Consider the following 57671-nt stretch of genomic DNA (forward strand, 5'->3'; position numbering starts at 1 on the left):
AGACCGGGGAAGAGCGCTTCCAGCTGTTCGAGACCACGGGCGAGCAACCCGTGTAGGTGACGTGCCTGCGGCGTGCCACGACGTGGGTGATCGTCGTCGTCCTGGAGTCCATCGCGCTCGACGACGACGACCTCGTCGTATCGGTCGGACAGTACTCGTGCGGCGAGGAGTCCCGCGATGCTGCCACCGAGGACGATCGCACGGTCTCGAGTTGATGTCGTGGTCATGGCGTGCCTCCTCCTGGTGTCCTTTCCAGAAGGCTGCTCCTACGAGCATCTGGTCACCAGATCATTCGCTGCTCACCTCTGCTCACTTCTCACCTCTGAGCGCTCCGCGGTCGGTGTCGACCGATCCCAGCTCCGCGCTCCAGAGTCGCGACACCACCACGTCGATCCCGCGGCGCAGGTGACGGCGGTACGTGCTGAACGGCAGATCGAGAGCTGCTGCTGCTGCTGCCTCCTGGGTACGCGCGGACCGGACAAAGGTGCAGTCGAGCGCGCGGAAGAGCCTGTCTTCCCGCGGATCCGTGGCCAGCGATGCGACGGCCGCACGAAGGACCGAGGCGACGGCGTCGGCATCGGCGACCCGTGGGCCGGCGAGGAGCCGGGAACGCATCAGCGGGTTGCGGGCGAGCAGGTCTGGTCGGTGGAGGTCTCGCAGACCTTGGCGTACGGCGGCGTCGAAGTCGTCGTATGCGAGCACTAAGAGCTCGGACTGCGTGTCCACCGGAACGAGGAAGGCGTCGTCGGCCAGGGCGCGCTCGGTCCAGCGGCGGATCATCGCCTCGACCGGAGTCTGTCGGAAGTCGTGCCCGAAGAGTCCGAAGCGAACGCCATTGCAGTGGAAGTCGGCGCCGGTCGCGCGCCCCATGTCGGCCGCAGCGAAGAACTGGTCCCAGCGGTCGGGTTCGGACAATGTGACGAAGTCCCAGGCGAGGCCGGGGGTGGTCAGCTGCCGTTGCAGGGTCAGGATCGGTACGGCGTTGAGCGTGGGCGACGGGTCCTGGTAGGCCATTGCATCAACGATGAACCTGCACTGGGTCATCACCTCGCCCGGGCGGGGAGGTGCGGTGCGGTCGGCGTAGTTCCATGCCGCTGCCGCACCTGGGTCCCTTCGCCGGTCGGCCCCCGTCGCCGCTGTGAGATCGATGAGTGCGATGACGCCGCGCGCTCGGGAGTCATGGCCCCGGAGCACGTGGAACGCTTCGGGTTGTCGCTCCAGCCAGTGGCGCGCTGTTGCCGCCGATGTCTCACCTTCGGCCGAGCCAATCATGTCGATGATTGCTCGATGCTCCGTGGGTCGGGCGCCGTCGGGGTAGTGGTCGCCCAAGGAGGGCAGTGCGAGTGGTAGCAGGACGCTCCGCAGGTTGCGGAAGCAGAACTTCAGGTCCGCAATCGCTCGCTGCTGGGCCACGCCAGTGGTCGCGCGTATCTGGGACATGACCCAGGCTTGAACGTCCCGGAAGACTCTCCGGTAGCCTTCCGCGTCGCGCCAGCGCAGGTCCGCGTCGAGCAGGGCGCGGACAAGATCGTGCGGAACGAGTCCGTTGCCGCACCTGTCGATGACTGAGAGCTCACTGAGCCACGCGAAGACTTCGTGCGCAGCCGACGGGTCGGCCAGCACTTGGCGCAACAGTCCTTCGTCGGTCGAGCGGGCGATCGCCGTCACCTCGAGCCCGTGTCGGTGCGCGGACGTAGGAGCGTCGGCGACCACCCGGGCCAGTAGGGCGGGGACGACGTCGCCCGGTAGCTCCTCGAGGTCCAGGTCGGGTTCTCTCAGCAGTGCGTCAGTCAGGAGGGCAAGTGCAAGGGGGTGCCCGTAGGTGTGACGGAGCACCGTCGCGTGCCGGTTGGTGGGAACCTCGCGACGGCGCAGGTAGGCGCGTACGTCGTCTACCGCCAGGTTGCGCAGCGTGGTCACACGCAGCGCTTCGGACCAGACGGGGTCGGCGCGCCATTCGGCGCGGCACGGGTCGCGACTCGCCAACACGGTCACCGTCGAGCTGGGCAACCGACGCAGGAGAGAGTCACGGAACCATGCGTCCAACAGGCGTAGATGTTCGTAGCCGTCGACCAGCATCACTACTCGGGGGTGGCGGCGGGCATCGATCGGTTCGTCGTTCGAGTCAAGGCCCAGCTGCGCGCCCACGGCGTCGGCAACGGCAGCCGGGGTTGCTGGCAGCTCCCGACCGTCGATCTGCACCACCTCGCAACGGGCAGCGCGAGCCACCTCTGCATACGAGTCGAGCAACTCTGACTTACCGATGCCGCCGGGTCCGGAGATGTGGAGCACGTGGAAGAGGCCATCGGTGTCCTCCAGTGCGCTGAGGAAGAGCTCAAGCTCTGCTCGTCGCCCGACTAAGTAGCGACGGTGTCGCTTCTTGAGCACGTCGCCGATGCTGCCTCGTAGGGACTGGGACATGGACGCGTCGTTCGCAGATCGGTTCATGGCACCAGGACGTCGACGGTACGCACGTCCCGCAGGGGGGACTCCTGGCAACCGCCGATGGCGTAGAGGGCACCGTCCAGGGCGGCGAACCCGTGGCCGTGGCGCGAGAGCGGTGGATGGTTGGTCGGCGTCCACTCGCGGGTGCTCAGGTCGAAGGTGGCCGCGAAGTCGTGGAACGTCACCCACAGGCGTTCATCGAGCATGGCCGCTCCGCCTCGCGCCGTCGGCTCGGGCAGTGTCGGCCCATCGCTCCACGAGCCGGCCTCCGGGTCATAGAGCTGCACCAACCGCGACGGGGCGCCCCGCCACCAGCCGCCGAGGACGTAGAGGCCGGCGGTGGTGGAGACCGTGTCGTGGGAGCCGCGCGCGTGAGGCATCGGCGTACCCGGCGACCAGCTCATCGACGCGACGTCGAGGACGTCGACCGCCGGCACCGGTCCCTTCGCCGACCCACCGCCGATGACGTAGATGCGACCGTCGTGCAGGGTCACCGTGTGCGCGTAGCGCGCATGGGGGAGTCGGGGCAGTTCTTCCCACGTGCCCGTCGAGGTGTCGAGCACGGCGGCGAAGTCGGTTGGTCTGCTGGTTTCGTCGAGCCCGCCGACGACGAAGATCCTGTCGCCGATCGCCGCACCCTCGAACGAGGCGAGTCCCAGCGGCAGCTCGATGGAGGACGTGGTCCAGGTCCCGCTGTCCGGATCGAGCACCTCGATCGAGGTGAGGCGGTTGCCACGGTCTCCGGTCATGCCGCCCAGCACCCAAATCTCGTCACCCACGACCGCCGTGACGAAGTCGTCCCGGGGAGTCTGCAACCCATCGACCGGCTCCCACCCGGGCACGTGCTCGACCCAGGGGCGGACCGTCGGGGCGGTGGAGCGAGCACCGGACGTACAGCCGGTGAGCAGCGACAGCCCGACCAGCACTGCGAGGCAGGTCGCTAGTGCAGGGCGGCGCGCGGCCGTCTTCGCTCCCCGCCAACAGCCCGTCACGGCGTGGATGTCTCCTCGCCGTGCTCGGCGACGTTCGCACCCTCGTCGCGCCGGTCGTCGTCGCCTGAGGCGTGGATGACGTCGCGTTCGACGGCGAAGTGGCAGGCGGAGGGGTGCGCCGAGCCGTCTCGCGCAACCAGGAGTGGAACTTCTGTGGCGCACACATCCTCCGCCTTCCAGCACCGGGTCCGGAATCGGCAGCCGGAAGGCGGGTCAACCGGGCTGGGCACGTCGCCCTCGAGCACGATGTGGTCCCGGTGTCCGCGGAGCCGCGGGTCCGGGACCGACACCGCCGACAGCAACGCCTGGGTGTACGGGTGCGTCGGATGCTCGTAGATCTCGTCCTCGGTGCCGTACTCGACCCCCTTACCCAGGTACATGACCAGGACGCGGTCAGAGATGTGCCGTACGACGGACAGATCGTGCGCAATGAAGACGTAGGCCAGTCCGAACTCGTTCTGAAGCTGCTCGAACAGGTTGATGACCTGGGCCTGGACCGACACGTCGAGCGCCGAGACGGGCTCGTCGCAGACGATGATCTCCGGCTTCAGGGCCAGAGCGCGGGCGATGCCGATGCGCTGACGTTGCCCCCCCGAGAACTGGTGGGGATAGCGGTTGGCATGGCTCGGATCAAGGCCGACCACGTCGAGCAGCTCCTGGATGGTCCTACGACGATCTCGATTGCCCAATGCGTCGGGGTGGACGTCGTAGGGCTCTCCGACGATGTCCCCGACGGTCATCCTGGGGTCCAGGGACGAGTACGGGTCCTGCAGGACGATTTGGATGTTGCGCCTCATCGCGCGCAGCTCACGGCCCTTGAGCGTCGAGACTTCACGTCCCTTCAGCTTGATGGAACCCGACGTAGGACGTTCCAGCCCCATCAGCAGCCTCCCCAGGGTCGACTTGCCACAGCCCGACTCGCCCACGACGCCGAGCGTCTCACCTCGGCGAAGTTTCAACGACACGCCGTCGACCGCCTGCACCTGGCCGACCGTGCGCTGGAAGACGATTCCCTGCTTCACGGGGAAGTGCTTCTTCACCTCCGTGACCTCGAGGAGGAGATCGCTGTCCTCGTGTGCGGCGGTGGCTTCGTGCGAGCTCGTGCTTGTCTCGGCGCTCACGAGTCGAGCACCTCCTCCCAGTAGTGACAGGCGCTGGTGCGTCCGGCGGGAAGGTCGTAGAGCGGGGGTTCGTCATCGGTGCAACGCTGTCTCGCGAAGGCGCAGCGCGGGTGGAACGAGCATCCCGAGGGTCGAGCGATCAGGGACGGTGGTAGCCCCTCGATCACGGTCAGGTCCTGGCCCTTCTGGTCGACGCGGGGGATGGACTCCAACAGGGCCTTCGTGTAGGGGTGGGCCGGGCGTTCGTAGATCTCGTAGACGCTCGCCTGCTCGACCGCGCCACCGGCGTACATCACGCAGATCTTGTCCGCTACATCGGCGACCACGCCCATGTCGTGCGTGATCAGAATTAGTCCGAGATCGCGTTCGCGCTGCAGGTCGGCCAGCAGGTCCATCACTTGGGCCTGGACGGTCACGTCCAGGGCCGTGGTCGGCTCGTCGGCGATGATGACGTCCGGCTCCAGGGCGAGCGCCATCGCGATCATGACGCGCTGTCTCATGCCTCCGGAGAACTGGTGGGGATAGTCGTTGACCCGAGATCTCGCCGCCGGGATTCCGACCATGTCGAGCAGCTCGACGGCGCGTTCCCTTGCCTGCCCCCGTGAGGCGCCCGAGTGCTTGCGAGCGGGCTCGCCGAGCTGCCATCCGACGGTGAAGACCGGGTTGAGCGCGGACAGTGCGTCCTGGAAGATCATCGCGATGCGGTTGGCCCGGATAGGTCGCCGGGTTTTCTCGTCCAGTGACAAGAGATCGACCCCGCGATAGCGGATCTCGCCGCCGGCGATCTTCGCGGGAGGGCTCTCGAGGATTCCCATCACGGCCTGGGCGGTCACCGACTTCCCGCAGCCCGACTCGCCGAGAATTCCCAGCGTCTCGCCCGCCTCCAGGGAGAAGCTGACCCCGTTGACGGCGTGCGCGACCCCGTCGCGGGTGTGGAACTCGACATGCAGGTTCTTCACCTCGAGGAGAGGGGCGCCGTCATCGAACCCCAGGGAGTCGAGAGGCGACTGTTCTGCCTGGTGATCGCTGCTGCTCAGGATGTCCGTCATCAGGTCGGCCCTTTCATCGGTTTCGGGGGTCGAGCGCATCGCGGAGCACGTCGCCGAGCAGGATGAACGCCAGCACGGTGATGACGATGAACGCGCAGGGGTAGACGAGCAGGTGCCAAAAGCCGGCCAGGGCCAGCGTCTGGCCGTCGGCCACGAGCAGTCCCCAGGACGCGGTCGGACGTTGGTACCCAACACCCAGGAACGTCAGGGTCGCCTCGGCGCTGATGTAGGTGCCGAGCGCGATCGTCGCCAGCACGATCACGGGGGCGATGCTGTTCGCGATGACGTGCTTGCGGATGATGAACAGGTCGCTGGCTCCGAGGGCCCGGGCCGCGTCGATGAAATCCTTCTGCTTGGTGGCGAGGACGCTGCCCCGCATCACCCGGGTGAGGGACGTCCAACCGAACACCACGAAGACCAGCGTCAGGGTCCAGACGTTCCGCTCAGGGAAGAGCGCCAGGAACACGAGGGCGCCCAGGATGAAGGGCAGCCCGAAGAAGATGTCGGTGACCCGGCTGATGACGCTGTCGGTCTTGCCGCCGAAGTAGCCCGCCGCGGTGCCGAGCAGCACGCCGAGCACCGTGGTGCCGAGGGTCACCAGGATCGCCAGGATCACGGACTTGCCGGTGCCCCAGACGAGGGAGGCCCACATGTCGCAGCCGGCCCTGGTGTAGCCGAAGGGGCGGTCCCACGTCGGTTTGCCGCGGGCGTCGGTCAGGTCGCAGGCGCCGCGGGCGTTCGGCGACTCCGACGCCCAGAGCTGGGGGAAGAAGGCCATGCTGAGGATGACCAGCACGAGCACCAGCGACACCCAGAACATCGGCTTGTGGACCAGCTCGTAGCGCACGTCGCCCCACAGCGAGCGGTTGGCGCCGTGCTGGTTCCCACCAACGGTTCCGGCGCTCTGTCCGGCCGTCTCACTCATAGCGGATCCTGGGGTCGAGAGCGGCGTACAGGATGTCCACGAGCAGGTTCGAGATCAGGAACACGACCGTCAGGATGGTGACCACACCGATGATCACCGGCGCGTCGTTGGCCTGGATGGCGAGGAACACCAGTTGACCAACGCCAGGGATGTTGAAGATCCCCTCGGTGACAAGTGAGCCGCCGAGGAGGAACCCGATGTCGATGCCGATGTAGGTGATGACTGGGATCAGCGAGTTGCGCAGCGTGTGGATGCCGACGGTGCGCTTGGTCGTGAGTCCTTTCGCGCGGGCAGTGCGGACGAAGTCGGACCGCAGGTTCTCGATCAGGCTGGTGCGGGTGAGGCGGGCGATCGCCGCCAGCGAGAACGCACCGAGGACGATGCCGGGCAGCACGAGACTCAGCCAGGGGTAGTCGGGGTCGTACCCGACGTTGAGCATCTGCCCCAGCCAGTCGGGGGCCCAGTTGCTGTTGCGGAGCGGCAGCCCGACCTTTAAGCCTACGAACAGCAGGGTCAGCGACCCGAGGACGAAAACAGGGAAGGCGATCAGGAGCACCGTGGTGAAGCGCACGAGGTTGTCGATGAACTTGTCCTTGCGGAGACCGGCGAGGACTCCCGCGGTGATCCCGACGATGATCTCGAACAGCAGCGCGATGATGGTCAGCCTGGCTGTGACCGGAAACCTCTCGAGGAACATCTCGGCGACGGAGCGGCCGCGGAAGTTCACGCCGAAGTCCCCGGTTGCGTACTGCCCGAGCCGGTCCACGAACAGCCCGACGCACGGGTTGCCGGTCTGGTCCAAGCAGGAGTCGTCGAGGTTGTACCTGGCCTGGAGCTCCTCGATGACGGCCTGGGGCGGGGCGTTGGGGCCGAAGAGGGCACGGACCGGGTCCCCGACGATCTGGATGGTCAGCGTGCTGAGCACGTGGAGCAGGAAGAGGGTGCCGAGGATGACCGGGATGAACTGGATCAGGCGTCGGATGACGTAGCGGCCCATAGCAATCCTTCGTCCTGCTGCTGGTCCTGAGAGGGGATCGGGCACTGGCTGTGCCCGATCCCCTCCTTGGGAAGTGGTGTGAACGTTCAGCGGTTGCTTAGCGCGGCGTCACTGCTCGACCGTGATTTCTCCGAAGGCGATCTCGCCCTCGCCCACGTCGAAGCGGACATCACCGACCTGGTCGGAGTGCGCGATCGCGGTGCCGCCGCTCCACATCGGGATGATCGGCATGTCCTCGAGTGCGATGTCGCCGGCCTGCTGGTAGAGGTCGATAGCCTCGCCCAGCGAGTCCGCGGCATCGCCCTGGGTGACCAGCTCGTCCAGCTCGGGGTTGCTGTAGCCCGTGTAGTTCGAGTCACCGTCGGTGCCCACGATCGGCCGGATGTAGTTCTCCGGCGACGGGTAGTCCAGCGACCAGCCGAGTCGGAACGGACCCTCGAAGTCCCCGCTGTCGAGGAGCTCCAGGTACTGGGCCCACTCGGTGGAGTTCAGCTCGTAGTCGAAGCCGAGCGTCTCCTGCACCTGCCTGGCTGCGGCCTCGACCCACGCGTCGTGTCCCGCGTCGGCGTTGAAGTAGTACTGCAACGTCATGCCCTCGGGGTCCACACCGGACTCCTCCAGGAGGTCCTTCGCGCGCTCCGGGTCGTGCTCGCAGTACTCGCAGGCGTCGTCACGCGAGCCGGGAATCGGCGGCGTCACAATGTCGGTGGACGGGTACGCCAATCCGTTGAGCACCTGCTCGACGATCAGCTCCCGGTCGATCGCCAGCGAGATCGCCTGCCGCAGCTGCTTGTTGCCATAGGGCTCCTGGCCGATGGGGAAGCCCAGGTACGTGAGCGACGCAGTCGGCTCCTCGATGATCGCGTCACCGAGGGTGCCCTTCGCCTCCAAGTAGACCTCTGGGGCCAGGCTGAGGACGTCGAGGCCGCCGTTCTGGAAGTCACGGTAGGCCGCGACCGGCGTCGTGAACATCTTGAACTCGACGCTGTCGGCCATCGCGGGCTGCTCACCCTCGTAGTCCGCCCACTTCTCGACGGTGATCTGCTGGTCGTGCTGCCACGGCTGGTTCATCTGGTAGGGACCGGTGCCGATCGGCTGCTCGTTGCAGGCGTCGATGTCGTCGAAGCACGCCTGGGCGATCGGCGCGAAGGCGGGTGCATAGCTCAGCATCTGACCGAACTGCGAGAACGGGCTCTTCAGCGTCACCTCGAGCGTCTGCGCGTCCACGACCTCGATCCCCGACGCCTCCGGCCCCTCACCCGCACCCTCGATGCGGGACATGAAGCCAGCGGTGGACTGGGCGTTGTCGGGGTCCTGTGAGTAGTTCCAAGCTCGGGCAAACGACGTGGCGTCGACCGGCTCGCCGTTGTGGAAGCTGCGGTCCTCCTTGAGCGTGATGGTCCAGACGGTCTGGTCGTCGTTGGCGCTGATGTCTTCGGCCAGCCCGTCATAGACCAGCTCCCCGGATTCGAAGTCCGTGGAGACCAACGGGTCGTTGATGAGGTCGAGTACCGCGCTGCACTCGGACTCGTAGCAGTTGGAGGCGGGAGCGAGGAAGGTGGGTTCGGTGAGCTCCGCCGAGTAGGTGCCGCCTGCCTCGCCGGTCGGGCCGTCCGCCGGAGAGCCGGGGTCGTTGTCGTCCGATTCGTCTCCGCTGCCACAGGCGGCGAGACCGAGGACGAGTGCTGTGCACGCGGCTGTCGCGCGCCATGACCGTGTCACTCGCATGGGAACTCCTAAGCAATGTCGAGGATGCTCGTCCTCGCCATCGTTGGCAGCGGCGGAGCGCGGGGACAACGGGCCGACGCGGAACTTCACATGACCGCAATGAGCGCGCCGTGAGCTTTGCGGATCGGATGACGATTTCGCACCCTGCCCGGCCGCTGGCGAGGCGACCCGCGGGCCTCCTCGAGCTGGTAACCGCATTCGTCGTGTCGCTGTGTCTCGGACCTACTAACGCGGATGTGACGGCGGTGGGAGGCTGCCGAGCATTTGACCTACGCGACCCGGGTACGCCGCGTCGGTCCGCTGCGGCGTCGGGCCGGAGCACCCGTCGTGCTGGACGAGAGAAGGTGCCGCCGCGATTGAAGCGGCTCCGAGGTGGTCGGAGAAGGTGACTTACTTTGCCACGTGCTCGGCCACCGGAGGGGCGCAGACGGCACCCGCCGCCACCGTGCTCGGCGCGAAGGTGCGACCACTGTGCCGACGTGTGCCATCCGGCGGGTCACAGCTCGAGCGTAGGTCGGGCCTGCTCAGCGCAGGCCAGTGTCGGTCGGTGCCGGGCCGCCGCGTGCACCAGCGCCGGGTACACGGGCCGGGAACGAGGCACGTCGTGAGTCGACCGCTGCCCGGTGCGCCGGTGCCGCTCCGCGAAGTCCGCGATCTGGCCCGCCAAGGCCATGGGTGAAGGCTACGCACGTCGGCGGATACGGCCTGGAGGCGTTCGGGCACATCGTGGTGCTCGAAGGCGAATCGACGTGCGTGTGCGACTCACTCATGGCGTGCGACGTCAGCCTCCGGATCAGTTCCCGGGGTGGCGCCATCGATCAGGGCCGAGACAGAAGCTTCGGTCGACATCGTCGTCCGGCGCGCTCCGAGGATTTGGGTTGGGACGAGGTCCGAGACACCCTCGAGGGGATGGCACTCGAGACGAACACTTCGCGCCCACAACACAGAGCAACCCCCATGTCTGCACGCCGCGTGCTCGTCGGCGCCCTCGCTCTGCTGATGCCCGCGTCCCTGCTCCTCATCAGTGAGACCGGATCGGCAGCAGGTCCAGCGACAACTTCCCCCGCGTCGTCTTCTCTGCGTGAAGCCACGCGCTCGCGCGCGAGCCTGCAGGTCATGCCGCAGATCGTTCAGCACGGCCGGCGTACGGCGAGCCCTGACGCTGCCCGGGTGGCTATCACCGCCACGATCAAGCCGCGCCGTGCCCGACGCCCGGTCCAACTCCAGGTCAAGACCGGCTCGAGGTGGAAGAACGTCGGGCGAGCCCGGACCGACGGTCGCGGCCGCGCGGAGTTCTCCGCGCGTGCCATGCGTCGCGGGAAGGCGATCACCTATCGGGTGAGATCCGGCAGCTACAAGGGTCATCGTCGCGTCGTGAGCCGGCCGAGGAGCACCAATCGCTGGCAGACGCCGCTCTTCACCGAGACGTTCTCCGGCCGCTCGCTCGCTCCCCAGTGGAGCCACCGCGGACAGTCCTACGAGAAGGAGAGCCTGCGCAGGTGCTCCAAGGGCAGCCCGAAGGCGGTCAAGGTCTCCGGCGGCAAGGTCCGCTTGAGCGTCATCGAGGACAGGAGCCGTCCGGGCAAGTGCAAGGCGATCAAGCGGGGCAAGGTCTCAGGTCGCTACGCCTACCGCCTCAACGGTCACATCTCGACGCAGAACCGGGTGTCGTTCAAGTACGGCTTCGCGGCCGCCCGCGTGAAGATGCACAAGCGCCGCGGTCAGCACAGCAGCTTCTGGCTCCAGCCGCAGACCTCCCGCGCGGGCACGCCGCGCACCGCAGGCGCCGAGATCGACGTCATCGAGTACTTCGGTGACAAGCACCCGCGAGGTGGCCTGACGAGCTTCATCCACTGGAAGAAGAACAACGAGCTCATCAAGACCGGTTCGTGGATCAAGCAGCCGAGGAGCTTCCTCAAGAACAAGCGTGACGGGTGGTCGAGGAACTATCACGTGTTCTCGGTCGAGTGGACGCCGAGGATGTACATCTTCCGTATCGATGGTCGGGAGACCTGGCGCACCCGCAAGGGCGTGTCCGGCCAACCCCAGTACCCCATCCTGAGCCTGCTCGCCTCGGACTACGAGCTGTCGCACATGAAGGACAAGCAGCTGCCGCAGCACATGAAGGTTGATTGGTTGCGGATCTGGCAGGCCTGAGGGGCAGCCATGGTGCCCTGATGGGCAACATGTAGCTCGACCCCGCGCACTCCAGAACGCAGAATCTGTGTTCCGCAGGACAGAGCCGTCGACCATTCCAGCCGGACAGATCGCGGATATTTGGCAGGCGATCGACGAGTTCGTCCCGCGGACGCGGCTATGAGCTAGGTGGGATTGACACCGAAGCGTGCAGCAGGCCCCGCTGCGCTACGTGGCGGGTTACGCCGCCGCCTGCTGGTCAATAGTCGACGCATCGGTCGCAACGGCCCCAGCGCATCCCTGGGCTGGGTCCGGTCGACTCATTGGGGACATGTCGCAACATTCTGGGCCGCGGTCGAGTCACACGGGTTTGGCATCATCCGCAACCGCAAGGGGAATCATGCGACTCACACTCACCGCCGCCGCGCTCATGGGCGTGGCCCTGCTCGTGCCAATGGGCACGGCCAGCGCAACGGCCGAGACGTGTCAGGGACAGCCGGCGACCATCGTCGGGACGCCTGGGGGCCAGGTCACCGGCACCGAGGGCGCGGACGTCATCGTCACGAACGGCGCGACGCGGGTCGACGCGCTCGGCGGCGATGACCGTGTGTGCGCCACGGGCGGGGGCGGCGTCGTCGTCGCCGTCCTTGGGGCGGGGGCCGACATGTTCACTGACGAGAACGGCGGATCGCATCAGGTCGTCGCCGGGACGTTGGACGGCACCGACATCGAGGCCGACGTCATTGGCCTGAGCAAGTTCGGCCGGGTCACGTCCGGCATGGCAGGCCAGCCGAACGCCGACATCATCGACCTCGCCCTCACCGGCTACGTCCACTGGAACGGCGTCCAGACCGCCCCGGGTGGGGTCACCGTGGGCAAGGGCGGCGGCCTGTTCCTTCGGTCCGCCTACAACATGCGTGTGGAGGCCAGCGGGTCCGTCACCGGGGCCGACACCTCGCTGACGTGGACCGGTCACTTCGACGAGTTCTCGTTCGCCACCGAGGCCGCGCGCGGGCTCCTCGAGTTCCGCGGCACCGACGCGGTTGAGCACCTCACGGTCGACGCCCCGGCGACGTTCAACCGCAACGTGCAGCTCGGCGGAGGGAACGACATCTACCGGACCAACGGCCTCGGCGCGAGGTTCTCGATGGTGAAGGGCAACAAGGGCGAGGACCGCCTGATGCTCGACGTTCCGACCCTGCGGCTCAAGGCTGACCTGGACCGCCGGGTGGATGACAAGAACAGCGGGGCCGCGACCCGCATCCGCAATTTCGAGGACTACGTGGTGTCCGCCAAGACGGCGAGGATCCGCGGGACCAACCGCGGCGAGCGGATCACGGTCGTGACGTGCAAGGCGTGGGTGAACGCTGGACCCGGCAAGGACCTCGTCATCGCTAACGTCGAGTATGGCGACGGCGACGAGTTGGGCACCCCGGAGTGCGGGAAGTACCGCGCGGTCGTGAACGGCGGCCGGGGCCACGACACGATCAAGGGCAGCCCTGGGAATGACCGTCTGCTTGGCAACCGTGGCCGCGACGCCACCGACGGCCGTGCCGGGCGCGACACCTGCGTCGCCGAGCGCCGCGTGCGGTGCGAGCGCCGCCTCTGAGCTAGCCCATCGACGCCAGGGAGGCCCCCGACCGGCAGCGGTCGGGGCCCTCGCAGCGTCCCCAGCCTGACTAGGAGTTACGGAGGAACAGTTTGGAGCACCGGTCCCGACCTTCTGCCAGCGACTACGAATCGGGCCTGATCGCGGCGACTACACGTACTGCAACCGCGTCCTGCCCAGCAGCATGCTCCTGGGCGGTCTGAGCTGTCGATCTCCTGAGTGCGCTAGTTTTCTCGGCTCCCCGAAGACTCAGGCGGCCGCCGGCGTCGCGCGCTTGCTCGAGGCCCCGGATCTCACCGGTGCTCGCGGACGCCGCGCGCGTGAGCTTGAGCGGAGCGTCGACCACTGCCGGTGACCCCAACACCCGGGGGCTGTAGGCGGAGGACTTCCAGGCAGCCTTGATGGCTGACCTCGTGCATGGGGTGAAGTCCGAAGCCAAGTGACGTCGGTGAACGGACGCTGATCGGCATGTTCGGATGTTCGAACTGCGCCGGCAGGCGGCGAAGCGACGCTTGTTCGGAGCAAGTTTGCGACGGTGGGCGCCGCACTCTGGTCATCGTGAATCTGCAAGATCGCGGCGGGGTACAGGTCGGGCACAATGCCAGCGTGACGCCCACGCCCCGAGGGGCCCATCCGGAGTTGCGAGTCCAACTCGCCGCTGACACTTCCAGCGTCCCCGGAGCACGCAGGTTCGTCATCGACGGGCTGCTGCAGTGGGGCCGCGAACATCTCGTTGACGACGCCGCCCTGTGCGTCACCGAGATGGCGGCGAACTCCGCCCTGCACAGCGGCAGCTCTTACCTGCATGTCCGGCTGCGTGACCTCGAGCCATCCGTGCGGGTCAGTGTCGAGGACGCCGGCGGGGTGGTACCGCTCGCGGCGGTGGCCCCGCCTCCCGTCGCGAGCCAGGGCACCACCGGGCGCGGACTGGTGATCGTGTCGGTGCTGGCGGAGTCCTGGGGGATCGAGGAGCGCGGCGATGGGCGACGCGTGTGGGCCGACCTTGCCGGTGACGGCGTCGAGCACGACGTACGGCCGCCGGTGGTGGAGTACGGCGACCGGTCGGCACCGGAGCAGGTCGTCCTGCCCGCCGATTGGGCGAGGGTGCGGCTACTTCGGTGTCCGGTGCAGCTCGGGCTCCAGATCGACCAGCGTCTCGACGACCTGGTGCGAGAGCTCCAGCTCATCGACCCCGAGGAGAGTCCGACTCCGCCGCGGGAGCTGGGCCAGCTAATCGAGCGACTGGTGACCCGCCCTGCTTTTGCGCGCCACTTGGGTCGTCGTACCGCCTTGGACGCCGCCGCGGCGGGGCTGGAGTACGTCGACATCAAGATGACCCTTCCCCGTGAGATGGCAGCAACCCTCCGCGAGCTGCTGGCCGCCGACAACCTGGCCGATGAGATCAGCGAGACCCACCAGCTGCTGACCCTGCGGTCAACCCCGGAGATGGTGTCGCTGCGCACCTGGTTCACTCAGTCCATCGTCGACCAGGCGGAGGAAGATGCCGATCCCGTGCCGTACGACGAGTGGCTGCACGAGCGAGGCTGATGGCACGCCGCCATCGGTTACACCCCACTAACTCGGGCTTCTCCCGAAGGACCGACATCGGAGACCCCGTAGGTGTAGGAAGTCGGCGGTGAGGGCCGGAGGGACCAGCACGGAAACCACAGACGGAACGTCCGGCTTGTCGCGACCGTAGGACACTGCCGCTGTAGCGTCGGATTGACGCAAGCGCGCTGAACTCTGCGATGACTCTGCGATGTCACTCCGCCGAACGGGCGCTGGGCACTCGGTCGTTGTGCGTCGCTTCTCCACGTCCTTCCAAGGGGGCGTGCTCAGGCAAGCTGCCAGAAATCATCGACCAAGCCGAGTCGCTGGAGGATCGCCTCGTTCTCCTCCTTGGCGTGGGGATGCCACTGCGGGGACAGCCGGTCGCCCCACCAGGCGTGGGCCAAGGCGCTGAGCACCGTGACTGGGATAGTGGTGCCTGCCGGGCGACCGTCGAGCCATCGGCGGACGTGCTCTCCCGACCGGAAGAGATTCATGGTGCTTCAAGTGAAGACGATGTCGTCCCACCACTGTCGGGCAGGGACGTAGCAATGGAAGACCAGCGACGACTTCTGGGGCTGTTGGTCGATGACGTCCACCGTCAGCGGTTCGCGGCAGTCCGGACACGACGTCTCGATCCGTCCGTCGCTGTGCAGTGCCGCGCACACACCGAACGCATCCCACGCGCAGTTGGCGTACCACCACCGGTGGCCAGCACGGACGCGGTACGGAGTCGGCACAGCGGAGAAGGGATTCGCCATCAGGATCTCGGAGCCCTCACTGTTCAGGACGAGGGCGTGCGCGTCGTGGAGCCTCGTCCATGCCTGACGGACCTCGCGCGCGGGGGCACCCATGGTCGCGGCCACGTCGTCCGCGGACGGCGCGTGACCGCGCTCGGCGAAGAGCCGGTAGGTCTCGTTGCGGACGCCGATGTCCTCCGGGGTCATGCCGATCAGTATGGCTACGTGGACGGTGCTCACGCACCAGCTGAGCGACGCCTGAACGCGGCGGTTGGACGCACTCGTCGCGGTGGATACGACGTGTTCACGTCGATCTCGTAGAGGCAGGCCGGTGAGAGGGCCGATCCGCCAGGCACGGAAGGTCGACGGGTGCACGACATCGACCTCTCGCCCCGGAGGGGGTGCATGCTCCACTGTGTCCTAGCCACAATGACGCCATGCCTGACGCCGCGATCGAGTGTGGTGATGCGAAAGTGGCGAGGCTGCTTGCTTTCGTCGCTGCCCGCGTCGAGGAAGATCGGTTGGGCGCCCACATGACAGCTCCGGTCGACGAGGCAGCACTCGAGAGGTGCGACATCGTGCAGCAGGTCCTTCTCGACATGGCTCGCGACACGTGCAGCCCGATCGAGCCCTGCCCGCTCCCGCAGCGGTGCCTTCGCGCGCTGGACGAGTACGCGTTTATGCACAAGACACACCGGCACTTCGACCCAGAGTGGATGGCATGGCGTCTTCTGCCGTAGTTCAGCAGATCCGTCGGCTCCTCAGGACGGAGCGCTAATCGCGGCGCAAGGCAGCGGGTCCCCACCTAGGATCGACGTCGAGACCGCCCGTGGCGTGCGCTCCTCGAGCGCCCCTCCCGCCCAGTACAGAGTCGGGTCGTCGCGCCTCGCGCTACGTGCCCCGAGGACAGTTCCGATGCGTTCGCGGGCAACGCTGGGGCAACACGAGCATCAGAAACAGCCCGAATCAGCCAACGTCAGCCGATCGTTCAATGTGCCTCTGACCTGCGGTTCCGTCGATTTCCAAGGTTGCCCGCCGACCACTCGATCCCTCTCTCAAGGCGGTAGCGCCGGTTCGAATCCGGTCGGGGGTGCAGCACCCGAAGGGCCCGGTCAGCAGACCGGGCCCTTCGTCGCCGGTGGGCTAGCATCCGCGCCCATGACTGACGGACCCCGGCTGGTCGCCGGCATCGACTCCTCCACCCAGTCCTGCAAGGTCGTCGTCCGCGACGCCGCCACGGGCGTGCTCGTGCGGCAGGGGAGGGCCGCTCACCCGGACGGCACCGAGGTCCACCCCGACCACTGGTGGGAGGCCCTGCAGGCGGCAGTCGCCGAGGCTGGGGGACTGGCCGACGTGGCCGCTGTCAGCGTCGGCGGCCAGCAGCACGGGATGGTCTGCCTCGACGAGGACGGTGCTGTCGTACGCCCCGCGCTGCTGTGGAACGACACCCGTTCGGCCGGTGCCGCGCGCGACCTCGTCGACGAGCTGGGCGGCCCGGAGGAGGGCGGTCGCGCCTGGGCCGAGGCGGTCGGCGTCGTCCCGGTCGCGTCGTTCACCGTGACCAAGCTGCGCTGGCTCGCCGAGCACGAGCCGGAGCACGCCCGTCGTACGGCCGCGGTGTGCCTGCCGCACGACTGGCTCACCTGGAAGCTGTCCGGGAGCACCGACCTGGCCGACCTCACGACCGACCGGAGCGACGCGAGCGGCACGGGCTACTGGTCGGCCGCGACCGGGGACTACCGCACCGACCTCCTCGAGCGCGCGTTCGGCTCCGTGCCCCACCTGCCGCGCGTGGTCGCACCCGGCGCGGTCGCCGGCACCGCGGGCGGGGCGGTCCTCGGCGCCGGTGCCGGCGACAACGCCGCCGCCGCGCTGGGCCTGGGCGCGGGGGAGGGCGACGTCGTCGTCTCGATCGGCACCTCCGGGGTCGTCACCGCCGTCACGAGCACCCCGGCCGTCGACCCCACCGGCTCGGTGGCGGGCTTCGCCGACGCCACCGGTCTCTACCTCCCGCTGGTCGCCACCCTCAACGGCGCGCGGGTGCTCGACGCTGCCGCCCGCCTCCTCGACGTCGACCACGACACCCTCTCGCGCCTCGCGCTCGAGGCGCCCTCGGGTGCCGGCGGCCTGGTGCTGGTGCCCTACCTCGAGGGCGAGCGCACCCCCAACCTGCCGGACGCGACGGGGTCGCTGCACGGGCTCACCCTGGCGACGGCCACCCGGCCGGCACTCGCCCGGGCGAGCGTCGAGGGCCTGGTGTGCAGCCTCGCCGACGGCCTCGACGCGGTGGTGTCGACCGGGGTCACGCCGACCCGCGTCCTGCTCGTCGGCGGGGCCGCCGCGTCGGAGGCCGTGCGCACGGTGGCAGCCGAGGTGCTCGGGGTCCCCGTGGACGTCCCGCCGCCGGGGGAGTACGTCGCCGACGGCGCCGCGCGTCAGGCGGCGTGGGCCGTGTCGGGGGCGGAAGCACCGCCGGAGTGGGTGCGCGAGGGGACCCGGCGCTACGCCGCCGACCCCGTGCCGGCCGTCCGCGCCAGGTACGCCGAGGGCCGCTCACGACACCTGGACCGGACCACCTGACATTTCTGCGTCCCGGTCCTTGACGTGATGCCTGTCACCGACTTAGTTTGGCGGTCCGTCAAACTAACTGGTGACCGAGGTCACACGCAGGATCGAGGACGCAGATGTCGCAGGTGCGGGACGGCTGGTCGACGACCAGCACCGGCGGTGCCGACCAGGGCACCGTCCGTCGCGCGAACCTGTCGCTGGTCCTCCGCAGCCTCCGCGAGGGCGGACCCCGTTCCCGGGCCCGGCTCGCCGCCGACCTCGGCCTCAACAAGGCGACCGTCTCCAGCCTCGTCACCGAGCTGCGCGAGCGCGGCCTGGTCCGCGAGGGCAGCGCCGAGCGCGGCGCCGTCGGGCGCCCCGGCACGACGGTGGAGATCGACGGCGCCGGCGCCTACGGCCTGGGTGCGGAGATCAACGTCCACCACGTCTCGACCCGCGCGGTCGACCTTGCCGGCACCGTCGTCAGCGAGCGGCGTACGTCGGTGGACACCCGCGGCCTCGAGCCCGACGAGGTGGTCGACCGGCTGGTCGAGCTGCTGCACGGCACCCTCGCCGACCTGGCCGCCCTCGACGCGGCGCCGGTGGCCGCGGTCGTCGGGGTCGCCGGACTCGTCGACCGCGACCGGGGCCACGTGTCCGTCGCCGCCAACCTCGGGTGGCAGGGGGTCGGCCTGGCCGGGCTGCTGCGCGCCAGGCTCGGCGACCCCGACTACCTGCTCGAGGTGGACAACGAGGCCAACCTGGCCGCCGTCGCCGAGGCCACCCCCGGCGACCCCGAGCGCCGCGACATCCTCGTCATCCACGGCGAGGTCGGCATCGGCGGCGGCATCGTCGCCGACGGCCGGCCGTTCTCCGGGCGCCGCGGCTACGCCGGCGAGTTCGGCCACATGGTCGTCGACCGCGACGGCAGCGTGTGCGGGTGCGGGCGCACCGGGTGCTGGGAGACGGTCATCGGCCTCAGCCACCTCATCGACCTCGCCGCTGCCTCCGACGACGACCTGCTGCGCTCGCCCACCCTCGACCTCGAGGGCAAGGTCGAGGAGATCAGCCGCCGCGCTGCCGCCGGCGACGAGCGCACGCTCGCCGCGCTCGGCGAGGTCGGCCGCTGGGTCGGCATCGGCGCCGCCGTCCTCACCAACGTGCTCAACCCCGGCATGATCGTGCTGTCGGGCTACCTCGGCGAGATCGGCGAGTGGATCCGTGACGTGGTCGAGGCCGAGCTCGCCTCCGGTGTCCTGGCCCCCGACGCGGGTGGCACGCGCATCGCGCTCTCGACCCTCGGCTTCTCGGCAGCGGTGCACGGCGCCGCCGCCGTCGCCATCGACCACGTCTACGACGACCCGACCCTCGTGCCGCGGGTGGTCCCCACCCTGGAGGTGATGTGATGAACGACGCCCCGCTGCTCACGATGCGCGGCATCGTCAAGCGGTTCCCCGGCGTGCTCGCGCTCGGAGGAGTCGAGCTCGAGGTGCGCGCGGGGGAGGTGCACTGCCTGCTGGGCCAGAACGGCGCCGGCAAGTCGACGCTGATCAAGGTCCTCTCCGCGAGCTACCAGCCCGACGAGGGCGAGATCCTCTGGGAGGGCGAGCCGGTCACGCTGTCGACGCCCCAGGCCTCGATGGCCCTCGGGATCTCTACCATCTACCAGGAGCTCGACCTCGTCCCCGACCTCAGCGTCGCCGAGAACATCTTCCTCGGCCACGAGCTGAGCACCGCCGGCTTCAGCCAGCGCGCGGAGACGATCCGTCGTACGCGCGACCTGCTGGCCCGGCTGGGTCACTCCGAGATCTCGCCCACGCGCTCCGTCGGCCGGCTCTCGCCCGCCGCACAGCAGATCGTCAGCATGGCGCGCGCCCTGTCCCAGGACACTCGGCTGCTCATCCTCGACGAGCCGTCCGCGGTGCTCGACCAGGGAGAGGTCGACAACCTCTTCCGCGTCATCCGCGACCTCACGGCCGAGGGCGTCGCCGTCGTCTACATCTCCCACCGGCTGGAGGAGATCCGCCAGATCGGCGACCGCATCACGGTCCTCAAGGACGGCAGCACGGTCGCCACCGGCCTCGCCGTCGACCAGACGCCCACCAGCGAGCTGATCAAGCTGATGACCGGGCGCTCGATCGAGTACGTCTTCCCGCCCCGTGGCGACGCACCGCCGCCGACCGGTGACCCGATCCTCGAGGTGATCGGCCTCGACCTGCCGGGCGTCTTCTCCGGAGTCGACCTGAGCGTGCGGGCGGGGGAGATCGTCGGTCTCGCCGGCCTCGTCGGCGCGGGACGCTCGGAGATCCTCGAGACCCTCTACGGCGCGCGCCGCCCGTCCGCGGGCACCGTGCGCGTCGCCGGTCGCGAGCTGCGGCGCGGCTCCGTGCCCGCGGCGGTCAAGGCCGGCGTCGGTCTCGCCCCGGAGGAGCGCAAGAGCCAGGGGCTCCTGCTCGACCAGGCGATCTTCGCCAACATCACCGTGTCCACGCTGGGACGCTTCAGCCGGTTCGGGCTGCTCGACAGCCGCGCCGAGCGCAAGCGCTCCACCGAGGTCGCGGAGTCCCTCGACGTCCGCCCGGCAGGGGTCGATCGCCTCGTGCGCCTCCTGTCGGGCGGCAACCAGCAGAAGGTCGTCCTGGCCCGGTGGCTGCTCCGCGAGTGCCGTGTGCTGCTCCTGGACGAGCCGACCCGAGGGGTCGATGTCGGCGCGCGCGCCGAGATCTACGCCCTCGTGCGCTCGCTGGCCGACTCCGGCGTCGCCGTCGTGGTCGTGTCGAGCGAGGTGGAGGAGGTGCTCGGGCTCGCGGACCGGGTCCTCGTGGTCCGTGAGGGCCGTGTCGTGCACGAAGGTCCCGCGGGCGAGATCGACGAGTCCCGCGTCCTGGACCTGGTCATGGAAGGAAAGGTCGCATGAGCGAGCAGAGCACGAGTCGGGACACGGGCGCGGTGGAGAACACCGTCCCAGCCTCCACGGAGTCGGTCAGGGTGGAGCGCGCCGCCGCGGAGTCGGGAGGTAACGGCGGAGGCGGCCTGATGAGCGGCCCGTTCGGCCGCAACCTCGGCCTCGTCGTGGCGCTCCTGCTGATCTGCGCGGCGGGCATCATCACCGCAGGCGACCGGTTCGCCAGCATCGACAACACCCTCACGATCCTGCGCTTCGCCTCGACCATCGGCGTGGTCAGCATCGGGATGACCTTCGTCATCACCGGCGGCGGCATCGACCTGTCGGTCGGCGCGATCCTGGCGCTCTGCTCGGTCTGGGCGACGACGTTCGCCACCCAGACGATGGCGGAGGACACGCACTGGATCATCATGGTGTTCGCCGCCCTGGCCGTCGGCTCCGCCTGCGGCCTCGTCAACGGACTCGTGATCGCGTACGGCAAGGTGGTGCCGTTCATCACGACACTGGCGATGCTCGCCGCCGCGCGCGGTCTCGCCGAGATCATCTCCGAGCGTCGTACGCAGATCGTGACCGTCGACGGCTTCAAGGAGTTCTTCTCCGCCGACGTGCTCGGCGTGCCGTTCCTGGTGATCATCTTCGCGATCGTCGCGGTGGCCGGCTGGGTCCTGTTCAACCGTACGACGTTCGGCCGGCGCACCCTCGCCGTCGGCGGCAATCCCGAGGCCGCGCGACTCGCGGGCATCAACGTCAACCGGCACACCGTGATGCTCTACGTGCTCGTCGGCTTCTGCTGCGGGCTCGCGGCGCTGATGCTGGTCAGCCGCACCACGACCGGCAGCTCGACCCACGGCACGCTCCTCGAGCTCGACGTCATCGCGGCCGTCGTCATCGGCGGCACCCTGCTCACCGGCGGGCGCGGCACGATCGTCGGCACCGTCCTGGGCGTGCTCATCTTCGCCACCCTCGGCAACGTGTTCACCCTCAACAACCAGGACACCTCGACCCAGGCGGTCGCCAAGGGCCTGATCATCGTCGTCGCCGTCCTGCTCCAGCAGCGCCTGGCGCGCAACGCGACGTCCACCTAGCCGCAGCACCCCGCACTCGGAACCACCGCACCACCACGCCGGCACGTCTCGGAGCGCCGGCCGCAGCACCGCACCCATCGAGAACACACACAAGGAGCACGACCCATGCGACTGCGCACTCCCTTCCGACGGCACCAGAGCCGCCGCTACTCCGGCCTCGTGGTCGGCGCGGTCGCCGTCCTGTCCCTCGCCGCGTGCACCGGCAGCGCCCAGGACGCTGCCGAGGACGACGACAGCGGCGACTCCGCACCGGCCGCCGCCGCCGGCAGCAACGACGAGGAGGGCGACCAGGTCACGATCGGCTTCTCGGCGCCCGCCGCGGACCACGGCTGGATGGCCGCCATCACCAACAACGTCCGCGACCTCGCGGAGCAGTACCCCGACGTCGACCTCCAGATCGCGGAGGGCACCAACGACGTCAACCTCCAGATCAGCCAGGTCGAGACCTTCATCAACGACGGCGTCGACGCCATCGTCCTGCTGCCCTTCGACGGTGCCGCGATGACGCCGGTGGCGCTCAAGGCGATGGAGGCCGGCATCCCGGTCATCAACGTCGACCGCGAGTTCGACGACCCCAACGCGGCCCGCGTCACGGTGCTCGGCGACAACTACGGCATGGGCGTCTCGGCCGGCCAGTACGTCTGCGAGCAGGCCGGTGACAACAAGGACGCGATCGTCGCCGAGATCGCCGGCATCGACTCGCTGCCGCTCACCCAGGACCGCAGCCAGGGCTTCGAGGACGCGCTGTCCGAGTGCGGCCTCGACGTCGACGCCCGCCAGGCCGCCGAGTTCACCGTCGAGAGCGGCGAGGAGGTCGCGGCGAACCTGCTCCAGGCCGAGCCGAAGATCGACTTCCTCTGGAACCACGACGACGACCAGGGCGTCGGCGTGCTCGCGGCCATCGAGAACGCCGGCCGCGACGAGTTCACGATGATCGGCGGCGCCGGCTCGGCCAACGCCATGCGCGCGATCCAGGAGGACAGCGGTGTCCTCAAGGCCACCGTCATCTACCCGTCGACCCAGGGCGCGGACGGCGTCAAGCTCGCCCGCCTGCTGGTCCAGGACAAGGCGATGAGCGACCTCGTCGAGGTCGAGGTGCCCCGCACGGTGCAGCTCTTCGCCCCGGTCGTCACCTCGGACAACGTCGACCAGTACATCGACACGGCCTTCGAGTCCTGAGGCGTCCCGCGGCGGCTCCCTCGTCGGGAGCCGCCGCGGCACCCCGCACCACCCCGTTGCACCCGCACCACCACTGCTGAACACCGTCACGCCCCGGGCGCGCCACCGCGCGGCACCCGGGCCGTACGAGCCGCGCCCCGACACCCACCAGCTCGCACACGAGGAGGTCCGATGACCACCACTCCCGACACCCACGCCAGCACGCGCGACCTGTCGGTCGGCATGGTGGGCTACGCCTTCATGGGCGCAGCGCACTCGCACGCCTGGCGCACCGCCCCGCGGTTCTTCGACCTCCCGCTCCGTCCGCGCATGAGGGCCGTCGCCGGGCGCGACCCGGAGGGCGTCCGTGCCGCCGCCGAGCGCCTCGGGTGGGAGTCCACCGAGACTTCCTGGCAGGCCCTCGTCGAGCGCGACGACATCGACCTCGTCGACGTCTGCACCCCCGGCCACACCCACGCCGAGATCGTCATCGCCGCCCTCGAGGCCGGCAAGCACGTCCTGTGCGAGAAGCCGCTGGCCAACAGCGTCGAGGAGGCCGAGGCGATGACCCGCGCCGCCGAGGCGGCCGCCGCGTCCGGCGTCCGGGCGATGGTCGGCTTCACCTACCGCCGGGTGCCCGCGATCGCCCTGGCGCGCCAGCTCGTCGCCGAGGGCCGCCTCGGCACGCTGCACCACGTGCGCGCCCAGTACCTCCAGGACTGGATCGTCGACCCGCAGGCACCCCTCTCGTGGCGCCTGGAGAAGGACAAGGCCGGCTCGGGCTCCCTCGGCGACATCGGCGCCCACATCATCGACATCACGCAGTTCATCACCGGCGACACCATCAGCCGGGTCACCGGCCGCCTGCACACCTTCGTCGACGAGCGGCCGCTGCCCAGCGAGCACTCGGGCCTGTCCGGCACGGCCGGCACCGGCACCGGGAAGGTGACCGTCGACGACGCCGCCACCTTCCTGGCCGACTTCCGCGGGGGTGCGATGGGCGTCTTCGAGGCGACCCGCTTCGCGTCGGGCCGCAAGAATGCGATCCGCATCGAGGTCAACGGCTCGCAGGGCAGCATCGCCTTCGACTTCGAGGACATGAACGTCCTCCACTTCTTCGACGGCACCGAGGACGCCCGCACCGCGGGCTTCCGCCGCATCCTCGTCACCGAGCCGCAGCACCCCTACGTCGGCGCGTGGTGGCCGCCGGGCCACGTCATCGGCTACGAGCACGGCTTCATCCACCAGGCGGTCGACCTGGTCCGCGACATCGCGGCCGGCGACGCCCCTTCCCCATCCTTTGCCGACGGACTCCAGGTGCAGCGCGTCCTGGCCGCGGTCGAGACCAGCTCTGACAACGATTCGTGGCAGGAGATCCCCGCATGACCGACTACACCCCGACCCCCGACGACAAGTTCTCGTTCGGCCTCTGGACGGTGGGCTGGCAGGGCACCGACGTGTTCGGACCCGCCTCCCGCGCGCTGCTCGACCCCGTCGAGGCCACCTACAAGCTCGCCGAGCTCGGCGCGGCGGCCGTCACCTTCCACGACGACGACCTCGTCCCCGACGACGACAAGCGCGACGCCGTGCTCGAGCAGTTCGAGAAGGCGCTGGCCGACACCGGGCTCGCCGTCGAGATGGTGACCACCAACCTGTTCGGCCACCCGGTCTTCAAGGAGGGCGCCCTCACCGCCAACAACCGCGAGGTGCGGCGCTACGCGCTCACCAAGGCGCTGCGCAACATCGACCTCGCGGCATCGCTGGGTGCGAAGACGTTCGTCCTGTGGGGCGGCCGCGAGGGCGCCGAGCACGGCGCCGCGAAGGACGTCCAGGCCGCCCTCGACCGCTACAGCGAGTCGCTCAACCTGCTCTGCGCCTACGTCAAGGAGCAGGGCTACGACATGCGGTTCGCCCTCGAGCCCAAGCCCAACGAGCCGCGCGGCGACATCCTGCTGCCGACCATCGGCCACGCCCTCGCGCTCATCGCCGAGCTCGACGACCCCGACATGGTCGGCCTCAACCCCGAGGTGGGCCACGAGGAGATGGCAGGGCTCAACTTCGCCCACGGCATCAGCCAGGCGCTGTGGCACGACAAGCTCTTCCACGTCGACCTCAACGGCCAGCACGGCCCCCGCTTCGACCAGGACCTGCGCTTCGGCGCGGGCAACGTGCGCGGCGCCTTCTGGACCGTCGACGCCCTGCTCGGCGCCGGGACCGGCAAGGCCTACGACGGCTACGTGCACTTCGACTTCAAGCCCCCCCGCGCCGAGGCCGAGGACGGTGTCTGGGAGTCGGCTCGCGGCTGCATGCGCAACTACCTGATCCTGCGCGACAAGGTCCGCGCCTTCCGCGCCGACCCCGACGTGGTCGCGGCCCTCGCCGCCGCCGAGGTCGACACGCTGCGCACCCCGACCCTCGCCGAGGGTGAGTCGCTCGCCGACCTCCGCGCGGCGTCGTACGACGTCGAGGGGCTCGGCGCACGCAGCGTCGGCCTGGAGGCGCTCGACCAGCTCGCCATGGAGCACCTGCTGGGAGTCCGCTGACACGACACCTGGCCCGGCGGGCGCCGAACCCGCCGGGCCCACCCGATCCACCCGCACGACAGCACGACAGCACGACAGCACGACCGCATGACAAGGGCCGAACGCCCGGGGACCCGCCCCGGAACCGATGGAGCGCACATCCGTCACCACAGAAGGGATCGTGATGAACAGACTCATCACGCGACTGCAGAGGCGCTCCCGCGTCGCAGTCGGCTCCAGCATGGCCCTGCTCGTCTCGCTGCCGCTGGGCGCGGGCGTCGGGCTGGCCTCCTCGGCCTCCGCGGCACCGAGCACCGAGCGTGCCGCCGCCACCGCGCCTGACGACCGGGCCACGGCCTCCGACAGGACCGAGAAGAAGCAGAAGAAGACCGAGACCGAGAGCGTCCTGGGCGACGCGGTCCCGTGGACCGCCGATCCGGCCGCCTCCGCGGCGGCGGCAGCAGAGGAGTCGTTCGACGCACTCCTCTTCTCCAAGACCGCGGCGTTCCGCCACTCGAACATCGACGAGGCCACGACTGCCATCCAGGCCCTCGCGGCGGACAACAACTTCACGGTGACCGCGACGGAGGACAGCACCGCGTTCACCGACGCCAACCTCGAGCAGTACGAGGTCGTCATCTTCCTCTCGACGACCGGTGACGTGCTGAACGACGCCCAGCAGGGTGCCTTCGAGCGCTACATCCAGGCAGGCGGCGGCTACGCGGGCATCCACGCCGCCTCCGACACCGAGTACAGCTGGCCGTGGTACGGCGAGCTGGTCGGCTCCTACTTCAACAACCACCCGCCGGGCACCCCGACCGCGACCGTCAAGGTCGAGGACCACGCGCACCCCTCCACCGCCGGCATCGAGCCGCTGTGGGAGCGCACCGACGAGTGGTACAACTTCCGCACCAACCCCCGCGGCAAGGTGCACGTGCTCGCCTCGCTCGACGAGTCGACGTACACCCCGGGCAGCGGGGCGATGGGCAACGAGCACCCGATCGCGTGGTGCCAGGACTACGACGGCGGCCGCAGCTGGTACACCGGCATGGGGCACACCGAGGCCTCGTTCGTCGAGCCGACGTTCCTCCAGCACGTCCTCGGAGGCATCCAGACCGCGGCCGGCGTGGTCGACTCCGACTGCACTGCCACCCTCGAGCCCAGCTTCGAGAAGGTCGCGCTCGACGAGAACACCTCCAACCCGATGGAGCTCGCCATCGCCGACGACGGTCGCGTGTTCTACGTCGACCGCAACGGTGACGTGCGCATCATCCTGACCAACGGCAACGTGGTGACCGCGGGCAGCATCCCGGTCTACACCGGCCAGGAGTTCGGCATGCTCGGGATCGCGCTCGACCCCGACTTCGCCACCAACAACTGGGTCTACCTCCACTACTCGCCGGCGGGCTCGACGGCCATCGACCGCATCTCCCGCTACACGATGGACGGGAACACGCTCCAGCTCGGCACCGCCACGACGATCCTCGACGTCCCGACGCAGCGCGACCAGTGCTGCCACGCGGGCGGCGCTATGGAGTTCGACAACGACGGCAACCTCTACCTCGCCACCGGTGACAACACCAACCCGTTCGACTCGAGCGGCTACACGCCGATCGACGAGCGACCCGGCCGCAGCGCGTGGGACGCCCAGCGCACCTCGGCGAACTCCAACTCGCTGATGGGCAAGGTGCTGCGCATCAAGCCCCTGGCGGCCGGCGGCTACAGCATCCCGGAGGGCAACCTCTTCGACGAGGCCGACGACACCGATGACAAGACCCGTCCCGAGATCTATGCGATGGGCTTCCGCAACCCGTTCCGCATCGGCCTCGACGAGCAGCACAACAACCTGCTCGTGGCTGACTACGGCCCGGACGCCGGCTCCGTCAGCGCCACACGTGGGCCCAACGGCCGCGTCGAGTGGAACATCCTCGACGAGCCCGGCAACTACGGCTGGCCCTATTGCGTGGGTGACAACACCCCCTACAACGACTACAACTTCGCCAGCAGCACGGCCGGTGCGGCCTTCGACTGCGCCAACCCGGTGAACGACTCGCCCAACAACACGGGCCTGACCGACCTGCCGCCGGCTAAGGCAGCGGTCATGTGGCAGAGCAACAACGCCTCGATCACCGGCACCCCGGAGATCGGGGCCAGTGGCGCACCGATGACGTCGGGCACCTACTCCTACGACCCCGACCTCGCCTCCGACCGCAAGTGGCCCGCCTACTTCGACAGCAAGGCGATCTGGGCCGACTGGAACAACAACCGGTTGTTCAGCGTGCAGCTCAACGAGGCCGGCACCGACTACACCGACCTCAACCGCTTCCTGCCCAACCTGCCCATGCGACGACCCCACGCCCTCCAGTTCGGGCCGGACGGTGCGCTCTACATGATCGAGTGGGGCAGCGGCTTCAACGGCAACAACACCGACTCGGGCATCTACCGGATCGACTACGTCGAGGGCAACCGCGCGCCGGTGGCCAGGGCGACGGCCGACAAGACGTCGGGTCCGGCGCCGCTGACCGTCCAGTTCGACGGCAGCGCCTCCTTCGACGCCGACACCGGCGACGCCACGGGCCTGACCTACGCCTGGGACTTCGACGGCGACGGCACCACCGATGCCACGACCCCGACCGGCAGCTTCACCTACACCGACCCGGGTGACTACACCGCACGGCTCACCGTGACCGACGAGGGCGGCCGGACCGGCACGACCAACATCGACATCACGTCGGGCAACACCGCGCCGACCGTCGAGCTGGTCCTGCCCCCGGACGGCGGCTTCTTCGAGTTCGGTGACTACCTCGCGTACGAGGTCGAGGTGAGCGACCCCGAGGACGGCACGATCGACTGCGACCGCGTCGTCGTCCAGCCCGGGCTCGGCCACGACCAGCACTCGCACGACTACGAGCAGTACCGGGGCTGCAGCGGCGTCCTCGCGCTGCCCGGCGACACCGGCCACGTGGGCGCCAACATATTCGGCACCATCAAGGCCACCTACACCGACAGCGGCTCCGGCGAGGCCGGGGAGCTGACGAGCGTGGACGGCATCGTCCTGCACACCAAGAAGAAGGAGGCCGAGTACTTCGACGAGACCGGTCGCACCGGGTCCAACACCTCGGGCACCCCGGGCGTCACGACCCAGACGACCACCGACACCGACGGCGGCCAGAACGTCAACGGCGTCGAGACCGGCGACTGGTTCGGCTGGGACGTGATGAACCTGACCGGCATCACCGGCGTCACGATGCGCGCGGCCTCCACCACGGCGGGTGCGGCGTTCGAGGTCCGGCAGGGATCGCCCACCGGCCCCGCTATCGCCACGATCGCCGTGCCCAGCACGGGCGGCGCCCAGACCTACCAGGACGTGACCGCCGCGTTCACCGGCGCGTCCACCGACAGCGAGCCCCTCTACGTGGTCGCGACCACCGGAGGCGCCAACGTCAACTGGCTGCGGTTCAACGGCCGGGGCGTGACCGACAACCAGCCCCCGGCCGTCTCGATCGAGGCCAGCTCGACCAACGGTGAGGCACCTCTCCCGGTGGACTTCACGAGCACGGTCGAGGACGCGGACGGTGACACCCCTGTCACCTACGCGTGGAAGTTCGGCGACGGCGCCAGCTCCACCGACGCCGACCCGAGCCACACCTACGCCACGCCGGGCACGTACGTCGTCGAGCTGGTGGTGACCGACTCGCGCGGGGCGAAGACCACCCGCACGCTGGAGGTCAGGGTCAGGGCGGCGCAGGACATCTGCTTCAGCGGTCGTTCCGACGACTTCGTGGGAGATGCCCTCGACACCGAGCGCTGGAACCGCAGCGTGCGCGTCGACCAGTCGCTCACGGTGGCGGACGGGTCGCTCAACATCCCGCTCACCAACGCCGACATCTACCAGGGCACGAACACGGCGCCCAACATCGTCCTGCAGGACCTGCCCGCCGGGCGGTTCGAGGTCACGACGAAGCTCACGCTGCCCGCCGTGCGCGGCTACCAGCAGGGTGGACTGATCGTCTACGGCGACGACAACAACTACCTCAAGCTCGTCTACTCCGGTCGCTCCACGGCCGCGGCGGGCAGCAAGGCAGCCAACGTCATCCAGTTCGCCAAGGAGGTCAACGGCACGGCGTCGGAGTCGAACTCCACCGCCCTCGGCGCGACCTTCCCCGACACCGTGTGGCTGCGGATGACGAGCACCGACGGCAACGTCGTCACTCCGACCTACAGCACCGACGGAGCCACTTGGCTCCCGATCACGACGTCGAACGGCACGGCCGCCCCGCGCGACCTGACCGGCATCACCGCACCGAAGGTCGGCCTGCTCGCCCTGGGCAGCACGGCTGCAGGAGCGGCTGACAACATCACCGCCGAGTTCGACTACTTCACGATCACCCCGGACGACACCGCTGTCGAGTGCAGCCCGCCGTGCGTCGTCGAGGAGTTCAACGGCCAGTCCCTGGCGTCCCCGCCGTGGACGGTCGTGCGACCGAGCGGGAACCTCACGGTCTCCGGCGGTTCGCTGAAGATCCCGATGGAGGCGACCGACCTCTACCAGACGACGAACACCGCCCGCGACCTGGTCCTCCGGGACCTGCCCGAGGGTCCGTTCGTCGCCACCACCAAGGTCACCGCACCGATCAACAGGTCCTACCAGTCGGCAGGCCTGCTGATCTATGGCGACGACGACAACTACCTCAAGCACGTCTTCCAGGGACGCAGCACCGATCCCAACGCCGCGTCCAACATCATCCAGACGGCGCGGGAGACCGCCGGCAGTGCGGTCGAGACCAACACCCCGGGCCTCGGGGCCGAGTTCCCGACCACCGTGTGGCTGCGACTGACCAGCGAGGACGGCGACGAGGTCCTCGGCAGCTACAGCACCGACGGCGTGAGCTGGACCGACATGTCCGGTGGCTACAGCATCGCCGACATCGCCGAGCCGAGGATCGGCCTCCTCTCCGCCGCCAACCAGACGGCCGGAGCAGGGATCACGCCGAGCTTCGACTTCTTCACCCTCGGTGAGGACGAGACCTGCGAGCCGGGCGGGGAGGAGCCGGGCGACACCACCGACCCGGAGGTCAGCGCCGCCGTCACGGGGGAGACGACCAAGACGGTCACCATCACCGCCACCGACGACTCGGGTGCGGCGACCATCGAGTACCAGATCGGCGACGCCACGACGTGGACGACCTACACCACGCCGTTGACGTTCGACGAGCCCGGCACCTACGTCGTGCGCTACCGCGCCACCGACGCAGCGGGCAACAGGGCGACCGGACAGGTCGAGGTCGTGGTGCCGGAGGTGCAGCCTGAGGACACCACAGCACCGACGACAGAGCTGGTCATCGCCGACGCGGGTGAGACCGGCTGGTACACCTCGCGCCCGTCATTCACACTGACGGCCACCGACGAAGCGGGCGGGTCGGGCGTCGCCTCGATCGAGTACCGCATCGACGGTGGGGACTGGGAGGAGTACGACATCGCCGTCCCGGTGCCCGGCGAGGGTGAGGTCGTGGTCGAGTACCGCTCGACCGACGAGGCGGGCAACGTCTCGGAGGTAGGTTCGGAGACGCTCAAGGTCGACACCGCGCCTCCGGTCGTCACCACGGCCGAGACCGGCAGCACCACCAGGACGGTCACCCTGACCGCGACCGACGCCACCTCGGGTGTGGCGCGGATCGAGTACCAGATCGGCGACGCCACCACGTGGAGCACGTACGACGCTCCTCTGGCGTTCGACGAGCCGGGGACCTATCCGGTGCGCTACCGCGCGACCGACAACGCGGGCAACACCGAGGGCGGACAGCTCGAGGTCGTCGTCAGCGAGGCGGGCGGGCCGGTCGAGCCGGCGAAGCCGTCGGTCACGATGACCACGGCGCCCGTCGCGGCCAACGGTCGCGCGAACTGGTTCACGGCGCCCGTCACGGTCGCCCTTGCGGGTGCCGGCGGCGAGGGCCGGATCTCGATGGAGTACCGCATCGACAACGGCCCGTGGACGGCGTACACCACGCCCTTCACGGTCAGCGCCGACGGCGTCACCCGGGTCCAGGCCCGGGCGACCGACGCTGCTGGGACCACCTCGGCGGTGGAGACGATCACCATCAAGATGGACGCCACGGCGCCCACGGTGACCGTCTCGGGCATCGCCGACGGGGCCAAGCTGGACGTCGCAGCGGCGCGCACGGCTCGGGTCGGCGTCACCGACGCCACGTCGGGCGCCGCCGAGCAGGTGGTCCGGCTCGACGGCACGGTGGTGAGGGCGCCGGTGCGCCTCGACGCGATGTCGCTGGCACCAGGTCGGCACACGCTCGAGGTCACCGTCCTCGACGAGGCGGGCAACCAGGCGTCGCAGACGGTCACCTTCCGGGTGGTCGTGTCCTCCGGCAAGGTCAGGAAGCTCGTCAACCGCCTCGACGACCAGGGCCTGGTCAGCCCGAAGGTGGCCAAGCAGCTCAAGAAGCAGCTCCAGGCCGCCAAGCGGGCCGACCGTCGAAAGGACGCGGGAGCGGCCATCCGGTCGCTCAAGCGGTTCGAGCGGCTCGCCTCCCGAGTGAAGGACAAGGAGGTGAGGCTCGCACTCAAGCGCCTGTCGCGCACGCTGAAGTCGCAGCTGTAGGCGCCGGTGGCGAGCACGAGACGTCCGTAGCCGGGCGGCTCGGCCACCACGTCACCCTCGGGTGAGGTGAACCGGCGCGTACGCAGGATCGGCCCTGCGTGCGAGCCGGAGGCCGGGCCCCCGGTTGGGCGGGGGGTGGCGCCGTGAGGCGTCGCCCCCGAGCGGCCGGTGCCGGGACACGGCGCTCCGTCCCGGCACCGGTCCGCACCGGACGGCCGGCACCACGACCAGACAGCACCACCGCAGCACCACCAGCACCACCAGCCGAACGCACCACCACCACACCTGAGGAGCACACATGCCACGCCCCGTCACCCTGTTCACCGGCCAGTGGGCCGACCTGCCGTTCGAGGAGATGTGCAAGCTCGCCTCCGGCTGGGGCTACGACGGCCTCGAGCTCGCCTGCTGGGGCGACCACTTCGACCCGTGGGCAGCGGTCGAGGACGAGTCCTACGTCCCGGCCAAGCTGGAGATGCTCAAGAAGTACGACCTGCAGGTCTTCGCGATCAGCAACCACCTCAAGGGCCAGGCGGTCTGCGACGACCCGATCGACGCCCGCCACCGCGACATCCTCCCCGACCGCATCTGGGGCGACGGCGACGCCGAGGGCGTGCGCCAGCGCGCCGCGGAGGAGATGAAGATGACCGCGCGCGCCGCGCGCAAGCTCGGGGTCGACGTCGTCGTCGGCTTCACCGGGTCCTCGATCTGGAAGTACGTCGCGATGTTCCCGCCGGCGTCCCAGGCCCTCGTCGACGCCGGCTACCAGGACTTCGCCGACCGCTGGAACCCGATCCTCGACGTCTTCGACAGCGAGGGCGTCCGCTTCGCCCACGAGGTGCACCCCTCCGAGATCGCCTACGACTACTGGACCACCGTGGCCGCGCTCGACGCGATCGACCACCGCGAGGCGTTCGGCCTCAACTGGGACCCCTCGCACTTCGTCTGGCAGGACCTCGACCCGGTCGGGTTCCTCTGGGACTTCAAGGACCGGATCTACCACGTCGACTGCAAGGACGCGAAGAAGCAGGTCGGCAACGGCCGCAACGGACGCATGGGTTCGCACCTGGCCTGGGCCGACCCGCGCCGCGGGTGGGACTTCGTCTCCACTGGCCACGGTGACGTGCCCTGGGAGGCGTCGTTCCGGATGCTCAACACGATCGGCTACGACGGCCCGATCTCCGTGGAGTGGGAGGACGCCGGCATGGACCGCCTCGTCGGCGCGCCCGAGGCGCTGGAGTTCGTGCGCCGACTGGCCTTCGACGCCCCGACGGCCGCGTTCGACGCCGCCTTCTCGACCTCGTCCTGACGGGCCCCAGATGTCCATCGACCCCGTGCACCACCCGTCCGACCAGGACGACACGAACCCCGCCCACGTGGTGACGGCCAGGACAGGCGTGTGGTTCGTGGGTGCGCGGGGCTCGGTGGCCACCACAGCGGTGGTCGGTGCGTACGCCGTGGCGCATGGCCTCGCACCGACCACCGCTCTCGTGACCGAGCTGCCGGAGCTGCGGCCCGAGGGCCTGCCGCCCCTGTCGGGACTGGTCTTCGGCGGCCACGACGTCAGCTCACGCTCGCTCGCCAAGCGGACGGAGGAGCTCGCGGCGGGTGGTGTCGTGCCGCCGTCGGTCGTGGACGCGGCCCGCGCCCACCTCGAGACCGTCGACGCCGAGGTACGCCCCGGTCATGCGGCCGGGTCGGCCTCTGCAGCTGACGCGGTGGAACGCCTCGCCGCCGACATCACCGACTTCCGCGACCGGCACCGCCTCGAGCGCGTGGTCGTCGTCGACGTCGCCAGCACGCAACCGCCGGTCCCCGACCCCGACGCGATGACGGTCGTCGACGACGCGCTGCCGGTCGGCGCGGTCTACGCGCTGGCGGCCTTCCGCGCGGGCGCGCCCTTCGTGTCCTTCACCCCGAGCCCGTGCCTGCGGCTCCCGGTCGTGGTCGAGGCAGCAGCGCGCAGCGGCCTGCCGTGGGCCGGGTGCGACGGGAAGACGGGGGAGACCCTGCTCAAGTCGGCACTCGCGCCCCTGTTCGTCATGCGCGCCCTCGAGCTGCGGTCGTGGACGTCGGTCAACCTCCTCGGCGGCGGTGACGGTGCGACCCTGGCCGATCCCGAGGCCGCCCGGAGCAAGACGGTCGCCAAGCGCAGCGGCCTCGATGCCATCGTCGGCCGCGCTGTCCCAGGGCCGATGCACATCGACCAGGTCGAGGACCTGGGGGAGTGGAAGACGGCCTGGGACCACGTGCGGTTCGACGGGTTCCTCGGCACGCGCATGACGCTCCAGCTCACCTGGGAGGGCTGCGACTCCGCCCTCGCCGCGCCGCTCGTCCTCGACCTCGCGCGCCTGGTGTCCGCCGCCCACGCAACCGGCAGGACGGGCCCCCTCACCGAGCTGGCCTTCTTCTTCAAGGACCCCGTCGGGGCCACCGAGCACCGACTCGCCCAGCAGTGGGACGACCTCGTCGCCTGGCGCCAGGGGCTCGGAGCATGAATTCCGCGGCGCCGCGTCGCGGGCTCGTCACCGTCGTCCTATCGGGCCTCGCGGCCCTCCTCCTGTGGGTGCCACCGCCCGCCTCCGCCCACGAGGAGCTCGTGTCCTCCGACCCCCTCGGCGTCGGGCGTGCTCGAGGCGCTGCCGTCGCGCGCGATCCTCACCTTCTCCGGGGCGGTCGCCGAGGTCCACGAGGTGACCGTGACCGGTCCCGACGGCAGCGTCGCCAACGGCGCGGCCACCGCCTTCGGCGCCGAGGTCCGCCAGAACCTGTGGGCCGGCCCCGACGGCGCCTACACCCTGACCTACGACGTCCTGTCCGCCGACGGCCACGAGATCGCCGGTGAGATCCGCTTCGAGGTGGACGATGGCCTGCCCGCCGAGGTGCGGGCGGCGGGGTCCTCGGCGTCCACTGCGTCCGAGGACGACTCCGACGGGACGCTGCGCGGGGTCGTCGTCCCGGCAGCGGTGGTCCTGCTGTCCGGCGCCTGCGCGCTGGTCATCCGGCAGCGGCGCCGCACGGCGAGGGAACCGGCCTGATCCTCCGGCACGGCCGGGCGCTCGCCAGGGTTACCCGCCGCCGCTCGGGCACCAGCGCGAGCATGCACGGCGTGAGGTCGTGCCCCGTCCAGGTGCGTGGTGGTCCGGTCGGGGGGTGCGGCGTGGCCCGTTCGGGCCAGGAGATCCCTAGTCATCTGCGCACCTGTGCGCATAGGTTGAGCGCCGCGGGCGACACCCGAGTGCCCGTCGACACGAATTGAGCGACAAAGGAGTCCTCTATGGTCAGCAAGCGTTCTGGACGATCTCTGGGCGTTGCAGCAGCCGGTCTGATGGTTGCCACTGCAGGTGCGGCGGTGCCGCTGACGGCCTCGTCCTCGGCCGCGGCACCTGCCGAGAAGGCGTGCGACAGCCGCAACAACAACACGTACTCCAAGCTCCTCGAGTGCGTCTCTGCCGACGGGGTCACCAAGCACCTCGAGGCCTTCCAGGCCATCGCGGACGCCAACGGCGGCACCCGCGCTACCGACACGCCCGGCTACCAGGCCAGCGTCGACTACGTCGTCGGGGTGCTCGAGAAGTCGGGGTGGACGGCAGACGTCGTGCCGTTCACCTACAACGCGACGGACACAGTGCTCCAGCAGCTCACCCCGACGCAGGCCGCGCACCCCCACGCCGGCGCGACCGGCACGGGCGAGGGCGACGTGACGGCTGCGGTGGTGCCGGTCGACATCGTCCTGACCGGTACCCGTGCCAACACCAGCGGTTGCGAGGCCGCGGACTTCGCCGGTTTCCCGGTCGGATCCATCGCACTGGTGCAGCGCGGCACCTGCCCGTTCGCGGCCAAGGCGATCAACGCCGAGCAGGCTGGCGCGTCCGGGGTCATCATCTTCAACCAGGGCGACGCGTCCGCCGGAGACCGTTTCGGCGTCATCAGTCCGACCCTGTCCCCGACTCCCGAGAACCCGACCGTCGTCGACATCCCCGTGGTCGGCACGAGCTTCGCCGCCGGCGAGTCCCTGGCCCAGACGGGCTCGACGGCGCGCGTCGCCGTCACCTTCCGCGAGGTCACCGACTACAACGTGATCGGCGAGCTGAAGGGCGAGGTCGAGGACAACGTCGTCATGGCCGGCGCCCACCTCGACTCGGTGCCGGCAGGCCCCGGCATCAACGACAACGGCAGCGGCTCGGCCGGGCTGCTCGACGTGGTCGAGGCCATGGGCAGCTCCAAGCCCCAGAACACCGTGCGCTTCGCCTGGTGGGGTGCGGAGGAGATCGGCCTGCTCGGGTCCAGTGCCTGGGTCGCGCAGCGCACCCAGGAGGAGAAGGACGAGATCGCGCTCTACCTCAACTTCGACATGATCGGCTCGCCGAACTACTACTTCGGCATCTACGACGCCGACGAGTCGAGCTTCGTGGCGCCGGTGCCGGTGCCGGAGGGGTCGGAGCACATCGAGGAGACCCTGGAGTCGTTCTACACCGTGCGCAGCGAGCCGTACGACGACTCGGCGTTCAGCGGCCGTAGCGACTACCAGGCCTTCATCAACAACGGCATCCCGTCCGGTGGCCTCTTCACGGGCGCGGAGGTCGTCAAGACCCCGGAGCAGCAGGCGATCTGGGGTGGTGTCGCCGGTGAGTCGTTCGACCAGTGCTACCACCAGGCCTGCGACACGATCGACAACGTCAACCAGAAGGCGCTCGACATCAACTCCGACGCGGTCGCGTTCGCCGTGCTCACCTACGCCTACTCGACCGAAGGCGTCAACGGGGTCGAGGGCCGCAACGTGCCCGGCAGGTTCACCATCCCGGCTCCCGCCGGGCCGGAGCACACCTTCGCCGGACCTCTCGGCGGCGACGACGGGCACGACCACGACCACGAGGCCGTGGCCAGCTGAACCGAGCTGAACCCGGCTGAACCCGGCTGGGGTCCAGCAGCATCGTGCGGCCGGGATGGGCGACCAACACGTCGCCCGTCCCGGCCGCACTAGTGTCGTCAGCCGGCCGGCTTCACCGCCAGCACGGCGCAGTCCGCGCCGAGCAGGATCCGCTGGGCGACGCTGCCCATCAGCAGCTTGCCCACCGGCGAGCGGCGGCGCAGGCCGATCACGACCAGGTCGGCGGAGACGTCCTCGGCCACCGCCAGGACCTGGTCCCCGACGTCGGCGCCCATCGAGCGTCGTACGTCGACCTCGACACCCGCCGCGCCCAGCTCGGCCGTCAGCGCGGCGAGCTGGTCCTCGTCGGCGTAGCGCTCGTCGACCAGCGCGTCACCGCGCGTGGCGTTGACGACCACGATGCGTCCGTCGCGCAGCCGCGCCTCCTCCACACCGCGGTGCAATGCGGTCTCACCGAACTCGTCGGGGGTCCAGCCCACCACGATCGTCACTGCTGCCTGCTGGCTCATCGCACCTGCTCCTTGTCCACGGACTCGTCGGTCGGGGTGTCGAGCTCCTCGGCCACGGCGGCCGGGGTGGGGCGGATCCGGCGGACCGCCAGGGGAGCGATCACCGCGATCGCGACCACCACGTAGATCACCACGGCGAGGGGCTCGCTCCAGAGCCCGGCGACGTCGCCTCCCGAGATCGCCATCGCCTCGCGGAGCCGGAACTCCATCAGCGGCCCGAGGATGACGCCCAGGATCAGCGGCAGCACCGGGAGACCGAAGCGGCGCATCGCCAGGCCGAGCAGGCCGAGCAGCACCAGCAGGAACAAGTCGAAGGCCTGCAGGTTGGCGGCATACGCCCCGAGCGCGGCGAAGAACAGGATGCCGGCGTAGAGCTGAGGCCGGGGGATCCGCAGCAGCTTGGCCCACACGGGGGCCAGCGGGAGGTTGAGCACCAGGAGCAGCGCATTGCCGATCAGCAGGCTGGCCAGCAGCGCCCACACCAGCTCGGGCTGGTCGGTCATCAGGCCCGGGCCGGGCTCGATGCCGTATCCCTGGAGCGCCGCGAGCATGACCGCGGAGGTCGCCGTGACCGGGAGGCCGAGCGCCAGGAGCGGGACGAACGTGCCGGCGGCCGAGGCGTTGTTGGCGGCCTCGGGCCCGGCGACGCCCTCGATGGCGCCCTTGCCGAACTCGTCGACGCCCTTGCGCTTCGCGATCCGCTTCTCGGTCAGGTAGGACAGGAAGGTGGGGATCTCCGCGCCGCCCGCGGGCAGCGCACCGAACGGGAAGCCGTACGCCGTCCCGCGCAGCCACGGGCCCCACGAGCGCCGCAGGTCGTCGCGGCCCATCCACGGACGGCCGACCGGGATCACGTGCAGGGGGCTGCGACGGAGGTGGGCGGCCACCCACAGCGCCTCGCCGAGGGCGAAGATGCCGACCGCCACCACGACCACGTCGATCCGGTCCGCCAGCAGCGGCTGGTCGAAGCTGAGCCGGGGTTGGCCGGTGTTGAGGTCGAGCCCGACGAGGCCGATGGTCAGGCCGAGGAACAGGGCGATGAAGCCGCGCAGCGGCGACCCGCCGAGCACGCTGGTCACCATGATCATCGCGAGGACCATGAGGGCGAAGTAGGACGGGGCGCCGATCTCGACTGCCACCGAGGCCAGCGCGGGGGCGAAGAAGACGACCAGCAGGGTGCCGATGGTGCCGGCGATGAAGGAGCCGATCGCGGCGGTGGCCAGCGCCTGCGCCGCCCGTCCGGCCCGTGCCATCAGGTTGCCCTCGAGCGCCGTCATCACCGAGGCTGACTCGCCCGGGGTGTTGAGCAGGATCGACGTCGTCGAGCCGCCGTACATGCCGCCGTAGTAGATGCCGGCGAACATGATGAAGGCGCCGATCGGGTCGAGGCCGTAGGTCACCGGCAGCAGCAGGGCCACGGCCATGGCCGGCCCGATGCCGGGCAGGACGCCGACGAAGGTGCCCAGGAGCACGCCGATGCAGGCGAAGAGCAGGTTCTGCGGGGTCAGGACGGAGCCGAAGCCGTCCATGAGCAGGGAGAGGTTCTCCATCAGAGCACCCCGTCCAGGATCCCGGCCGGCAGGATGACGCCGAGCCCCTCGTGGAAGGCGTACCAGCTGCTCACCGACAGCACGAGGCCGACGATGACGTCGCGGACCAGGGTGCGGCTGCCGAGCGACCAGGCCGAGCCGACGAAGAGGATCGCGCCGCTGATGGCCCAGCCCAGGAACGAGATCGTCAGGACCGTGAACATCAGGACGCCGACCAGCTTGCCGACGGTGACCCAGTCGGCCGGCTGGTGCAGGTCGATGTCCTCGCCGCCCTCGGCCTCCGGGACGTCGCCGCGCAGGGTGGCGAGCACCAGCAGGACGCCGAGCAGGACCGTCACGGCTCCGATGACGTAGGGGAAGACGCGCGGCCCGACCGGGTCGCCGAAGCCGATGCGCAACGTGGTGGCGTCGTAGACGGTGTAGGCGCCGACGACGACGAGCGCGGCCGCGAGGCCGAGCTGCGCCAGGTCGCGCCGGGGTTCCGCCGTGGTGGCGGGTGAGCCCGGGGTGCCCGGGTGGGTGTCGAGTGGTGTGCTCACAGCAGCTCCAGCTCCTCGAGGGTGGTGGCGACGCGCTCGTCCTGTTCCTTCAGGAACTGGGTGAAGTCGTCGCCGGTCTTGAACTCGTCGATCCAGCCGTTGTCCTCGAGGGCCTGCTGCCACTCGGGGGTCTCGTGCATCTCCTCGAGCATCCCGATGAGCTCGTCGCGACGCTCCTCGCTGATGCCGGGGGGCGCCCAGACACCGCGCCAGTTGGTGAAGACCAGGTCGATGCCGGCCTCGGTGAGGGTGGGGGCGTCGCTGATGCCCTCACCTTCGAGCCGCTCCTCGCCCGACACGGCCAGGAGCCGCAGCTCGCCGGAGGACAGCTGGCCCTCGAACTCGCCGACGCCGGAGAAGCCGACGTCGATCTTCTTGCCGAGCAGCGCGCTCGTCAGCGGGCCGCCGCCGTCGTACGGCACGTAGCGCACGTCGCGGGCGTCGATGTCGACCGCGCTCGCGAGCTGCATCGGGAACAGGTGGTCCGGCCCGCCGGGGGACGACCCTCCACCGACGACGATCGAAGCGGGGTCGTCCTGCCACGCCTGCACGAGGTCGTCGATCGTCTCGTACGGCGAGTCGGCGGGGACGAGCACGCCCTCCTGGTCCTCGATCAGCTGGGCGAGCGGCGTCGCGTCGTCCATCGAGTACGGCGCACCGAACGAGTAGAGCGACCCCACCACGCCGAGCCCGGCGGTCATCAGGGTGCGCTCGTCGCCCTCGGCGTTCATCAGCCGTGTCATGGCGACCGACCCGCCGGCGCCGATCACGTTGGTGACCTCGAAGGAACCGCCGGTGATGTCGCCGTTCTCCATGACCGCGACCGCGGCACGGCCGGTCTGGTCGTAGCCACCGCCGGGGCTGTTGGGGATCAGCATCGTCAGGTCGCGGCTCTGGTCGCCGCGCGTCACGCCGCAGCCCGTCGCCAGGAGCAGCGCGCTGGCGAGCGCGGCCACCGTGGCGACCGCCTGCCTCGTCCTTCGGCGCATCATGTGCTCTCCGATCTCTCGTGTGTCTCGTCCGGGTCGTCCTCGCCGGACCGCCCACGACGATGGTGGAGACTGCGTGTGGTGCTCGTCACGCTTGGGTAAGCAATGGAGGTTGTGGAACTTGTGGTCACGCTCGCGCTGGTGGCCGGCGACCCTCGCCGGTCAGTTCCTGGTGCTGCAGCTCACGGTGCTGCTCGTCGTGGTCGCCGTTGCGAGCGTGGTGTCGGTGCAGCAGAGCGACGCCGACTTCCGCGACACGCGTGGTGCAGGGCTCCGCGCGGACGCGGAGACCCTGGCCAACACGAAGATCGTGCGCTTCTCGTTCCGCACCGACGCGGTCGAGGCCAACCGCTCCGCCCTGACCCCGCTGACCCAGCGGTTCCAGGCCAGCGGTGTCTACCTCACCGACCCCGACGGGGTCGTTCTGGTCAGCAGTGACTTCGACGGCCGCGACCGCCGCATCGACCTGTCCGGGAGCACGGTGCAGCAGCTGCGCCCGTGGACCGGCGACGTCGACGACTTCGGGACTCCGTCGATCGCCGCGCAGGTGCCGATCATCAACCGGAAGCTCGAGCTGGTGGGCATCGCGATGGTGGCCGAGGAGTACCCCACGTGGGTCGAGCGGGCGCGGAGCGTGCTGCCCGACCTGCTGACGTTCGCAGGCCTCGGGCTGGCCCTGGGGGTGGCCGGGTCGTTCCTGCTGTCGCGGCTCATCCGGCGTCGTACGCGCGGCCTGGAGCCGTCCGCCATCGCGGCGCTGGCCGACCAGCGCGAGGCGCTCCTGCACTCGATCCGCGAAGGGGTCGTCGCGGTCGCGGACGACGGCACCGTGACGGTGCTGAGCGACAGCGCGCGCGAGCTCATCGGCCTCGAGGGCGAGGTGGAGGGACGCCGCGTCGACGACCTCGACCTCGAACCCGCCGTGCGCGACCTGCTCGCCGACGACGCCGAGATCCGGGACCACGTCGTCGTCCTGGGGGAGCGGGTCCTCGTCGTCAACCGCAACCCCGTGGTCGAGGCAGGCCGCCGGGTCGCGTCGGTGACCACGCTGCGCGACCGCACCGAGCTGCTCGCCCTGCAGAGCGAGCTCAGCGCGCGCGAGTCGATCACCAACACCCTGCGCGCCCAGACCCACGAGTTCCACAACCAGCTGCACACGATCTCCGGGCTCGTTCAGCTGGGGGAGTACGACGAGGTGTCGCGGCTCGTCGGCACCCTGAGCCGGCGCCGCCGCGACATCTCCGACGCCGTCACGGCCCACGTCGACGACCCCGCCGTGGCTGCCCTGCTCATCGCCAAGACCAGCCTCGCCGCCGAGCGCGGCGTCGACCTGGTCATGGCCGTCGACAGCGACCTGCCCCGCCTCGACCCGGAGGCGTCCACGGACGTCGGCACGGTGCTGGGCAACCTCGTCGACAACGCCGTGGACGCCTCCGTGTCGGTCGGCGGCACGAGCGTCGAGGTCGACCTGCGCCTCGACGGTGACGTCGTACGCCTCGCCGTCTCCGACACCGGGCCCGGCGTGCGGCCCGAGATGGTCGGGGAGATCTTCCGGCGGGGCTGGAGCACCAAGGCCGCGACCGCCGAGGGCCGGGGTGTCGGGCTGGCGCTGGTGCAGGTGGTCTGCGAACGTCGGGGCGGCGCCGTCACCGTCCACCCCGGCCGGGACGGCTCGGGCGCGGTGTTCGAGGCACAGCTGCCGGGCGTCGGAGTGGGGGTGGAGGCATGACCGGACCGGGTGGCGCACTGGGCGTGCTCGTCGTCGACGACGACTTCATGGTCGCGCGCATCCACACGCAGTTCGTGGAGCGGACCGAGGGGTTCGAGGTGGTCGGAGTCGCGAGCAGCGGCCAGGCCGCTCTCGACGACACCGCCCGCCTGCGACCCGACCTGCTGCTGCTCGACGTCCACCTGCCCGACATGACCGGCATCGACGTGCTACGCCGGCTGCGGGCCGCGGGCGACGACGTGGGGGTGCTGATGGTCACCGCGGCACGCGAGGCCGACACCGTCCGGGCCGCCGCGGCCGGGGGTGCGGTGCACTACCTCGTCAAGCCGTTCGACTACGAGGACCTGCAGGTGCGCCTCGAGTCCTTCCGCGCGGCCCAGCTGGCCCTCTCCGGCTCGGGCGCGCCCGGACAGGACGACATCGACGCTGTCTTCGGGGCGGCCGGTGCGGCTCCTGCGCCGGCGGTGAGCCTGCCCAAGGGACTCAGCCCGGAGACCGCCGACCTCGTGCAGTCTGCGCTGCGCGAGGCGGGTGAGCTGTCCGCCGCCGAGTGCGCCGACGTCGTCGGCATCTCGCGCGTCTCCGCGCGCCGCTACCTCGAGCACTTCGTCGCCCGCGGTGCCGTCGTCGTACGCCTGCAGTACGGCGGGGCGGGGCGCCCTGAGCGCCGCTACCGACCGACCGGCTAGCACCTCGCACCGGGTCGACGGCAGTGTCCGATTTCCGCTGGTGCGAGGTCGCGTGGGGTGACAGGCTCGACGCATGACACCGACCGGGCACCTCGACACCGAGGCCTGCTACCGCGCCGTCCGCAGCCGGGACCGGCGCTTCGACGGGGTCTTCTACACCGCGGTCCGCACGACCGGGATCTACTGCCGGCCCTCGTGCCCGGCGCGGACGCCGGCGGCCGGCAACGTGACGTTCCACCCGACGGCGGCGAGCGCGCACGCGGCGGGCTACCGCGCCTGCAAGCGCTGCCTGCCCGACGCGACGCCCGGCAGCCCGGAGTGGGACGTCGCCGCCGACGTCGCGGGGCGGGCGATGCGGTTGATCGCCGACGGTCTCGTCGACCGCGAGGGCGTCGACGGGCTGGCCCGCCGGGTCGGCTACACCCCGCGCCACCTGGGCCGGCTGCTGACCCAGGAGCTGGGCGCCGGTCCGCTGGCGCTGGCCCGGGCCCGGCGCGCGCAGAGCGCGCGGGTGCTCATCGAGACCACCGACCTGCCGCTGACCGACGTCGCGTTCGCGGCCGGCTTCGCCAGCGTGCGGCAGTTCAACGAGACCCTGCGCGAGATCTACGCGTCGTCACCCTCCGAGCTGCGCGGTCGTCGCAACGGCTCCCACCGCGCCGGCGCCATCACGATGCGGCTCCCCGTCCGCACCCCGTTCGCCGGCCGGCGGATGCTCGACTTCCTCGCCTACCACCTCGTGCCGGGTGTGGAGGTCGCCGGACCCGGCTGGTACGCCCGCACGCTCGACCTGCCCCACGGCAGCGGGACCGTCCGTCTCGAGCTGGTCGACCTGCCCGACACGTCAGGGGCCGCCGGCGGCGGGACCGGCTTCGTCACGGCCGAGTTCCGGCTGGCAGACCTGCGCGACACCGCGGCCGCGAGCGAGCGCGTACGACGCCTGCTCGACGCCGACTGCGACCCGCGCGCCGTGGACGACCACCTCGGTGGCGACCCGGTCCTGGGCCACCTCGTGCGCGCCACGCCCGGTCTCCGGGTGCCCGGGCAGGTCGACGGCGACGAGACGGCGATCCGCACGGTCATCGGCCAGCAGGTCAGCGTCACCGGGGCGCGCACGGTCGCCGGCCGGCTCGTGGCCGCCCACGGGCGGACCGTCGAGTCGGACGTGCCGGGGCTGACGCACCTCTTCCCCGACGCCGCCTCGCTCGCGGCCGCAGACCCCGCCACCCTGCCCATGCCGCGCGCGCGGGGACGGGCGCTCGTCGGGCTGGCCGCGGCGCTCACCGACGGAAAGGTGCTGCTCGACCGCGGCCCCGACCGCGACGGCGTACGACGCGCGCTGCTCGAGCTGCCCGGCATCGGCCCGTGGACGGCCGACTACGTGGCCATGCGGGCGCTCGGGCACCCGGACGTCTTCCTGCCCACCGACCTCGCCGTGCGCCGGCTGCTCGCTGGCCTTGCGACGTCGGGTGGCGGCGACCCGGATCCCGAGCGCTGGAGGCCGTGGCGGTCCTACGCGCTGATGCACCTGTGGAACACCCTGATGCCCGACACACCTGCGCCGCCCCGCGCTGACGAGGAGAACTGACATGTGGACCGTGATGCCCTCACCGGTCGGCGACCTGCGCATCGTGGAGCGCGACGGCTCGATCGTGGCGATCGAGTTCTCGCCCTTCCGGCAGCCGGCAGACGGGCGCCCGCTCGGCGACCGGTCGGACGACCACCCGGTGCTCGCCGAGGCCGTGCGGCAGCTGACGGCGTACTTCGAGGGCGACCTGACCGTCTTCGACCTGCCGCTGGCGCCCGTCGGCACCGACTTCCAGCGTCGGGTGTGGACCCAGCTGGAGCTGATCGGCTACGGCGACACCGCGTCCTACGGCCAGATCGCCGGCCGGTTGGGCATGACCAACGCCGCCTCCCGCGCGGTCGGCCTCGCCAACGGGCGCAACCCGATCCCCATCGTGGTGCCGTGCCACCGGGTCATCGGCGCCAACGGCACGCTGACCGGCTACGCCGGCGGGCTCGAGCGCAAGCAGCAGCTGCTCGAGCTGGAGCAGGACGCCCTTTTCTGATCGCCTCCTGGGTCGGTCAGGCAGACCAGCGCGGGTCGCGGCCCGAGCGGGCGAGCACCTGCTCGAACGCCGACGCGCCAGGACCGGCGTCCACCGCCGGGCCGAAGAGGCCGGGCGTGCCGCCCTCGTCGAACCCGCCCACGAACGCCATGCACGCCTCGGCCGTCGCGTCGTCGCAGTCGTAGTCCTGACCAGTGGCGCGGGCGAGGTCCCAGCCGTGGAGGACGATCTCGTCGAGAGCCACCAGACCGGCCACCTGCCCGGGCAGGTCGACCCCGCCGGCACGCGTCATGCCCTCCCAGGCCTCGGGGTCGCGCCAGGCCGCGGCCAGCGCCGGCACCCGCTCGGCCAGTGCTTCCCGCCACCCGGGCTCGACGTCCGGCCAGCCGTCGGCGTCCGGACTGGTGTCGGTGAGGGGACCGAGGTCCTTGTCCGCCGCGGCGCGGAACGCGAGCGTCAGCCCGGCGAGGTGCTGGACGAGCTGCCCGACGGTGCGCCCCTCGCACGGGGTGGGCGCGTCGAGCTGGTCGTCGGTGACGTTGGCGGCGACGGCGACGAGCCGCTCGCCGGCGGGTCCGAGGTCCACGAGGTCTGCCATGCGCCCACCCTGCCCCAGGTCACCGACACCGGGAAGGGCCACCGCGCGCCCTGGCCCTCAGGTCGCTGAGGGTGGCGGCGTACGACAGCGAATGGGCGCTGTCGGATGTCGCGCGCCGCCACCGTGGGGCTCGGCCCGGTGGGGAGTGGCGGCAGATCGCAGAAGATCGGGGCGCGGGTGTGCGATGTGCCGCCACCCTCGATGAGACGGCGGGCGAGCGGTGGCCGCGGACCTACTCCGACGCGGCGCGGCGCAGCGACTCGGACAGCCGGTCGGCGGCGGCGAGGACGGCGGGCGCGTGCATCCGGCCGGGCTGGCGCGAGAGCCGTTCGAGCGGACCGGAGACCGACACCGCGGCGATGACCTTTCCGCCGGGGGAGCGGACGGGGGCCGAGACCGAGGCCACGCCCTGCTCGCGCTCGCCGACCGACTGCGACCAGCCGCGGCGGCGGATGCCGGACAGGGCGGTGGCGGAGAAGGCGGCGTTCTGCAGACCCCGGTGCATCCGCTCGGGGTCCTCCCAGGCGAGGAGGATCTGGGCTGCGGAGCCGGCGTTCATGGTGAGCTGGGAGCCGACGGGGATGGTGTCGCGCAGGCCGGACGGGCGCTCGGCCGCCGCGACGCACACGCGGTGCTCGCCCTGGCGGCGCCAGAGCTGGGCGGACTCGCCGGTGATGTCGCGCAGCCTGGCCAGCACCGGTCCGGCCGCGGCGAGCAGGCGGTCCTCACCGGCGGCGGCGGACAGCTCGCCCAGGCGCGGGCCGAGCACGAAGCGCCCCTGCATGTCGCGAGCCACGAGACGGTGGTGCTCGAGGGCGACAGCGAGGCGGTGGGCCGTCGGTCGGGCCAGTCCGGTACCGGCCACGAGGCCGGCCAGGGTGGCCGGTCCGGCCTCCAGCGCTGCGAGCACGAGCGCGGCCTTGTCGAGTACGCCGACGCCAGATCCGTTGTCCATATGCCGATATTCTCATCTCAGAGAGTGGGATGCAAGATGTACCGTCGTCCTGTCGCACGAGGCAAAGGCTAAGGAGTTTGTGTCATGGGCAAGACCCTGTCCGAGAAGGTCTGGGACGAGCATGTCGTCCGGAGCGCCCCGGGGGAGCCCGACCTCCTCTTCATCGACCTCCACCTCCTCCACGAGGTGACCTCGCCGCAGGCCTTCGACGGCCTTCGCCTGGCGAACCGCACCGTGCGGCGTCCCGACCTCACCCTGGCGACGGAGGACCACAACGTCCCCACCCTCGACTGGGACAAGCCGATCGCCGACCCGGTGAGCCGCACCCAGGTGGAGACGCTGCGCAAGAACGCCGCCGACTTCGGTGTCCGCCTGCACCCGCTCGGCGACGTCGAGCAGGGCATCGTCCACGTCGTCGGCCCGCAGCTCGGTCTCACCCAGCCCGGCATGACGATCGTGTGCGGCGACTCGCACACCTCCACGCACGGCGCGTTCGGCGCGATCGCGTTCGGCATCGGCACCTCCGAGGTCGAGCACGTGCTGGCGACGCAGACCCTGACCCAGGCCAAGCCGAAGACGATGGCCGTCACCGTCAACGGCAGCCTGCCCGAGGGCGTCACCGCCAAGGACCTCGTCCTCACGCTGATCACGCACACCGGCACGGGCGGCGGCCAGGGCTACATCGTCGAGTACCGCGGCCAGGCCATCGAGGAGCTCTCGATGGAGGGCCGCATGACGGTGTGCAACATGTCGATCGAGTGGGGCGCCAAGGCCGGACTGATCGCCCCGGACCAGACGACCTTCGACTACATCGAGGGCAAGCCGGAGGCACCGAAGGGAGCCGACTGGGACGCCGCGGTCGCCCACTGGAAGACCCTGCGCACCGACGACGACGCCGTGTTCGACAAGGAGATCGAGCTCGACGCGTCCACGATGACGCCGTTCGTCACGTGGGGCACCAACCCCGGACAGGGCGCGCCCCTGGGCGCGAACGTCCCGAGCCCCGACGACTTCGACGAGCCCAACGACAAGGTCGCGACCGAGAAGGCCCTGCAGTACATGGGTCTCGAGGCCGGCACCCCGCTGCGCGACGTCAAGGTCGACACCGTGTTCGTCGGCTCCTGCACCAACGGCCGCATCGAGGACCTGCGCCTCGCGGCCTCCGTCCTCGAGGGCCGCACCGTCGCCCCGGACACCCGTCTGCTCGTGGTGCCGGGCTCGGTGCGCGTACGTCTCCAGGCCGAGGCCGAGGGCCTCGACAAGGTCTTCCTCGCCGCAGGCGCCGAGTGGCGCGGCGCCGGCTGCTCGATGTGCCTGGGCATGAACCCCGACCAGCTCGCACCGGGTGAGCGCAGCGCCTCGACGTCCAACCGCAACTTCGAGGGACGACAGGGCAAGGGCGGTCGTACGCACCTCGTGTCCGTCCCGGTCGCCGCCGCCACCGCCGTGCGCGGCACCCTCTCCTCGCCCGCCGACCTCACGCCGATCGGAGCCTGACCATGGACAAGTTCACCACCCACACCGGCGTCGGCGTCCCGCTGAAGCGCAGCAACGTCGACACCGACCAGATCATCCCGGCGGTCTACCTCAAGCGCGTGACCCGCACCGGCTTCGAGGACGGCCTGTTCGCCGCATGGCGCAACGATCCCGGCTTCGTGCTCAACGACCCGACGTACGCCGCCGGGTCGGTGCTGGTCGCCGGCCCGGACTTCGGCACCGGCAGCTCGCGCGAGCACGCCGTGTGGGCCCTGCAGAACTACGGCTTCAAGGTCGTCATCTCATCGCGCTTCGCCGACATCTTCCGCGGCAACTCCGGCAAGGCCGGGCTCCTGGCGGCGCAGGTCGACGAGAAGGTCGTGCAGCGCCTGTGGGACTGGCTCGAGGACAACCCGGGTGGCGAGATCACCGTCGACCTGGAGAGCCGCACCGTCCGCGCTGGTGCGGGCGATGACGCCGTCGAGGACTCCTTCGACATCGACGACTACACCCGGTGGCGCCTCCTGGAGGGGCTCGACGACATCGGCATCACGCTCTCGCACGACGACGCGATCACCGCCTTCGAGGCGGGACGACCGGGCTGGAAGCCCGTCACTGCGTGAAAAACCCCTACAAACAGGGGCTTTGGTGATTGTTCTCACCCTTCCATGTGCCTAGCGTGCCTTGCAGAGGGTCGAGCACGAGCTCGGCGTCCGAGGTTCATTGGGAAGGGAAGCTAGTGAACAAGTCAGAGCTCATCGACGCGCTCGCCGCGCGTTACGAGGGGAACCGCAAGCAGGCGGCCCATGCACTGGAGTCCGTGCTCGACACCATCACCCGCGAGGTCGCGAAGGGTGAGAAGGTCGCCATCACGGGCTTCGGCTCGTTCGAGAAGGCAGTCCGCAACGCACGCTGGGTCCGCAACCCGCAGACCGGCGAGCGGATGAAGTCGAAAAAGAAGGCCGTGCCGAAGTTCTCCGCCGGCAAGGAGCTCAAGGACGTCATCTCGGGTGCGAAGAAGCTGCCGAAGCTGACCGCGGCGACGATGCCCAAGCCACCCGGCGTGCGGGCCGCGGCCGCGGCCGTGACGGGAGCAGCCGCCAAGAAGTCCACGCCGGCGAAGTCGACGGCCACCAAGTCGACCGCTGCCAAGAAGTCCTCGACCGCGAAGTCCGCCCCGGCCAAGACCACGGCGGCCAAGAAGTCGACGGCGAAGAAGGCCAGCACCTCGACGGCGAGCAAGACCGCCGCCAAGAAGGCCCCGGCGAAGAAGTCGGCGACCAAGTCGACCGCTGCCAAGTCGACTGCCAGCAAGAGCTCCGCCAGCAAGAGCACGGCCAAGAAGGCCCCGGCGAAGAAGGCCCCGGCCAAGAAGAGCACGGCCAAGAAGACGACGGCGAAGAAGTCCTGACGCCGCGCCGTCGCTGACGTCCTGGCTGCGGTCCTGCCGCAGCCGCGTGACACGGGCGGGTCACCCCGAGTGGGTGGCCCGCCTTTCGCTTGCCCGGGTCGTGTGCGGACCGACGCCGGCGAGCAGAGCAGCCCCGAGGTCGTCCGGGTCGTCGACATCCGTGCGGACGCTCGTCGCCGTGGTGCCCACCTCGACGGCCCCGGCGGCCTCGTGCCGAGCCGCGGACGCCAGGCCGAACGACGGGTAGAACGCGTCGGCAGCGGCGGCGTACAACGTGGTGCCCCGTCCGGTGTGGTCGCGCACGAAGGCGACCCGGCCGGCCGCAACCTGCTCGTGCACCTCCCCGAGCACACCGGCGAGCTCGACGGGCCGCAGCCCCGGAAGGTCGGCGCACAGCGCCACGGGCACCGCGCCCGGCCAACGCCGCGCGACCTCGGCGGCGGCCTGCACGAGCGTCGCGTTCAGGTCGTCACTGACGCCGTCCGGGATCACCTCACAGCCGAGTGTGCGCACGGACGCGGCGAGCCCGTGGTCGTCGGTGACGACGAGGACGGCGTCGACGCCCGGCGTCGCGGCGGCGGCATGGACGGTGTCGAGCGCGAAGGCCTCGGCGAGCTCGCGCCGGTGATCGGCGGGGAGCCCCAGCCGGGACTTCCCGTAGGTGGGCGGCTTGACGGGTACGACGACCACGCAGCGCGCGGGTCGGGCATCGGCGGACATCGCGACGATTCTCCCACCCAGGGCCAGCGTGCCGGTGGCGTCCCCGCACCCTGCTGACCGAGTAGCCTGCTCGCGACGCAGACAGCGTCCGGGCCGGGCCCGCGAGACAGCACGAGGGAGGGGATGGCGTTGCGCGTCAGGAAGCTGGAGCAGAAGCGCGGCTGGGCGATGACCGTCGCCGCGACGATCCTCAAGCCGACGCTGCTCAGTGCCACCTCCCGCACCTGGATCGACGGGGAGAAGATCCCCGCCACGGGTGGCTGCATCGTGGTCATCAACCACATCTCCCACGTCGACCCGTTGCTCTCGGCGCACTTCGTCTACGACCACGGCCGGCTGCCGCGCTACCTGGCCAAGTCCGGGCTGTTCAGCAACAAGTACCTCGGCGGGTTCCTGACCGCCGCCGGCCAGATCCCGGTGGAGCGGTTGAGCCGCAACGCGATCGGCGCGTACGACGCCGCGGTCAAGGCGATCGGCGACGGCGAGTGCCTCATCGTCTACCCCGAGGGCACGCTGACCCGTGATCCCGGCCTCTGGCCGATGAAGGGCAAGACCGGCGCCGCCCGCATCGCCCTCGCCACCGGCTGCCCGGTCATCCCGGTGGGTCAGTGGGGCGCGCACGAGGTGCTCCCGCCCTACACGAAGAGGCCGCACCTGGTGCCGCGCAAGAACATCGTGATGAAGGCGGGTGACCCGGTGCCGCTCGACGACCTCCTCGCCCTTCCGTCGTCGACGGAGCGGACGGCGCGGGCCACCGATCGCATCATGGACGCGATCACCGCGATCGTCGCCGACATCCGCCAGGAGACACCGCCCGCCGAGCGCTACGACCCGCGCCGCAGCGGCGTACGCGAGATCGGCAACCCGCACCCCACCGCCCACCACGGGGCCCACCGGACGAAGAGGAAGCGCACCCGATGACGAAGATCGCAGTGTTCAGCGCAGGTTCGTGGGGCACCGCGTTCTCGCTGGTCCTCGCCGACGCCGGCAACGACGTGTCCCTGTGGGCCCGCCGCGGGGAGGTCGTGGAGGCGATCAACGAGCGCCGCGAGAACACCGACTACCTGCCGGGCATCGAGCTCCCGTCGTCGATCTCCGCGTCCACCGATCCCGAGGAGGTCGCCGCCGACGCGGACGTCGTGGTGCTCACGGTGCCGTCGCAGAGCCTGCGCGAGAACCTCACCGCCTGGGCGCCGATCCTCCCCGAGAAGGCCACGCTCGTCTCGCTCATGAAGGGCGTCGAGCTCGGCTCGCTGATGCGGATGAGCGAGGTGATCCAGGAGGTCACCGATGCCTCGGCCGACCGCATCGCCGTCGTCAGCGGACCCAACCTGGCGCGCGAGATCGCCCGCCGAGAGCCGGCCGCGTCGGTCGTCGCCTGCGTCGATGAGGAGCGGGCCAAGCACATCCAGGCCATCACGCACGGACCGTCCTGGCGGCCCTACACGTCGGTCGACGTGCTCGGCTGCGAGATCGGTGGCGCCTACAAGAACGTCGTGGGTCTCGCCGTCGGCATGGCGGTGGGGCTGGGCTTCGGCGACAACACCACCGCCTCCGTCATCACGCGCGGCCTCGCCGAGACCGCCCGCCTGGCCACCGCGCAGGGCGCCAACCCGTTGACCCTCATGGGCCTCGCCGGTCTCGGCGACCTGGTCGCGACGTGCTCGTCGCCGCTCTCGCGCAACCGCACCTTCGGCGAGCGCCTGGGTCAGGGCATGACGACCGAGGAGATCTACGCCTCGACCCGTCAGGTGGCCGAGGGCGCCAAGTCCTGCAAGTCGCTGCTCGAGCTGGCCCGCCGCACCGGCGTCGACGCCCCGATCGCCGAGGCCGTCGACGCCGTTGTCGACGGCAAGATGACCGCGCACGACATGATGAACTCCTTCATCGCCCGCGACACCAAGCCCGAGCTGCACTGATGAGACGCCCAGCTCCGACCGAGGAACGAGGTCGGGGCGTGGGGCGGCCAGATCGAGCAAGCGACGCGACTGAGGAACGAGGTCGGGGCGTGGGGCGGCCAGATCGAGCAAGCGACGCGACTGAGGAACGAAGTCGCACGAGCGCGTCGAAATCCGACGGCCCCTCGCGCAACGTCATGGGCTCCAGCGGACGCCCCGGGGCGCGTGCGGCCGTCGCATGGTCGGCGAGCTGGAGCCGCCCAACGTAGGCAGTTCGCATCACTGATCCGCCTCGTCACGCTCGAACGCCGAGGCTGCGGCCGCGAACTGCCTACGTTGCGCGCGACGCGCCCGGCGGCCGGGGCCAGCGGAGACGATCAGCCGACACACCCGTCGAGCGCGGTGCGCAGGTCGTCCCAGAGGTCCTCGACGTCCTCGATGCCGACGGAGAGCCGGACGAGGCCGTCGGGGATGGTGGCGGCCTCGGCCTTCCAGCGACGACGACGCTCGAGGCTCGACTCGACGCCGCCGAGCGAGGTGGCGTGGATCCACAGCCGCGTCTTGCGGCTGAGCAGGTCGGCGGCCATCTCGCCCTGCGCGAGGACGATGCTGACGATCGCGCCGAACCCCGGGTAGCGCACCTCCGACAGCGCGGGGTGCTCGCCGAGTCGGCGTACGAGCTCCTGGGCGTTGGCCTGCGCGCGCTCGACCCGCAGGTGCAGGGTGCGCAGCCCGCGCAGCGTCAGCCAGGCCTCGAACGGTCCGGGGATCGCCCCGACGAGGTCGCGACGCCCCTTGAGCACGGCCCAGAGCTCGTCGTCGCGGGTGATGATCGCGCCCATCTGCACGTCGGAGTGGCCGGCGAGGTACTTGGTCGCGGAGTGCACGACGAGGTCGACGTCGTCCTCCAGCGGCCGCTGGAGCAGGGGCGTGGCGAAGGTGTTGTCGACGACGACGTAGGCGCCCGCCTCGTGCGCGGCCTTGGTGATGGTGGGGATGTCGGCGACCTCGAGGGCCGGGTTGGTCGGCGACTCCAGCCACACGAGCGCGGCGCCGTCGCAGGCCGCGACGACCGCGTCGGTGTCGGTGATGTCGACCATCTCGGCAGTCAGCCGACCGCGCGACTCGAGGTCGGCGAGCTGCATGATCGTGCCGGTGTAGCCGTGCCGGGGCACGACGACCTTGCCCTCCGTGCCCACCAGGTCGAGCACGGTCGCGACCGCGGCCAACCCCGAGGCGAAGGTCAGGCAGCGACCGCCCTCGAGCGCGCCGAGCGCGTCCTCCAGCGCCGTCCAGGTCGGGTTGCCGTAGCGGCCGTACTCCACCTCGCCGCCGGCGACGTAGGTCGCCGCCATCGTGATCGGGGTGTTGAGCGGGGCATCGGGGACCCTGTCGGGCCGACCGGCCGTGACGGCGATCGTGCCGGGCCTGAGCGGTGAGTCTGGAGCCATGCGCGCCAGCGTAGGTGGATAGGGTCGAGGCGATGAACCACACCTCCCCTGACAAGACCGTCGACCCCACCAGCCGCAAGCCGCGCGTCGCCGTCGTCTTCGGCGGTCGCTCCTCCGAGCACGGCATCTCGTGCGTGACCGCGGGCAGCGTGCTGGCCGCGATCGACCGGGAGGCGTACGACGTCGTGCCGGTCGGGATCGCCCCCGACGGGCGGTGGGTGCTCGAGAGCGACGAGCCCACCCGCCTCGCGATCCGCGGCAACGACCTGCCTCAGGTCGACGCCGGCCGGTCACCGGTGGCGCTGATGGGCGCCGCCACCGGCACTGACCTCGTCGTGGCAGAACCGGCCAGCGTCCCCTCCGTGATCGGCGAAATCGACGTGGTCTTCCCGCTGCTCCACGGCCCGTGGGGCGAGGACGGCACCCTGCAGGGGATGCTCGAGATGGCCGGCGTGCGCTACGTCGGCTCCGGGGTGCTCGCCTCCGCGATCGGCATGGACAAGGCCTACATGAAGGTCGTCCTGCAGGCCGCCGGGCTCCCCGTCACCCCCGGCATCGTCGTCACCCGCACGGAGCACGAGCAGGACGCGGTCGGCGTACGCGCCCGGGTCGAGGAGCTCGGCTTCCCGTCCTTCGCCAAGCCCGCCCGCGCCGGGTCGAGCATGGGCATCAGCAAGGTCCACGACGCCTCGGAGATCGACGAGGCGCTCGAGGAGGCGTTCCGCCACGACCCCAAGGTGCTCGTCGAGCAGTCGATGGAGGGCGGGCGCGAGGTCGAGTGCGGCGTGCTCGGCACGCTCGAGGGTCCGCCGGAGACCTCGCGGCCCGGCGAGGTGCGCACCGGCGGCGACCACGAGTTCTACGACTTCGAGGCCAAGTACCTCGCCGACCAGCACACCGAGATCGACATCCCCGCCGACCTGCCCGCCGAGACCGAGCAGCAGCTGCGGGCGATGGCCGTGCGTGCCTTCGAGGCGCTGTCGTGCGAGGGCCTCGCGCGCGTCGACTTCTTCGTGATGCCCGACGGCTCGCTGGTCATCAACGAGCTCAACACGATGCCGGGCTTCACCCCGACCTCCATGTACCCGCAGATGTGGGCCGCCGCCGGCATGTCGTACCCCGACCTCGTCGACCGGCTCGTCCAGCTCGCGCTGCGTCGCGACACCGGCCTGCGCTGAGGCTCGTCAGCGTCAGAGGCAGGAGAGCCCCTTGCCGAGGTGCTCCTCGAGCGCGGGCGCGAGCTCGGCCAGCGCCCGGTCGATGCCCTCGGTGCGGTAGTCCGCCGGCACCGAGACCTCGACATAGGGCCTCAGGCTCAGGGCGATCGGGGTGGCGTCCACCGACAGGTCGGAGAGCTGGTCGTCGGGGACGTACCACCCGACGCCGTCGATGACGTTGCACTCGGCGGTCGGCTCGTAGTCGTCGGGCTCGGGGACCCCGCAGGTGAGGACGTACGCCGGATCGCCCCAGGCTGCCCCCAGCGCGTCGGCCGGTTCGACCTCGCGCCGCTCCTGGCCGGCGAGCGTGTCGGGGAGGTCGGCGACCAGGGACTCGCACGCGGCCAGGTCGGAGCCGGAGAGGTCGCCGGAGTCGATGGTCGGGGTGCTGCTGCACCCCGCCAGGGCGAGCGCCGCGAGGGCGGCCCCGGACGCGACGACGCCCCGGCCCGAGGACGGACCGAGGCGTCGACGCAGGTGCACGTGGGCCGGACGGCTCAGATGTGGACGACCGGGCAGGTGAGCGTGCGGGTGATGCCGTCGAGGTTCTGCACCTTGGAGACGACGAGCTTGCCCAGCTCGTCGACGTTCTTGGCCTCGGCACGGACGATCACGTCGTAGGGACCGGTGACGTCCTCGGCGAGCGTGACGCCGTTGACCTGGGCGATGGCCTTGGCCACCTCGGCGGCCTTGCCGACGTCGGTCTGGATCAGGATGTAGGCCTGGACGACCATCGTGGACTCCTCGGTCTCTTCAGCGGGTGTGACCGGGCCAACCTACCGCGCCGCGCGCCGGCCCCGACAGGGGATGGGTGACAGTGGTCACGGCCCTCGTCTGGTGGGATGGGTCCATGGCACTGGCAGCGGACGCAACCCTCGGCGAGGCAGGCGAGTTCGGCCTGATCTCCGAGCTCGTGGAGATCTTCGAGGGGGACGAGCACGTGCTCGTCGGGCCAGGGGACGACGCCGCCGTGCTGCGCATCAAGCACGGCCACGTCGTGGTCTCCACCGACCTGATGGTCGAGGGCCGGCACTTCCGCCGCGACTGGGCCGGCGCCGACGACGTCGGCCACCGGGCGGCGGCGCAGAACCTCTCCGACGTCAACGCCATGGGCGGCACCGCGCGACACCTCACGATCGGCCTCGCCGCTCCCGCCGACCTCCCGGTCGCCTGGGCACTGGACTTCGCCCGCGGCTTCGCCGAGGAGTGCGCGAGCGTCGGCGCCACCGTCGTCGGCGGCGACGTCACCCGCGCTGACCAGGTGATGATCGCCGTCACCGTGCTCGGCCAGTGCACCCAGGCGCCCGTCCTGCGCTCCGGCGCCCAGCCGGGCGACGTGCTCGCGCTCACGGGCCGCCAGGGGTGGGCCGCAGGCGGCCTCGCGGTCCTCGGCCGCGGCTTCCGCTCCCCGCGGGTGCTCGTCGAGGCCTACCGCCGACCGGAGCCGCCGTACGGCGCGGGCAAGGTGGCGGCCGAGGCGGGTGCGACGGCCCTGATCGACATCTCCGACGGCCTCCTCGCCGAGGCCGGCCACCTCGCGGAGGCCAGCGGCGTCGCCATCGACGTACGCGCCGGCGCCTTCGAGATCCCCGAGCCGCTCCAGGCGGTCGGCGCGGCGCTCGGCGCCGACCCGCTCCAGTTCATCCTCGGCGGCGGTGACGACCACTCGCTGCTGGCGACCTTCCCCGACGCGGCCTCCGTCCCGGCCGGCTGGCAGGTCGTCGGCGAGGTGACCGAGGGCGAGGGCGTCACCGTCGACGGTGCGCCCTACGACGGCTCGACCGGCTGGACCCACTTCTGACGCCGGGCGGCGACGAGTTCCGGGAGGCGCAGCGGCGGGCAGCTCATCGACCTGGCGGGGGAGTCCGACACCTCGGGGGGTGCACAACCCCCTCGAAGTGACGGACTCCCTGCATGAGCGGGGAGTCCCCGAAGGGGCGGGCCCCGGAAAAGATCTCGGAAGCACGACGAAGCCCCCGCCGCATCAGCGACGGGGGCTTCGGCGAAGAAGACGTCAGGTCAGCGCGAGACCTTGCCGGCCTTGAGGCAGCCGGTGCAGACGTTGAGGCGCTTGGGCGTGCCGTTCACGGTCGCCCGGACGCGCTGGATGTTGGGGTTGAAACGACGCTTGGTGATCTTGCGCGACCAGGGACGGTTGTTTCCGAAGCCCGGCTTCTTGGCGCAGATGTCGCAGACGGCAGCCACCGTGCACTCCGATCCGTTCGAGGTTGATGTCTTGGAGGCCCGCACCACCAGAAGCGGCAGCAGGCAACCGCGCAAGAGTAGCCGAGGACTGGCGGCGAGATGAAATCGCAGGGGCCGTGGGTGCCGGGCACTACCCTGTGGCGCGCACCACATCGTACGACGAGGCAGCCGCACCACCACATCCAGCAGACACCGGGAGCAGACCGACGCGATGGAGCACGTCACCCACGGCATCACGCTGGACGGCGTCGCGCGGTTCGTCGAGATCGCGACCGACGCCCTGTCCTCGGCCCGCGAGGAGATCGACGCGCTCAACGTCTACCCGGTGCCCGACGGTGACACCGGCACCAACATGTTCCTCACGGTCTCGGCCGCCCGCGACGCGCTGCGCGAGGCCCGGGGGAGCGACCCGGACCTCTCCCTCGGTGACGGCATGGCGGTGCTCGCCCGCGCCGCGCTCATGGGCGCCCGCGGCAACTCCGGTGTGATCCTCAGTCAGATGCTGCGTGCCTACGTGCACCACCTCGCGGGCGCGGCGATCGCCGACAAGCCGGCCGAGACGATCGCCGCGGCGATGGCCGAGGCCACCGAGGCCAGCTACGCCGCCGTGGGCGCGCCGGTCGAGGGCACGATGCTGACCGTGTCGCGCGCCGCC

Annotated in this window: 49 protein-coding genes (2 of these 49 running past the window's edge); 28 read left to right on the top strand and 21 right to left on the bottom strand. The window is 70.5% G+C overall.

The annotated features are described in order from the left end of the window. The 8 genes from HOO61_RS12745 to HOO61_RS12780 all read right to left on the bottom strand — a co-directional run. On the bottom strand, positions 1 to 227 hold the 5' end (the start) of the coding sequence (locus tag HOO61_RS12745) for an NAD(P)/FAD-dependent oxidoreductase (RefSeq protein WP_172259095.1). Its footprint begins 1108 nt before the window's first position; 227 of the gene's 1335 nt are visible here — the first part of the coding sequence; its start codon is at positions 225 to 227; its stop codon lies beyond the left edge, outside the window. Between the two features lie 82 nt (positions 228 to 309). Next, a complete protein-coding gene (locus HOO61_RS12750) occupies positions 310 to 2388 on the bottom strand; it encodes an ATP-binding protein (protein WP_216658886.1) in 2079 nt (692 codons plus the stop codon). A gap of 56 nt (positions 2389 to 2444) precedes the next feature. Then, positions 2445 to 3371 carry a kelch repeat-containing protein gene (locus HOO61_RS12755; protein WP_172259097.1) on the bottom strand — a complete coding sequence of 309 codons (927 nt, stop codon included), beginning with the start codon at positions 3369 to 3371 and terminating at the stop codon, positions 2445 to 2447. Between the two features lie 62 nt (positions 3372 to 3433). After that, positions 3434 to 4477 (bottom strand): ABC transporter ATP-binding protein, encoded by a 1044-nt coding sequence (locus tag HOO61_RS12760; protein ID WP_367650204.1) that lies wholly within the window; start codon positions 4475 to 4477, stop codon positions 3434 to 3436. A gap of 77 nt (positions 4478 to 4554) precedes the next feature. Continuing rightward, positions 4555 to 5646, bottom strand: a complete 1092-nt coding sequence (locus tag HOO61_RS12765; RefSeq protein ID WP_253942387.1) for an ABC transporter ATP-binding protein — start codon at positions 5644 to 5646, stop codon at positions 4555 to 4557. Next, positions 5621 to 6532: an ABC transporter permease gene (locus tag HOO61_RS12770; protein WP_172259099.1), complete on the bottom strand. Its 912-nt coding sequence runs from the start codon at positions 6530 to 6532 to the stop codon at positions 5621 to 5623. Before HOO61_RS12770 ends, HOO61_RS12765 begins: the two co-directional genes overlap by 26 nt. Continuing rightward, positions 6525 to 7529: an ABC transporter permease gene (locus tag HOO61_RS12775; RefSeq protein ID WP_172259100.1), complete on the bottom strand. Its 1005-nt coding sequence runs from the start codon at positions 7527 to 7529 to the stop codon at positions 6525 to 6527. Before HOO61_RS12775 ends, HOO61_RS12770 begins: the two co-directional genes overlap by 8 nt. A 108-nt stretch (positions 7530 to 7637) precedes the next feature. Continuing rightward, on the bottom strand, positions 7638 to 9257 hold the full coding sequence (locus HOO61_RS12780) for an ABC transporter substrate-binding protein (RefSeq protein WP_172259101.1): 1620 nt from the start codon (positions 9255 to 9257) through the stop codon (positions 7638 to 7640). 957 nt (positions 9258 to 10214) lie between these two features. On the opposite strand from HOO61_RS12780, the gene HOO61_RS12785 reads away from it, so the two are divergent. The 3 genes from HOO61_RS12785 (at position 10215) to HOO61_RS12795 (ending at position 14550) form a co-directional block, all read left to right on the top strand. Next, complete coding sequence (locus tag HOO61_RS12785) at positions 10215 to 11414, top strand: family 16 glycosylhydrolase (protein ID WP_172259102.1); 1200 nt, start codon at positions 10215 to 10217, stop codon at positions 11412 to 11414. A gap of 379 nt (positions 11415 to 11793) precedes the next feature. Next, on the top strand, positions 11794 to 13002 hold the full coding sequence (locus tag HOO61_RS12790; protein WP_172259103.1) for a hypothetical protein: 1209 nt from the start codon (positions 11794 to 11796) through the stop codon (positions 13000 to 13002). 468 nt (positions 13003 to 13470) lie between these two features. Further along, positions 13471 to 14550 (top strand): ATP-binding protein, encoded by a 1080-nt coding sequence (locus HOO61_RS12795; protein ID WP_172259104.1) that lies wholly within the window; start codon positions 13471 to 13473, stop codon positions 14548 to 14550. Between the two features lie 287 nt (positions 14551 to 14837). Here HOO61_RS12795 and HOO61_RS12800 read toward each other — a convergent pair whose 3' ends face one another. After that, positions 14838 to 15047 carry a hypothetical protein gene (locus tag HOO61_RS12800; protein WP_172259105.1) on the bottom strand — a complete coding sequence of 70 codons (210 nt, stop codon included), beginning with the start codon at positions 15045 to 15047 and terminating at the stop codon, positions 14838 to 14840. A 6-nt stretch (positions 15048 to 15053) separates the two neighbouring features. Continuing rightward, positions 15054 to 15497 (bottom strand): organomercurial lyase, encoded by a 444-nt coding sequence (gene merB / locus HOO61_RS12805; RefSeq protein ID WP_172259106.1) that lies wholly within the window; start codon positions 15495 to 15497, stop codon positions 15054 to 15056. A 230-nt stretch (positions 15498 to 15727) separates the two neighbouring features. Here merB and HOO61_RS12810 point away from each other — a divergent pair, with 230 nt between their 5' ends. The 13 genes from HOO61_RS12810 (at position 15728) to HOO61_RS12870 (ending at position 37008) form a co-directional block, all read left to right on the top strand. Next, positions 15728 to 16030, top strand: a complete 303-nt coding sequence (locus tag HOO61_RS12810; protein WP_172259107.1) for a hypothetical protein — start codon at positions 15728 to 15730, stop codon at positions 16028 to 16030. 418 nt (positions 16031 to 16448) lie between these two features. Continuing rightward, positions 16449 to 17870 carry a xylulokinase gene (gene xylB, locus HOO61_RS12815; protein WP_172259108.1) on the top strand — a complete coding sequence of 474 codons (1422 nt, stop codon included), beginning with the start codon at positions 16449 to 16451 and terminating at the stop codon, positions 17868 to 17870. Positions 17871 to 17974: 104 nt separating this feature from the next. Continuing rightward, positions 17975 to 19243 carry an ROK family transcriptional regulator gene (locus HOO61_RS12820; protein ID WP_172259109.1) on the top strand — a complete coding sequence of 423 codons (1269 nt, stop codon included), beginning with the start codon at positions 17975 to 17977 and terminating at the stop codon, positions 19241 to 19243. Next, positions 19243 to 20754, top strand: coding sequence for a sugar ABC transporter ATP-binding protein (locus tag HOO61_RS12825; RefSeq protein WP_216658887.1), 1512 nt, complete (start codon positions 19243 to 19245; stop codon positions 20752 to 20754). Before HOO61_RS12820 ends, HOO61_RS12825 begins: the two co-directional genes overlap by 1 nt. After that, positions 20751 to 21827, top strand: coding sequence for an ABC transporter permease (locus tag HOO61_RS12830; protein ID WP_172259110.1), 1077 nt, complete (start codon positions 20751 to 20753; stop codon positions 21825 to 21827). The genes HOO61_RS12825 and HOO61_RS12830 overlap by 4 nt, the downstream gene beginning before the upstream one ends. 105 nt (positions 21828 to 21932) lie before the next feature. Then, complete coding sequence (locus HOO61_RS12835) at positions 21933 to 23006, top strand: substrate-binding domain-containing protein (RefSeq protein WP_172259111.1); 1074 nt, start codon at positions 21933 to 21935, stop codon at positions 23004 to 23006. 171 nt (positions 23007 to 23177) lie between these two features. Then, positions 23178 to 24371 (top strand): Gfo/Idh/MocA family protein, encoded by a 1194-nt coding sequence (locus tag HOO61_RS12840; protein WP_216658888.1) that lies wholly within the window; start codon positions 23178 to 23180, stop codon positions 24369 to 24371. Then, positions 24368 to 25528, top strand: a complete 1161-nt coding sequence (xylA, locus tag HOO61_RS12845) for a xylose isomerase (RefSeq protein WP_172259112.1) — start codon at positions 24368 to 24370, stop codon at positions 25526 to 25528. The genes HOO61_RS12840 and xylA overlap by 4 nt, the downstream gene beginning before the upstream one ends. Before the next feature lie 163 nt (positions 25529 to 25691). Beyond that, a complete protein-coding gene (locus HOO61_RS12850) occupies positions 25692 to 32120 on the top strand; it encodes a ThuA domain-containing protein (protein WP_172259113.1) in 6429 nt (2142 codons plus the stop codon). A gap of 298 nt (positions 32121 to 32418) precedes the next feature. Continuing rightward, positions 32419 to 33426, top strand: a complete 1008-nt coding sequence (locus HOO61_RS12855) for a sugar phosphate isomerase/epimerase (protein ID WP_172259114.1) — start codon at positions 32419 to 32421, stop codon at positions 33424 to 33426. A gap of 10 nt (positions 33427 to 33436) precedes the next feature. Continuing rightward, a complete protein-coding gene (locus HOO61_RS12860; RefSeq protein ID WP_172259115.1) occupies positions 33437 to 34615 on the top strand; it encodes an inositol-3-phosphate synthase in 1179 nt (392 codons plus the stop codon). Continuing rightward, complete coding sequence (locus tag HOO61_RS12865; protein ID WP_367650205.1) at positions 34616 to 35155, top strand: copper resistance protein CopC; 540 nt, start codon at positions 34616 to 34618, stop codon at positions 35153 to 35155. Between the two features lie 290 nt (positions 35156 to 35445). Then, the gene (locus HOO61_RS12870) at positions 35446 to 37008 is read left to right on the top strand and encodes a M20/M25/M40 family metallo-hydrolase (RefSeq protein ID WP_253942388.1); all 1563 of its coding nucleotides are present in this window, start codon (positions 35446 to 35448) and stop codon (positions 37006 to 37008) included. Positions 37009 to 37106: 98 nt separating this feature from the next. Here HOO61_RS12870 and HOO61_RS12875 read toward each other — a convergent pair whose 3' ends face one another. Genes HOO61_RS12875 through HOO61_RS12890 form a run of 4 tightly spaced genes read right to left on the bottom strand, consistent with a single transcriptional unit; the run spans position 37107 to position 40598 of the window. Continuing rightward, positions 37107 to 37517, bottom strand: coding sequence for a universal stress protein (locus tag HOO61_RS12875; protein WP_216658889.1), 411 nt, complete (start codon positions 37515 to 37517; stop codon positions 37107 to 37109). Continuing rightward, complete coding sequence (locus HOO61_RS12880; protein ID WP_172259118.1) at positions 37514 to 39067, bottom strand: tripartite tricarboxylate transporter permease; 1554 nt, start codon at positions 39065 to 39067, stop codon at positions 37514 to 37516. Before HOO61_RS12880 ends, HOO61_RS12875 begins: the two co-directional genes overlap by 4 nt. Further along, positions 39067 to 39606, bottom strand: coding sequence for a tripartite tricarboxylate transporter TctB family protein (locus HOO61_RS12885; protein WP_172259119.1), 540 nt, complete (start codon positions 39604 to 39606; stop codon positions 39067 to 39069). Before HOO61_RS12885 ends, HOO61_RS12880 begins: the two co-directional genes overlap by 1 nt. Further along, complete coding sequence (locus HOO61_RS12890) at positions 39603 to 40598, bottom strand: tripartite tricarboxylate transporter substrate binding protein (RefSeq protein ID WP_172259120.1); 996 nt, start codon at positions 40596 to 40598, stop codon at positions 39603 to 39605. The genes HOO61_RS12885 and HOO61_RS12890 overlap by 4 nt, the downstream gene beginning before the upstream one ends. A gap of 118 nt (positions 40599 to 40716) precedes the next feature. Here HOO61_RS12890 and HOO61_RS12895 point away from each other — a divergent pair, with 118 nt between their 5' ends. The 4 genes from HOO61_RS12895 (at position 40717) to HOO61_RS12910 (ending at position 45085) form a co-directional block, all read left to right on the top strand. Beyond that, the gene (locus HOO61_RS12895; RefSeq protein ID WP_216658890.1) at positions 40717 to 42324 is read left to right on the top strand and encodes an ATP-binding protein; all 1608 of its coding nucleotides are present in this window, start codon (positions 40717 to 40719) and stop codon (positions 42322 to 42324) included. Then, positions 42321 to 43013: a response regulator gene (locus HOO61_RS12900; RefSeq protein WP_172259122.1), complete on the top strand. Its 693-nt coding sequence runs from the start codon at positions 42321 to 42323 to the stop codon at positions 43011 to 43013. The genes HOO61_RS12895 and HOO61_RS12900 overlap by 4 nt, the downstream gene beginning before the upstream one ends. 73 nt (positions 43014 to 43086) lie before the next feature. Further along, complete coding sequence (locus HOO61_RS12905; protein ID WP_172259123.1) at positions 43087 to 44601, top strand: DNA-3-methyladenine glycosylase 2 family protein; 1515 nt, start codon at positions 43087 to 43089, stop codon at positions 44599 to 44601. 1 nt (position 44602) lies between these two features. After that, positions 44603 to 45085, top strand: coding sequence for a methylated-DNA--[protein]-cysteine S-methyltransferase (locus tag HOO61_RS12910; RefSeq protein ID WP_172259124.1), 483 nt, complete (start codon positions 44603 to 44605; stop codon positions 45083 to 45085). A 16-nt stretch (positions 45086 to 45101) separates the two neighbouring features. Here HOO61_RS12910 and HOO61_RS12915 read toward each other — a convergent pair whose 3' ends face one another. Both HOO61_RS12915 and HOO61_RS12920 read right to left on the bottom strand, forming a co-directional pair. Then, positions 45102 to 45683 (bottom strand): TIGR03086 family metal-binding protein, encoded by a 582-nt coding sequence (locus tag HOO61_RS12915; RefSeq protein ID WP_172259125.1) that lies wholly within the window; start codon positions 45681 to 45683, stop codon positions 45102 to 45104. A gap of 232 nt (positions 45684 to 45915) precedes the next feature. Continuing rightward, a complete protein-coding gene (locus HOO61_RS12920; protein WP_172259126.1) occupies positions 45916 to 46638 on the bottom strand; it encodes an IclR family transcriptional regulator in 723 nt (240 codons plus the stop codon). A gap of 84 nt (positions 46639 to 46722) precedes the next feature. Between HOO61_RS12920 and leuC the strand changes: the two genes are divergently transcribed. The 3 genes from leuC to HOO61_RS12935 all read left to right on the top strand — a co-directional run bounded on the left by leuC (position 46723) and on the right by HOO61_RS12935 (position 49525). Next, entirely contained in the window at positions 46723 to 48135 is a 1413-nt protein-coding gene (gene leuC, locus HOO61_RS12925; RefSeq protein ID WP_172259127.1) for a 3-isopropylmalate dehydratase large subunit, read from the top strand. A gap of 2 nt (positions 48136 to 48137) precedes the next feature. Continuing rightward, positions 48138 to 48737 carry a 3-isopropylmalate dehydratase small subunit gene (gene leuD / locus HOO61_RS12930; RefSeq protein ID WP_172259128.1) on the top strand — a complete coding sequence of 200 codons (600 nt, stop codon included), beginning with the start codon at positions 48138 to 48140 and terminating at the stop codon, positions 48735 to 48737. Positions 48738 to 48853: 116 nt separating this feature from the next. Further along, complete coding sequence (locus HOO61_RS12935) at positions 48854 to 49525, top strand: HU family DNA-binding protein (protein WP_172259129.1); 672 nt, start codon at positions 48854 to 48856, stop codon at positions 49523 to 49525. Between the two features lie 60 nt (positions 49526 to 49585). Here the strand turns inward: HOO61_RS12935 and cofC are convergent, their stop codons facing one another. Beyond that, positions 49586 to 50245: a 2-phospho-L-lactate guanylyltransferase gene (gene cofC / locus HOO61_RS12940; RefSeq protein WP_172259130.1), complete on the bottom strand. Its 660-nt coding sequence runs from the start codon at positions 50243 to 50245 to the stop codon at positions 49586 to 49588. 123 nt (positions 50246 to 50368) lie between these two features. Here cofC and HOO61_RS12945 point away from each other — a divergent pair, with 123 nt between their 5' ends. Both HOO61_RS12945 and HOO61_RS12950 read left to right on the top strand, forming a co-directional pair. Further along, positions 50369 to 51166 (top strand): 1-acyl-sn-glycerol-3-phosphate acyltransferase, encoded by a 798-nt coding sequence (locus HOO61_RS12945; protein WP_172259131.1) that lies wholly within the window; start codon positions 50369 to 50371, stop codon positions 51164 to 51166. After that, the gene (locus HOO61_RS12950) at positions 51163 to 52164 is read left to right on the top strand and encodes an NAD(P)H-dependent glycerol-3-phosphate dehydrogenase (protein WP_172259132.1); all 1002 of its coding nucleotides are present in this window, start codon (positions 51163 to 51165) and stop codon (positions 52162 to 52164) included. Before HOO61_RS12945 ends, HOO61_RS12950 begins: the two co-directional genes overlap by 4 nt. Before the next feature lie 356 nt (positions 52165 to 52520). Here HOO61_RS12950 and HOO61_RS12955 read toward each other — a convergent pair whose 3' ends face one another. Beyond that, positions 52521 to 53594 (bottom strand): PLP-dependent aspartate aminotransferase family protein, encoded by a 1074-nt coding sequence (locus HOO61_RS12955; protein WP_172259133.1) that lies wholly within the window; start codon positions 53592 to 53594, stop codon positions 52521 to 52523. Between the two features lie 32 nt (positions 53595 to 53626). Here HOO61_RS12955 and HOO61_RS12960 point away from each other — a divergent pair, with 32 nt between their 5' ends. After that, positions 53627 to 54772: a D-alanine--D-alanine ligase family protein gene (locus tag HOO61_RS12960; protein ID WP_172259134.1), complete on the top strand. Its 1146-nt coding sequence runs from the start codon at positions 53627 to 53629 to the stop codon at positions 54770 to 54772. Positions 54773 to 54784: 12 nt separating this feature from the next. Here HOO61_RS12960 and HOO61_RS12965 read toward each other — a convergent pair whose 3' ends face one another. After that, positions 54785 to 55294, bottom strand: a complete 510-nt coding sequence (locus HOO61_RS12965; RefSeq protein ID WP_216658892.1) for a DUF3515 domain-containing protein — start codon at positions 55292 to 55294, stop codon at positions 54785 to 54787. Positions 55295 to 55308: 14 nt separating this feature from the next. Further along, positions 55309 to 55545 carry an Lrp/AsnC family transcriptional regulator gene (locus tag HOO61_RS12970; protein WP_135840790.1) on the bottom strand — a complete coding sequence of 79 codons (237 nt, stop codon included), beginning with the start codon at positions 55543 to 55545 and terminating at the stop codon, positions 55309 to 55311. A 116-nt stretch (positions 55546 to 55661) separates the two neighbouring features. Here HOO61_RS12970 and HOO61_RS12975 point away from each other — a divergent pair, with 116 nt between their 5' ends. Next, positions 55662 to 56612: a thiamine-phosphate kinase gene (locus HOO61_RS12975; RefSeq protein ID WP_172259135.1), complete on the top strand. Its 951-nt coding sequence runs from the start codon at positions 55662 to 55664 to the stop codon at positions 56610 to 56612. A gap of 218 nt (positions 56613 to 56830) precedes the next feature. On the opposite strand, the gene rpmB is transcribed toward HOO61_RS12975, so the two are convergent. Continuing rightward, positions 56831 to 57016: a 50S ribosomal protein L28 gene (rpmB, locus tag HOO61_RS12980; RefSeq protein WP_056602600.1), complete on the bottom strand. Its 186-nt coding sequence runs from the start codon at positions 57014 to 57016 to the stop codon at positions 56831 to 56833. Positions 57017 to 57227: 211 nt separating this feature from the next. Here rpmB and HOO61_RS12985 point away from each other — a divergent pair, with 211 nt between their 5' ends. Further along, positions 57228 to 57671, top strand: the 5' end (the start) of a protein-coding gene (locus HOO61_RS12985; RefSeq protein WP_172259136.1) for a DAK2 domain-containing protein. Its footprint extends 1197 nt past the window's final position; the window shows 444 of its 1641 coding nt (coding positions 1-444); it begins with the start codon at positions 57228 to 57230; the stop codon falls past the right edge of the window.

This window comes from Nocardioides sp. zg-1230 (assembly GCF_013155335.1).
Taxonomy (GTDB): domain Bacteria; phylum Actinomycetota; class Actinomycetes; order Propionibacteriales; family Nocardioidaceae; genus Nocardioides.

What these genes read in the sequence shown, in the direction of transcription:
- HOO61_RS12765 (WP_253942387.1), bottom strand. Translation starts at nt 5,646, where the DNA reads ATGCGCTCGACCCCCGAAACCGATGAAAGGGCCGACCTGATGACGGAC.
- HOO61_RS12770 (WP_172259099.1), bottom strand. Translation starts at nt 6,532, where the DNA reads ATGAGTGAGACGGCCGGACAGAGCGCCGGAACCGTTGGTGGGAACCAG.
- HOO61_RS12775 (WP_172259100.1), bottom strand. Translation starts at nt 7,529, where the DNA reads ATGGGCCGCTACGTCATCCGACGCCTGATCCAGTTCATCCCGGTCATC.
- HOO61_RS12780 (WP_172259101.1), bottom strand. Translation starts at nt 9,257, where the DNA reads ATGCGAGTGACACGGTCATGGCGCGCGACAGCCGCGTGCACAGCACTC.
- HOO61_RS12785 (WP_172259102.1), top strand. Translation starts at nt 10,215, where the DNA reads ATGTCTGCACGCCGCGTGCTCGTCGGCGCCCTCGCTCTGCTGATGCCC.
- HOO61_RS12790 (WP_172259103.1), top strand. Translation starts at nt 11,794, where the DNA reads ATGCGACTCACACTCACCGCCGCCGCGCTCATGGGCGTGGCCCTGCTC.
- HOO61_RS12795 (WP_172259104.1), top strand. Translation starts at nt 13,471, where the DNA reads ATGTTCGGATGTTCGAACTGCGCCGGCAGGCGGCGAAGCGACGCTTGT.
- HOO61_RS12800 (WP_172259105.1), bottom strand. Translation starts at nt 15,047, where the DNA reads ATGAATCTCTTCCGGTCGGGAGAGCACGTCCGCCGATGGCTCGACGGT.
- merB (WP_172259106.1), bottom strand. Translation starts at nt 15,497, where the DNA reads ATGACCCCGGAGGACATCGGCGTCCGCAACGAGACCTACCGGCTCTTC.
- HOO61_RS12810 (WP_172259107.1), top strand. Translation starts at nt 15,728, where the DNA reads ATGCCTGACGCCGCGATCGAGTGTGGTGATGCGAAAGTGGCGAGGCTG.
- xylB (WP_172259108.1), top strand. Translation starts at nt 16,449, where the DNA reads ATGACTGACGGACCCCGGCTGGTCGCCGGCATCGACTCCTCCACCCAG.
- HOO61_RS12820 (WP_172259109.1), top strand. Translation starts at nt 17,975, where the DNA reads ATGTCGCAGGTGCGGGACGGCTGGTCGACGACCAGCACCGGCGGTGCC.
- HOO61_RS12825 (WP_216658887.1), top strand. Translation starts at nt 19,243, where the DNA reads ATGAACGACGCCCCGCTGCTCACGATGCGCGGCATCGTCAAGCGGTTC.
- HOO61_RS12830 (WP_172259110.1), top strand. Translation starts at nt 20,751, where the DNA reads ATGAGCGAGCAGAGCACGAGTCGGGACACGGGCGCGGTGGAGAACACC.
- HOO61_RS12835 (WP_172259111.1), top strand. Translation starts at nt 21,933, where the DNA reads ATGCGACTGCGCACTCCCTTCCGACGGCACCAGAGCCGCCGCTACTCC.
- HOO61_RS12840 (WP_216658888.1), top strand. Translation starts at nt 23,178, where the DNA reads ATGACCACCACTCCCGACACCCACGCCAGCACGCGCGACCTGTCGGTC.
- xylA (WP_172259112.1), top strand. Translation starts at nt 24,368, where the DNA reads ATGACCGACTACACCCCGACCCCCGACGACAAGTTCTCGTTCGGCCTC.
- HOO61_RS12850 (WP_172259113.1), top strand. Translation starts at nt 25,692, where the DNA reads ATGAACAGACTCATCACGCGACTGCAGAGGCGCTCCCGCGTCGCAGTC.
- HOO61_RS12855 (WP_172259114.1), top strand. Translation starts at nt 32,419, where the DNA reads ATGCCACGCCCCGTCACCCTGTTCACCGGCCAGTGGGCCGACCTGCCG.
- HOO61_RS12860 (WP_172259115.1), top strand. Translation starts at nt 33,437, where the DNA reads ATGTCCATCGACCCCGTGCACCACCCGTCCGACCAGGACGACACGAAC.
- HOO61_RS12870 (WP_253942388.1), top strand. Translation starts at nt 35,446, where the DNA reads ATGGTTGCCACTGCAGGTGCGGCGGTGCCGCTGACGGCCTCGTCCTCG.
- HOO61_RS12875 (WP_216658889.1), bottom strand. Translation starts at nt 37,517, where the DNA reads ATGAGCCAGCAGGCAGCAGTGACGATCGTGGTGGGCTGGACCCCCGAC.
- HOO61_RS12880 (WP_172259118.1), bottom strand. Translation starts at nt 39,067, where the DNA reads ATGGAGAACCTCTCCCTGCTCATGGACGGCTTCGGCTCCGTCCTGACC.
- HOO61_RS12890 (WP_172259120.1), bottom strand. Translation starts at nt 40,598, where the DNA reads ATGATGCGCCGAAGGACGAGGCAGGCGGTCGCCACGGTGGCCGCGCTC.
- HOO61_RS12900 (WP_172259122.1), top strand. Translation starts at nt 42,321, where the DNA reads ATGACCGGACCGGGTGGCGCACTGGGCGTGCTCGTCGTCGACGACGAC.
- HOO61_RS12905 (WP_172259123.1), top strand. Translation starts at nt 43,087, where the DNA reads ATGACACCGACCGGGCACCTCGACACCGAGGCCTGCTACCGCGCCGTC.
- HOO61_RS12910 (WP_172259124.1), top strand. Translation starts at nt 44,603, where the DNA reads ATGTGGACCGTGATGCCCTCACCGGTCGGCGACCTGCGCATCGTGGAG.
- HOO61_RS12915 (WP_172259125.1), bottom strand. Translation starts at nt 45,683, where the DNA reads ATGGCAGACCTCGTGGACCTCGGACCCGCCGGCGAGCGGCTCGTCGCC.
- HOO61_RS12920 (WP_172259126.1), bottom strand. Translation starts at nt 46,638, where the DNA reads ATGGACAACGGATCTGGCGTCGGCGTACTCGACAAGGCCGCGCTCGTG.
- leuC (WP_172259127.1), top strand. Translation starts at nt 46,723, where the DNA reads ATGGGCAAGACCCTGTCCGAGAAGGTCTGGGACGAGCATGTCGTCCGG.
- leuD (WP_172259128.1), top strand. Translation starts at nt 48,138, where the DNA reads ATGGACAAGTTCACCACCCACACCGGCGTCGGCGTCCCGCTGAAGCGC.
- cofC (WP_172259130.1), bottom strand. Translation starts at nt 50,245, where the DNA reads ATGTCCGCCGATGCCCGACCCGCGCGCTGCGTGGTCGTCGTACCCGTC.
- HOO61_RS12945 (WP_172259131.1), top strand. Translation starts at nt 50,369, where the DNA reads ATGGCGTTGCGCGTCAGGAAGCTGGAGCAGAAGCGCGGCTGGGCGATG.
- HOO61_RS12950 (WP_172259132.1), top strand. Translation starts at nt 51,163, where the DNA reads ATGACGAAGATCGCAGTGTTCAGCGCAGGTTCGTGGGGCACCGCGTTC.
- HOO61_RS12955 (WP_172259133.1), bottom strand. Translation starts at nt 53,594, where the DNA reads ATGGCTCCAGACTCACCGCTCAGGCCCGGCACGATCGCCGTCACGGCC.
- HOO61_RS12960 (WP_172259134.1), top strand. Translation starts at nt 53,627, where the DNA reads ATGAACCACACCTCCCCTGACAAGACCGTCGACCCCACCAGCCGCAAG.
- HOO61_RS12970 (WP_135840790.1), bottom strand. Translation starts at nt 55,545, where the DNA reads ATGGTCGTCCAGGCCTACATCCTGATCCAGACCGACGTCGGCAAGGCC.
- HOO61_RS12975 (WP_172259135.1), top strand. Translation starts at nt 55,662, where the DNA reads ATGGCACTGGCAGCGGACGCAACCCTCGGCGAGGCAGGCGAGTTCGGC.